This is a genomic window from Stutzerimonas stutzeri (assembly GCF_009789555.1).
Classification (GTDB): Bacteria; Pseudomonadota; Gammaproteobacteria; order Pseudomonadales; family Pseudomonadaceae; genus Stutzerimonas; species Stutzerimonas stutzeri_R.
On sequence record NZ_CP046902.1, the window covers coordinates 964,675 to 1,021,823 of the forward strand.

Sequence of the window (57,149 nt, forward strand, 5' to 3'; positions counted from 1 at the left end):
CATCACGGTTGCCGGCAACACCGTGCCGCTCAATGACGCCTATGCCAGCCTGGTCGGCCGCGTCGCCAGTGCCAGCCGGCAGAACCAGGCGGACCGCAGTGCCGCGACCACCGTCGCCGAGCAGGCTCAAGCCCAGCGCGACAGCGTCAGTGCCGTGAACCTGGACGAGGAAGCCGTCAACCTGATGGCCTACGAGCAGGCGTACCAGGCCAACATGAAGGTCATCAGCACTTCCAACGATCTGTTCAACGCCGTACTGGCGATGTTCTGAATCGGCACCGGCCGATTCGACTGACGAGTAAAGACCCATGCGCATCTCCAACGCCCAGATCACCGCCATGATGCATGGCTCGATGAACACCAGCTCCGAAAAACTCGGCAAGCTGATGCAGCAAATGGCGACCGGCGAACGCATGCTGCTGCCATCGGATGATCCGATTTCCGCCGTGCGCGTGCTGCGTATCCAGCGCGAAGAAGCCAGCCTCACCCAGTACCGCACCAACATCGCCAACGTCTCGGGCAACCTGTCCAAGCAGGAGGCCAACCTCAAGTCCACCTCCGACACCCTGCTCAACGTGCGCGACATGCTGTTGTGGGCAGCCAATGGCAGCAACACCGGTGAAGACCTGGCCGCCATCGCGAACGAACTGGGGAGCCTGGAAAAGACCATTCTCAGTTTTGCCAACGTGCGTGACGAAGAAGGCCGCTACCTGTTCTCCGGCACGCTCAGTGATCGTCCGGCGATCAGTTTCGATGAGGCGAGTGCGACCTACAGCCTCACCGGCAACGACCAATACCGCCAGGCGGCAGTCGCCAACGGCGTACTGGTCGAGGAGAATGTCACCGCCGCCCAGGTATTCGGCGCGGGCGTGGGTGTGCTCAATGACCTTCACGCGCTGGTCGCCACGCTCTCCGATCCTGCGCTGGATGCGACCGACCCCGCCGTGCGCGCGCAGATCAGCGCGACCCTGGGCAGCCTTGATGCGACTCACAGCGACCTGCTCGGCGCAATCACCGAACTGGGCGGGCGGCAGAATACCCTGACGCTGCTGTCGAGCAGCAACGAGGATGTGTCGCTGGTGAACCAGAAGATCGAGGGCGAGCTGTCCCAGCTCGACTACGCCGCGGCCAGCATCGACCTGAACAATTATCAGCTGTCGCTTCAGGCGACGCAGAAGACCTATTTGAAGATCAACGGGCTGTCGCTGTTCGGCATGCTCTGACCGAGGTAGCGTGAATGAAGATTGGCAAGCAGCTCCCCGCTGTTTCCGCAATCAACCCGCAGGAGCGTCGCGAGGCACTGCTGCGCGATGCGCCGGCGCCGCTGCGCGCCGGTGTGCCCAGCGACCCGCCGCATGCCGAGACGACCACCAGCAAAAGCACCAGCTTCAGCCTGCAACTCAACCAGCAGCTGTCCTCCATGCAGTCGGCCGACAGTTACCTGGGCGACCTGCAAACGCGTCTGTCGCAACTCAAGCTCGACCTCAGCCGGCAGATCAGCACGCCGCAACCCAATGGTCGCGAGAGCATCCAGCAAGCGGTGCAGCAGGTCGACGATCTGCTCAAGGAACGCAGCAAGCGATCCGGCAGCTCATTGGACGCCAACCTCAGGTTGCGCCTGACCGAGCCGGTTCGCAGCCGTTTCAGCCTGCAAGGGCTGGAATCGCTGGAAACGATTCGCCAATCCGGTCGCGAGACGCTGCTGTTCAGCGGGGGACGTCAACTGGCCGAGCCGGTGGCCGTGGTGCTCGACGACGCCATGACCGACGAGCAGATCCTGCGGCGTTTCAACGGTAGCCTGGGCCAGGCCGGCATTCGGGCCGAGCTGGACCCGAATGGCGAACTGAAATTTTCCGCACGCGAAGGTGACTGGCAGAAGCTGAAGGACCAGTTGGCGGTGCAGGGCGAGGGCAAACTGTTCGACAAGGGCAAGTACGTGCGGGTGCAGAGCCAGGAGGAGCAACTGCTGAGTTTCCCCCGGGAACTGCAACTCGATTCCTTTCGCGAATTGCGGCGTCTGCTCGACTCGGTGGTCGCCGGGCTGGACAAGGTCACCGCGCTGCGGGAGCAGTTGAGCAACCGGCAACAGGAAATTCGCGAGTTCCTGGCGCGTCAGGCACACGCCGACGAAACCCAATGGGCGATGGACTTCTCCCGCTCGGTCTTCAACCTCATGCAGCGCAGCCCTTCCAGCTACGCCGCCGTCACCCAGACGGTGGTTGCCCAGGCCACCATCAGCCGCTTCACGGTGGTCAGCCTGCTGTCCTGAACGGGCCGCCTGCACCGGTCACGGCGTGGCGGTCGTACGGTCGATGAACTTCACATCCGAAGGCTGTCCGATCGGCAGCGTTTGCACGGTGTCGCCCAGCAGGCCGCTGTCCGGGTCGCGCTGCAGCACCACCAGCGCGTTGCTCTTCTGATTGGCGACCAGCATGAATCGCCCGCTCGGATCGATGGCGAACTCCCTCGGCTCGCGGCCTTCGCTGGCGCGCTGCTGAATCTCGCGCAGGCTGCCGGTTTGCTCGATGGCGTAAACCATGATGCGGTTCGTCTCGGCACGATCGCTGACGTAGAGGAAGCGGCCGTCGGCGGACGGATGGATCGCGCCTGGCGAATGCAGGCTCGGGTCGCCGCCGGCCGCCATGTCTATCAGCTGGCGCTGCACCAGGGTGCCGTCGACATGGTCGAAACGTGCCACCTGAGCGCTCAGTTCCAGCGTGGCATAGGCCTGGCTGCCGTCCGGGCTGAACACCAGGTGACGCGGGCCACTGCCTTCCGGCAGGCTGACGAAAGCCGGATCGGCCGGCGACAGCGGACGCTCGGCGTTGGCCGGGTCGTAGCGGTAGATGAAAATCCTGTCGGCGCCCAGATCGCTGACCAGCAGCATCTTGCCGTCCGGTGACATTACCGCCGAGTGCACATGCGCCGACTGCTGGCGCTGCGGATGCTTCTCGCTGGCCTTGTGCGTGGCGATCTGGGTCACCGGCGTGAGCGTGCCGTCCATCGCCGTCGGGATCACCGCCAGGCTGCCGCCAGGGTTGGCATTCGAGCCATAGTTGGACACGAACAGATAGCGCCCGTCTCGGCTCTGGCTCAGGTGCGTGGGCTCGTCGCCGAGTGTGCTTTGCTGGGCCAGCGGCGACAGCTGGCCACTGCCGGGGGCCATGATGAAGGCGCTCACGCGGCCCACCGGATCGGGCTGTCCCGGCCCGTTCTCGTTCGTCGCATAGAGCCGGTTACGGTTCAGATCCAGCGTCAGCCACGACGGATTCTGGGTGCGCACCACTTGCAGCGGCTGGGGCTCGATATAACCGCGCCCGGCGTCGAACTGCATCCGGTAGATGCCCTCGCTGCCCTGCTCGCCGCTGTGTCCGGTGGTATAGGTGCCGATCAGTAACGGGTACATGGGTGCTGCCGCTCCGGTGAGGCTGAAAGCCAGTAGTGCCGCGGCGACGCCGAGGCGGATGGAAGATGGACCACGCGGTGAACCACGCATGGGTCGCTCCTGTATCGCTGAATGATTGGAAGTCCCCAGATTCGGTTTGAGCGCGCCACCGCAAAAAAATTTGCCGGCGAAGGCACTGTCTTGTCGATTTTCTTTTTCGCCGGACGACTAATCGGTAACGACACGCACCGGCGAGGGTGAGGCGATGCGTTATCTATGCCTGGTTTATCTGGACGAGACGGCGCTGACGGGGATGTCCGCCGCAGCCCGCGCGGCCCTGGACGCCGAATGTCGCGATTACCGCGAATGCCTGTATCGCAGCGGGCGGCTGATTGTCGGCGAAGCGCTGCAATCGGCGCTCAGCGCTACCACGCTTCGCCTGCAAGGGGATCGCGTCTGGCTGCACGACGGCCCGGTCGCCGCCGGTCGCGAGCAGCCCACCGCCATCTACCTGTTCGAGGCGTCCGATCTCAACGACGCCATCCTGCTGGCTTCGCGCATCCCGCCTGTACGTCTGGGTTGCGCGGAAGTACGAGCGCTGCATTCGCGCGCGCCTCCTTGATCCGCCGCTCGCGCCGTCGCGCGCCGGCTTTCTCACAGCACCCCCAACCCGATCCACGAGGAAAACGAACATGAACACAGCAAGCGATACCCGCAGCGGTGAAACCCGCATCAGAGAGCTGATGGCCGAATTCGAACAGGCGGTCGGGGTCAAGGATCTGGACCGCATCATGTCCCAGTACGCGCCGGAGGTGGTGGCCTACGACGCGGTCGGCGAATTGCAGTTCAAGGGCATCGACGCCTATCGCGCCCACTGGCAGCGCTGCTTCGACTTTTGCCAGGGCGACGGTTTCTTCGAGACCCGAGAGGTCAGCATCACGGCCAGCGGCGATCTCGCCTTCAGCCATTCGCTGAGCCATTGCGGCGGTGCCAACGAGAAGGGCGAGATGCAGACGGCCTGGATGCGCGGCACGCGTTGCTGGCGGCTGCAGGGCGGCGACTGGAAAGTGGTACACGAGCACTTTTCGATGCCGTTCGATATGGCCAGCGGCCAGGTTTGCTTTGGCCTGGAGCCTTGAGCGGCACACCGTCGCCGTTGGCGCAGCGGGTACGCCATCGAGTCCTCGTGCTTTGGCTGCCAGCTGCTAATGTTGTTGGTCTGCATGGGCGCCGGAGAACAGCATGAAATACCTTTGCCTCGTCTATTACGACGAACGCCACGTAGACGCCATGACCGATGAACAGTGGGCCGCGCTGGTCGACCAGTGCCTTGCCAATAGCGAGCGCCTGCGTGAAAGCGGGCATTTCGTCGCCGGCGAGCCGCTGCAATCGGTGCGCACCGCCAAGACCGTGCGGGTCCGCGAAGGCGCGGTTTCGGTGGTCGACGGTCCCTTCGCCGAAACCCGCGAACAGCTCGCCGGCTTCTACCTGCTGGAAGCGGCGGATTTCGATGAAGCGGTGCAGCTGGCGGCGAAAATCCCCCCAGCGGCGCTGGGTAGCATCGAGGTCCGTCCGCTGCGCCAGCTCCCCGAACGCTGATCGGCGCCCGGGGTGTGCCTGCGTGACAGCCATGCCGAACAGCGAAGCCACGGGCCAGGCGAGTATCGAGGCCATATACCGCAATGAATCGCGGCGGGTGCTGGCGACTCTCATTCGCCTGCTGGGTGATTTCGATCTGGCCGAGGAGGCGTTGCATGACGCCTTTTTCGCTGCGCTGCAGCAATGGCCGCGTGACGGCATACCGGCCAATCCGCGCGCCTGGCTGGTTTCGGCCGGGCGCTTCAAAGCCATCGACGGGTTGCGCCGGCGGGCACGCTTCAATGCCTCGCTGAACCTGCTGGCCGATCAACTGGACAGCCACGATGAGCCGGACTGGGACCACGACACGCTGGAGGACGACCGCCTGCGGCTGGTCTTTACCTGCTGTCACCCCGCGTTGCCGTCCGATGCGCAGGTGGCGCTCACCCTGCGCGAAGTGTGCGATCTGAAGACCGAGGAAATAGCCCGCGCCTTTCTCGCATCGCCGAGCACCATCGCCCAGCGCATCGTACGGGCCAAGCAGAAGATCCGAGAGGCGGGCATTCCCTACCGCGTGCCCTCGCGTGACGAATTGCCGGCGCGCCTGGATAACGTGCTGCGAGTCATCTATCTGGTATTCAACGAGGGCTATTCAGCCTCCAGCGGCGCCGAGCTGACCCGCGCTACGCTGAGCGCCGAGGCGATCCGGCTGGGCCGTCTGCTGCTCGATCTGCTACCGGACCCGGAATTGATGGGGCTGCTGGCACTGATGCTACTCCATGACTCGCGCCGGGCGGCGCGCACCGATGGCGCGGGCCAGCTGGTACGGCTCGATGAGCAGGATCGCAGCCTCTGGGACCGCGCGCAGATCGAGGAAGGTTCGGCGTGGGTGCAGCGTGCCCTGGCGTCGCGGCGTTTCGGTCCCTATACCTTGCAGGCCGCGATCGTCGCCGTGCATGCCGAGGCGCCCAGCGCGGCGCAGACCGACTGGGCGCAGATCGTCGGCCTCTACGACGTATTGCTGCGGGTCAGCCCTTCACCGGTCATCGAACTGAACCGCGCGGTCGCGGTTGCCATGCGTGACGGTCCGGAGGCCGGCCTGCTGCTGATCGACGACCTGTTGGCGCGAGGGCAACTGCACGATTACCACTTGCTGCACTCGGCCCGTGCCGATTTCTGCCGCCGCCTCGGTCGCCTGGACGAAGCGCGAGCGGCCTACCACAGCGCCCTGCAACTGGCACAGCTGGAGCCAGAACGGCGCTTCCTGCAGCAACGGCTGGATGAGCTGGAGCCCGAAAAACCGCGATAGCCAACCACGGGTCGGTGATGCGCGCCGCGACCGCCTGGCAAACGCATCTCGGGCCTATTTTGTGGGAGGCGCGCCCCGCGGCGAACAGGCTGGGTCGCGCACACTCGGGAGCTTCAGCCAATGCCTGCCGGCTGCCGCAGTCGCAAAACTTCACCCCGAAAGAGGGATGCGCGGCTGGGCCATCCAAACGCATCGCCCCGAGGGCGGGCCTCCCACACAGCGGTGGGCTGATCGCAGAGGCACACGGTGATGCGCGCCGCGACCGTCCTGGCAAACGCCTCCGGTAACCTGTATCGGCCTTTTTTTGTGGGAGGCGCGCCCCGCGGCGAACAGGGCTGGGGCGCGTACGCTCGGGAACTACGCCGATGGGCTGCCGGCTGCCGCAGTTCGCAAACTTCACCCCGAAAGAGGGACGCCCGGCTGGGCCATCCAAACGCATCGCCCCGAGGGCGGGCCTCCCACACAGCGGTGGGGCTGATCGCAGAGGCGCACCGTGATGCGCGCCGCGACCGCCTTGGCAAACGCATCCGGTGACCTGTATCGGCCTTTTTTTTGTGGGAGGCGCGCCCCGCGGCGAACAGGGCTGGAGCCGCTGCGCCGCTCAGCCGTCGTGGCTGCCTGATGGCAGGTAGTCGCTGCGGCTCAATCCGTGGCGCTGCATTTTCTCGTTGAGGGTGCGGCGCGGCAGCTGAAGCTGATTCATCACCTCGGTGATATTGCCTTTGTGCTGCTGCAGCGCGCTGTGCAGGCACTGCGACTCGAAGGCTTCCATCTGTTCGGCCAGCGAGGTGCCGGGCCTCGCGCTGGTGGTGATGCCGGTGGGTGGCGGTGTCAGCCCCAGGGCATGGCGTTCGGCGGCATTGATCAGTTCGCGCACATTGCCTGGCCAGTCGTGGCTGAGCAATTGCGCAAGCTCTGCCGGGCTGGCGGGTGCCGGGTCACGGCCATGGCGTTGCGCGGCCTGGCTGGCGAAATGCTCGAACAGCAGCGGAATGTCTTCGCGTCGGTCGCGCAGCGGGGGGATGTGCAGTTCGGCGACGTTGAGGCGGTACAGCAGGTCTTCGCGGAATCGCCCGCCGCGCACTTCTTCGAGCAGGTCCGGCTTGGCGGCGCTGATGACCCGCAGGTCGACCTCGATGCTGCGGTTGGAGCCAAGCCGCTCCAGGGTTTTTTCCTGCAACACGCGCAGCAGCTTGACCTGCTGGGCCAGCGGCATGCTTTCGATCTCGTCGAGGAACAGGGTGCCGCCGTGGGCATGCTCGATGCGGCCGATGCGCTTGCCCTGCGCGCCGGTGAAGGCGCCGCTTTCGTGCCCGAACAGCTCGCTTTCGAAGATGGTTTCAGGAATGGCCGCGCAATTGAGCGCCACGAACGGGTTGCGTGCTCGGGGACTGAAGTCGTGCAGGCAACGGGCGACCTGCTCCTTGCCGCTGCCGGTGTCGCCGCGGATCAGGACGTTGACGTTGGTGCCGGCCAGTTCCAGTACCTGGCGACGAAGGTTTTCCATGGTGCGCGAGACGCCGAGCAGCATCGACTCGATACGCCCCTTGCGGGTGAACTGCTCGCGCAGCTGACGGTTCTCGCAGACCAGCCGGCGCTTGTCCTGCGCGCGACGCACGCTGTCGAGCAGGCGCTCCGGCGTGAAGGGTTTTTCGATGAAGTCATAGGCGCCTTGGCGCAGCGCCTGCACGGCCATGGGCACGTCGCCATGGCCGGTCACCATGATCACCGGCAGCTCGGGGTCCAGCGCCACCAGTCGCTCCAGCAGGCCGAGGCCGTCGAGGTCGGGCATGCGCACGTCGCTGATCAGTACGCCGGGGAAGTCCCGGTTGATCGATGCCAGCGCCTGCTGAGCGCTGGCGCAGGTGCGCACCGTGAAGCCGGACAGCTCCAGCCACTGCTGCACTGCCTGGCGTATCGCCGCTTCGTCGTCGATGAAGATGACCTGACCGCTCATGTCCCACTCCTCCTGCGAGTCGCCAGTCTACTAGGCGAGCGTCTGTTCGGCTGCCGGCAGATGCAGTACGAAAACCGCGCCGAGCGCATCGTTGTGCACGTCCAGATTACCGCCAAGATCGCGCACGATGCCGTAGGACACGGCGAGTCCCAAGCCCAGCCCCCGGCCGACCGGCTTGGTGGTGAAGAAGGGCTCGAACACCTGATCCAGATGCTCGCTGGCAACGCCGCCGCCGCTGTCGGCGACACTCAGCGTCCAGCCATCGCGGTCACGCGTGCAGTCGATGCGCAGCTGACGGACCTCGCTTTCGTGCATGGCATCGAGTGCATTGGTCAGCAGGTTGATCAGGACCTGTTCCAGGCGAATGGCGTCCCCGTTGACCCAGGCGTCGGCGGGCACCTGGCGCAGCACCTCGACCTCGTCGCCGCGAATGCGCGGACCGAGCAACTGCAGCGCTTGGTCCAGCACCTCGGCCAGACTCAACCGCTGGCGAAGGCCGGCAGGGCTTTTGCGGGCGAACGTCTTCAGATGGCCGGTCAGCGCGGCCATGCGCTCGAGCAGGCCCTCGACCTGGGAGAGACCTTCTCGCACGGCCTCGGTGCGACCGTTGTCGAGCAGTAACCGCTGGCTGGCCAGCTGCATGCGCAGGGCCGTCAGCGGCTGGTTGATTTCATGGGCGAGCGCGGCGGACATCTGCCCCAGCGCGGCCATGCGCGCAGCGTGCACCAGCTCGTCCTGGGCGGTGTGCAGTTCACGGGTACGAGCCTCCACGAGCCGCTCCAGCTCGCTGCGGCTGCGCTGCTCGACGCGGCGCGTCTTGCGTCGCTGGGCCAGGTAGAGCAGCAGGAACGCCAGGGTCATCCAGACACCGGCGGCGGCCAGACGATAGCTGCGCACATTGGCGGCAATCAGCTGCGGCTCCTGCAACAGATGCAGCGTCCAGTTTTCTTCGGGCAATTGCAGGCGCTGCCAGAGGTAGTTGCGACGCCCGTCGGGGCCATCCACCTGGCGCCGCTCGCTGTCCTCCGCGATCCGCTGCAGGCTGTGGCTCGACAGCGGTTGCAGGTTCTGCTCGGCGTAGCGGCGCGCGGCGACCAGTTGATTGCGCACCGTCTCGCTGAGCGGACGCAGGTAGCGGAAACGCCAGGCGGGACGGTTGGTGAGGATGACGATGTCCAGCGAGTCGGCCACCAGCAGGATGCCCGACTGCCCGACCCAGTCGCGTTGCATGTCTTCGAGTTCGAGCTTGACCACCAGCACGCCGACCACCTCGCCGTCGCCATTCTTCACCGAACTGGACAGGAAATAGCCGGGGATGCCGGTGGTCACCCCGACCGCGAAATAGCGGCCGGAGTCGTTCGCCAACGCATCAAGAAAGTAAGGGCGGAAAGAGTAGTTGTTGCCGACGAAGCTGGTCCATTCGCGCCAATTGCTCGCCGCAAGGGTCTCGCCGTTGCGATCGAGCAGGTAGAGCACGGATGAACCTGCCGCCTGGTTCTGCTGCTCCAACCGCTGGTTCAACTGTTCGCGCAGCGCCTGGTCGTCGGGATTGCCGAGCAGCCCGAGGATGTCACTGTCCAGGGCCAGCAAGGCCGGCACCGAACGGAAGCGTTCGACCTGGGTATGGATCGCCTGCGCGTACAACTCCAGTTGCCCCCGTGCTTCCTGGCTGCGTTCGGCCCAGGCGCGGCGCTCGGCGAGCTGGCCGGCCCAGTGAATGCTCAGCAACAGCCCGAGGAGGATCAGCAGGACGATGAGAATGACGCGCAAGCGGCTGGAAAGAACAGGCATGACGGGCTCGCTGTGGGGACCCTGCATAGTAAGCCAAAGCGCGGGTGCGGTGTTTTGCCACGTCGTGGGGCATCCGGGAGGTCGCGGGTCGCGACGCCGGGTCGATTTGAGTATCCTTGTCGCCCTTTCGACGGCGCAGGTCCGTCGAAGCCTCGACAGAGATGATCAAATTCCATGACCTGGCTGCCTGGTCCGCCATAGCGCAACGCCCCCTTCGCCTGATCGTGACCGCCTGTCATGGGAGCGGTCGCGGTCTGCCGTGCGCCGCGCATCGTGCGCGAGTTTGCACCCATACTCGAACGTGAAAACAGGTCTCGCTTCAGCCTGCCCACCTCAACGCAGCCTGGCGGCGGTGCCTTTGCTCTGGATGGTCCGATGCTCCACTCGATCAAACAAAACTGGTTCTACAACCTGCGCGGCGACGTGCTGTCCGGGCTCGTCGTCGCCCTGGCCCTGATCCCCGAGGCGATCGCCTTTTCGATCATCGCCGGGGTCGATCCGCGGGTCGGCCTGTACGCCTCCTTCTGCATCGCGGTGGTAATCGCCTTTGTGGGCGGTCGCCCAGGCATGATCTCGGCGGCGACCGGCGCCATGGCACTTCTGATGGTGACGCTGGTTCGCGACCATGGCTTGCAATACCTGCTGGCGGCGACCCTGCTGTGCGGCGTGTTGCAGATCGGCGCCGGCTACCTGCGGCTTGGTTCGCTGATGCGGTTCGTCTCGCGCTCGGTGGTCACCGGCTTCGTCAACGCACTGGCGATTCTCATCTTCATGGCGCAGTTGCCTGAGCTGACCGACGTCACCTGGCATGTCTACGCGATGACCGCCGCGGGCCTGGGCATCATCTACCTGTTTCCCTATGTGCCGAGGATCGGACGGATCATTCCGTCGCCGCTGGTGTGCATCCTCAGCCTTACCGCCGTGGCGATGTACCTGGGCCTGGACATCCGCACCGTCGGCGACATGGGCGACCTGCCCGATACGCTGCCGGTCTTCCTCTGGCCGCAGGTGCCGCTGACCTTCGAAACCCTGGCGATCATCTTCCCGTATTCCGCCGCGCTGGCGGTGGTGGGGCTGCTGGAATCACTGATGACCGCCACCATCGTCGACGAACTCACCGACACCGGCAGCGACAAGAACCGCGAGTGCAAGGGCCAGGGCGTCGCCAACATCGTCTCCGGCCTGTTCGGTGGCATGGCGGGCTGCGCGATGATCGGCCAGTCGGTGATCAATGTGAAATCGGGTGGCCGTACCCGTCTGTCGACCCTGATAGCCGGTGTGGTGCTGTTGCTGCTGGTCGTGTTTCTCAGCGACTGGGTCAGCCGGATACCCATGGCGGCGCTGGTGGCGGTGATGATCATGGTGTCCATCGGCACCTTCAGCTGGGATTCGCTGCGCAACCTCCGGCGCTACCCGCTCTCGACCAACATCGTCATGGTGGTGACCGTGACCGTCGTCGTACTGACCCACAACCTCGCGTATGGTGTGCTGGCTGGCGTGCTGCTGGCCGCGATGTTCTTTGCCAACAAGGTCGGGCATTACCTGCACATCGATTCGCAGCTGGACAGCGACGGCAACCAGCGCACCTATCGGGTGGTGGGGCAGGTCTTCTTCAGTTCCTCGGACAAGTTCAGCGCCGCCTTCGACTTCAAGGAAGCCATCGCCCGGATTACCATCGACCTCAGCCACGCGCATCTCTGGGACATCACGGCGGTCTCCGCGCTGGACAAGGTGGTGCTCAAGTTCCGCCGCGAGGGCACCGTAGTCCAGGTGCTGGGCCTGAACGAAGCCAGCGCGACGATTGTCGACCGCTTCGGGGTGCACGATAAACCCGATGGCACCGACTCGCTCATGAGCCATTGATCAGGAGGACGGATATGAACCACGTAATGGCTTGCATCGACGGTTCCCCTTCGGCGGCGGCCGTCTGCGATTGCGCCGCCTGGGCCAGCCAGCGGCTCGATGCCCCGTTGACCCTGCTGCACGTACTCGATCAGCAGCAGTACCCGGCGACCGGCAATCTCAGCGGCATCATCGGCCTCGGCAGTCGCGAGTATTTGCTGGAGGAGCTGGCCGCGCTGGACGAGAAGCGCAGCAAGCTGGCGCTCGAAGAAGGCCGGATGATGCTCGATGCCGCGCGGCAGCGGGTCATCACCGCGGGCGTGGCGCAGCCGGACGTGCGCCAGCGCCATGGCGATCTGGTGGAAGTCGTGCGTGAGCTGGAGGCGGACATTCGCCTGCTGGTGCTCGGCAAGCAGGGCGAGGACAGCGGCACCGACCTTCACCTGATCGGCAGCCAGCTGGAAAGCGTGATTCGCACGCTGCACCGGCCCATCCTGGTCACACCGGCGAGTTTCAGCGCGCCGACACGGATCATGCTGGCCTTCGACGGCAGCGCCACCACCCGCAAGGGCGTCGAGATGATCGCCTCCAGCCCACTGCTCAGAGGCGTTCCCGTACATCTGGTGATGGTCGGCGATGACAGCGCAGACAGCCGCGCACTGCTCGACTCGGCACGCGACACCCTGACGGCCGCCGGTTTCGACGCGCAGACCGCGATCCGTTCCGGCGAAGTGGAGGCCACCCTGCACGCCTACCAGGCCGAGCAGGGCATCGACCTGCTGGTCATGGGCGCTTACGGGCACTCGCGGATTCGCCAATTTCTGGTCGGCAGCACCACCACCAGCATGATTCGCTCGGCCACCACACCGCTGCTGTTGCTGCGCTGAATGACGCCCGACCCGCAGGGTCATGGCTCGGCGGCGCGAGGCGGCTCCGGACCCGTCTCAGGCCGCTAGCGGTAGATGTCGGCCCGTGACCAGGGCAATTCGTGGGCGCCATCGGGCAGCGGCTTGCTCGCCAGAATCTGGTGCAGGTTGATCCAGTTACGGCGAAAGCCATAGGCGCAGCCCGCCAGATAAACCCGCCAGATACGCAACGCCCGCTCCGGGATCAGTTGCTGGGCCACATCCAGATTCGCCTCCAGGCGCTCACTCCAGAATTGCAGCGTGCGCGCGTAATGCAGGCGCAGGCTTTCCACGTCGACGATCTCCAGCCCCGATTCGCTGATGCAGGCGCCGATCTTCACCAGATGCGGCAGTTCACCATGGGGAAAGACATAACGGTCGATGAACTCGCCCGCGCCATGCGCCACCGGCCGGCCATCGATATACCGCGACGTGATGCCATGGTTGAGCACCAACCCGCCGGGCCGCACCACATCCGACAGCTGTTGGCAGTACAGCGGCAGATTCGCATGCCCGACGTGCTCGAACATACCGACACTGACCACTTTGTCGAACTGGCCGTCCCTGGGCAGATCGCGATAATCCATAAGCTCCAGCCGGACCCGGTCTTGCAGCCCCTCGGCGGCGACACGCTCGCGCCCCAGCTTCAGCTGCTCGGCGCTCAGCGTGATGCCGAACACTTCGGCGCCATATTCACGCGCCGCGAAACGCGCCAGCCCACCCCAGCCGCAGCCGACATCGAGCAGGCGATCGCCGGGTTTCAACCGTAGCTTGCGGCACAGATGTCGCAACTTCGCCTGCTGGGCCTCGTCCAGGTCCTCCGTTCCGGTCTCGAAATACGCGCAGGAATAAACCATGTCGCGGTCGAGCCACAGCTGATAGAAGTCATTGGACAGGTCGTAGTGATAGGAAATCGCCTCGGCGTCGGTGGCCTTGTCATGCGCCTGGCGAACCGGCAGCGCCGAATGCGCCTCACCCAGCGCACGGGTGATCTCGTCACCGATACGGATCACCTCTTCAAGCGGGCCGTGCAGATCGACCTTGCCCTCGACATAAGCGCCGCCCAGCAAGGCAAGGCTGGGGTGGGCCAACTGCGGAATCAGACCGGGGTCCCTGATCTCCAGCGTCACGCTGGGCGAGGGCCCGATGTCGATGGCCTTGCCGTCCCATAGCTTGAGGCGCAACGGCAATTCCAGATCTCGCAGGGCTGGAAGCAAGGTGGCCAACATGCTCGTTTCTCCTTCGTCACGCATGCTGGAAAGGCTAGACCAAGAATTCGCGTTTGCAGACCGCGAAAGATAGTTTTTCCCTATCGGCCTGATCAGCTGGGATCAACGCTCAAACAACGGCCTACCTGTCCGCCAGCCGCCAACGGCTGCGCCCCCGCTGGGCAGGGTTCGTAGACAGAAAGGTTATCGAAACGGGTGACGAATAATGGCGGAAGGCAGTGGGAGTCGAACCCACCCGGGAACGGCTGCCGCCCCCAACCGGGTTTGAAGCCCGGCCGCACCACCGGGTGCGATTGCCTTCCTTATTGATCTACAAGGAGTTTTGTATATTGCTGATGCTCTGACAGGGGAGCGTTGAAGAAGTGTCGAAATTCTGCCAGACCGCAATCCATACACGCCGAGTAGCGTAACGCATTGCCGTGGCGGGTGACGATGGTCACCAAATTTTTCGGGCGGTTTTGCGGTGGTTGATTGCTTCCATGTCCCTATCGCTTGCTGCACTATGTCGCTGTTTAAATCTGCCCCTACGTAACATTGCTCCTGTAATTCACGCGCTTGCGACTCCCTGGCGACTGAGTCGACTCGGAATATACACACGGAAGCGCTGATTACGACGAGGCCAACCGAAACATGCCCAGTCAGAGCGCGGGATAGCGATCACAACGGAAGTGACTAGGCGCTGGTACGCCCGAACGACATGGAAAGGACGAAATGAAGGCTGATTGCAACGACGCCCCGGAGTACATCACAAGGCGGCCACGCAAAAGCCGCAGGCTAGCGAAGCTGATCCCCGGCCTGATCGGCACGATTATCACGCTAGTAGTTCTACAGATGGCGGGCTCAGCATTCCTAAAGGGAACCGTGCAGGGCATTGCCGAAAAGCGCATTCAACCCAAGCCTGCTCCCGTGGCAGAGATCACGCGGGCAGAGCCTGCAGCGACCAAGGATTGGGACAGGCTCGTAGAGGAAGTGGCCGCGAGCGGCGCAACGCCTCAGCCGCAATCACCTCAACCCCTAGCGGTTACGACTGAGTCGCCGTCCAAGCGAACCGTATTCAACGATAAGAACTATAAGGCTCGCGGTGCGGATAACGTACTAAGTTTTCAAGAGCCGCCTCAGCCCATCGAGCGTAAAAAAACAACAGGTAACAAGGAAGTTATTGTCGTTGGGCAAAAGCGAAGCATGAAGGATCAGGCGTGCTGGCCATATAAAGACGGTAGTATCGAAGAGCGCAATTGCAGGGCAAGGGTTGGTCTGAACTATCGAGATTAACTGTAAGTCAACCTAAGGGTGGCGAGTTGGACGGTAAAGAGAAGCGAAGAAGTTATTTTGATGAGCCAGAGGCGAGCCGGGAATTTCATAGCTCATTTTATAAGTTCCTAGACGCGCTGTATAAGCGCTCTGTTGGGCAATATATTCCGTCGCAAAACTTGCAGTCCCTTAAACACGGTGGCGAATTTTCTCATCCCGGTGCGCCCCAGGCTTTCATAAGTGGAATGCGTGAGCACAGAACTGAATTCTCTATAAAGCATCAACAGATCATAGATAATGACCTTTCAGTAATTCCGAAAGCAATCGAATCGGTTTTGGATCAAATGCGTAAGTCATTTGCCCAAACAATGTATTCAACAATAAGCGATTCGTGCGAGCTTTCAGGGAATGTTGTGGATGCGAAGGCCGAGGGCTCGGCATCAGCGGCTTTTTTAAAAATGCTAGAGACAATCGAGTTTACGGCAGATAAAGATGGAAATGTAAGTCTTCCTCAGATTCACATGGGGCCGGAGGCATTTGAAACTTTTACCGCGCAAATGAAAGAAATGCCGCCGGATATGGAAGCCAGAATTGAGGCAATTAAAGCTGAAAAAATAAAGAAGGCTCAAGAGGCGGAGGAAAGCAGAAAGGCTCGGTTTTTGAGATATGGAGATTCAGAGTGAGAGTCTTGATTGCGATAGGGTGTGACGCTTACCAGCATGTCGGCCCACTAAACGGCGCAGAAAGAGATGCCAGAAGAATGTTCGAGTGCCTAGTTCGGGAAGAGGTAGGCGATTACGATATGGCCTCTTCAAGGTTGCTCCTATCTCCTACAATAAACGAGGTTAGAGAGTGCATCCAAGAGACTTTGCTTTCGGCACCGAATGTAGAAGCATTCACTTTTTTCTTTGCTGGACATGGTCATGTGTCGTCCAGCAGTTTCTATATGTTAGTGAAAGATTCTCGCTGTGGCTCCCTTTCGATGTCCGCGTTATCTCTAGCAGACCTTTTCAAGTGCCTCAATGAAGCGAGGCCTAACCAGACAAATATTATTATTGATGCCTGCGAAAGTGGCGGGCTAATAACTGATTTGAGTATGCTTCTTAAGCCGGAGCTTCTCGGCGACGCAGGCACGCCATCAGTAACTCTAGTTGCAACTGCAGGCAAAGATCAAACGGCCGGTGAGACTCCAAGCGGGGGATTCGGAACAAGCGCAATATTAGACTGTATCGAAGGCAAAGATTTTATTCAGGACAGTAATAGTGCATTAGATTTGGTAGAAATAGGTCGGCGCATTTCTGTGCACCTCGCAAAATTTGACCAAAACCCGATCGTATGGGGATTGAATTTATATGGTCCTCCTAGTTTCTGCAGAAATCCAAGATATGGAAGTGATTCAACTGCGCCGTTAAGGAGCTTGATTCAAGAGTGGCCATCGGCTAATGAAGAGTCTGCAGGCTTAACCCAAAAAAATCTGTGGTCTTTATATAATGCACTGCACACGGAATGGGAGCCAGAAAAATTTAGCTCAGCTACTAAAGAGTTGCTTGAGTCATGTAAACAAGATTCGGCTGTATTAAGTGGTTTGATTTATCGCCTTGCCACGACATTCTCAGTTAGGGCTCAAGAATCAGATGACATGTATAGGCCCTGTCAGGTATCTGCTGCTCTCGCATCCTGCCTAATTCCCTATACATCTGATGCAGAGATTGCTCAGCGCACACAGGATTTGATGGATCAGTGTTGCGCCGCGATAATGAAAGCAACGGAATCCCTGTTTGAGGAATTGCAAATTAGCAAGTACGCGATTCTTTCGCCCAGCGGAATTGGGATGTCCGAGTTATATTACCTTCCAGTCAGGATTTCAAAAATATTGGGCTGGTCGGCAGCTTCGACGTTAATCAGCGCAAACGATGAACAGAATAGTCAGGCGAAGGATCAGTTCACAAGATTGCTGCAATTTGTGCTTGAAAATTACCCTAACAGTGTTTTGGCAATCAACGACGTACAGGCGCCATATTGGGGTTTAGTTATCGCAAGGGCTGTAAGCCTAGGCCTAATGGATGAAGCGGAACTGCTCGCGAGCTTGTTATTTATGTCGATAACGGATTGCGCGGGGAAATTATGCCGATGTGACTTATCAGCTGATAAAGTGCTTAATTATTTGCTCTTTAGAAGCAATCCGCAGCAAGAAGGTTTTGATGATCTAATTGAGCGACCAATTGAGCTGCTCACCGTCCTTCTAAAAGTCGCCCCCGCTCTAAAATTAAACGAAACATTTGACGAGTCGCTTTGGAAGCTCGATGGGGTTTCATTCCTAGCCTACTTGCCAAGTAACTACAAAAGCTTTGGCGATAGAGTAATGCACGGCGGGAATAATTACGTATGGGCGATCGGCTATGATGTATTTAGGGTTGACGATTTAGAACGTTACTGGCCAAGTTCGGCCGGAGCTCCTCAATCCTTGATTGATGCACGGTTAGCCATCATCTCGTCGTTGCTATTCCCAGATAGGGTCGCTTGGTTTTGTATCGATGCACTGCTCGGAAAAGGTTCCAGTAGCCCGGCAAACGAGCTGGCTAAGTAGTGTCGATAAAGTGTCGAAGCTGATAGCTTGATTAGGCCATTAAAGGCCGAAATCGATCCCTGCTTTTCACCTATTGGCTAGTTTTTGCCAATGTAGTCCAAACAAAAACAGGATTTGAAGCCCGGCCGCACCACCGGGTGCGATTGCCTTCTAGATGGCCTCGGGTGAGGCCGGGAAGTGATTGTCGGCAGACCACCTGAGCTCGACCTCCGAGGCCAAGGCGCTGTCGGGGCGGACTTTGCGTTCGTTGCCGAAGCGTCGGGTCAGGCCGATGCGGTCGAAATGTTCGAGCAACTGGATGCTGCGCTTGCGGCCCAGTTGGATCTGGTCGCGGAAGGCAGCGGCGCGGATGACGCCGGCCTGGCGTTCCATGTCCAGAACCTGGTTGGCCAGCAGGCGAATGGTCGAGTCGGGATAGAACAGGTCCTTGACGACCTGTTGCAGCTCGCCGATGCGCGAGAGCTTGCGCAACAGGTGACGAACCCGGTCTTCCTCGACGTCCAGCTCGCCGGCCAGTTGACGCACCCACGGCGGATCGAAGCGGGCCGATTCGAGCAGCGGCCACAGGCGGGCTTTCAGCGACTCTTCCTCGTCGCTCAGGCGCACGCGATGCTCCGGCAGGTGCAGCCAGGGGCCGCTGGCTTCGACCTTGCCGGTGGCCAGGGTCTGCTCCAGCAGGGCGAGGTACAGGGGGCGGTCCAGCTGCGGCAGAGCGTATCGGCGCAGGCGGTCGCGATCGGGGCCGAGTTCGTCCGGTTGTGTCTCATGGAAGCGCTGTAGCGCCGCGACAAGGGTCTGTTCGAGGTAGTCCCATGTGTCGCGGTCGAACAGCCTGGGGCCCAGCCTGGTGTTGATTTGCAGGGCTTCGTCCGGCAGGCGCCAGGTCTGGCGCGGGCGATTGAATTGCCGTTCGAGCAAACCCGGTTCCAGGCCGTTGATGGCGCTCGGCAGCAGGCCCGGCAGGATGTCTTCGAGTGTCTCGCCGCCCAGCGCGCGCAGTTGCGCCAGCCGCGCCTGGCGGTGTCGGTTGCGGGGCGGGGCGAAAGGATCGAGTACGCGGCCACCGCCCAAGGTGCGTTGGGCCGACTGGTCGCGCAGCACCACGCGATCGCCGTGCACGGCGTGGGCCGGTGCATTGAGCAGCAGTTGTGCGTGTACGTGGCCGCCCGGCGCGAGGAATTCGCCCTCCAGCAAGGCAATACGGCCGGTCACGTCCTGGGCGCCGAGATGGATGTGCACCGGGGCCCAGTGGCGCAATTCCCGGGCTTCGCTGGGCAGCAGCGTGAATTCGATGTCGATGCGTCGCGTGGCGGCCTGCAATTCGGGTGACAGCAGCCAGTCGCCGCGACGAATCTGCTCCACGGCCAGGCGGTCGCCGGCAATGTTCAGCGCGACCCGTTGGCCGGCCTGGGCCTGCTGGGCCGCCTGGTTCTGCGCGTGCAGGCCGCGCACCCGCACGCTACGCCCGCTCGGGCTGAGGGTCAGCTCGTCGCCGACTCGAACCTGGCCCGCGAAGGCCGTTCCTGTCACGACCACGCCGGCGCCGGTGACGCTGAAGGCCCGGTCGATCGCCAGGCGGAAATGCCCATTGTCGCGGTTCGAGCGTACGTGCGCGGCCTGTTCGATGAGCGCCGCGCGAAGCACGTCGATGCCTTGGCCGTCGATGCTCGACACTGGGAAAATCGGCGTGCCGGCTAGCGGACCGGCCTGTAGAAGCGATTCGATTTGCAGCCGTACCTCGGCGATGCGCGGCGCATCGACCCGGTCGATCTTGGTCAGCGCGACGAATGCGCGACGAATCCCCAGCAGCTCGACGATGGCCAGATGTTCGCGGGTCTGCGGCATCACGCCATCGTCGGCGGCGATCACCAGCAGGACGAAATCGATGCCGCAGGCGCCCGCCAGCATGTTGTGCACGAAGCGCTCATGGCCGGGCACGTCGATGAAACCGGTCAGGTCGGATTCACCCAGCGAGGCGTACAGATAGCCGAGGTCGATGGTAATGCCGCGCAGGCGCTCCTCGCGGCGGCGGTCGCCCTGCTGTCCGGTCAGGGCCTTGAGCAGCGCGGTCTTGCCATGGTCGATGTGGCCAGCGGTGCCGATGATCATGCCGAGGTCAGCTCCCGTTGCAGGTGCGGCAGCTGGTCGAGCAGCGCCTGCTCGTCGTCAAGTTGCCGAAGGTCGAGCCACAGTGCGTCTTCGGCAATACGGCCAAGGACCGGGATCGGCAGACAGCGCAGCGCCTCTTCCAGCTGGCGCAGGCTGCGGCCGCGCAGGCGCCTGGGCTGCTGGGGGCGCACGCACAGGGCGGCGCTGGGCAGGCGGGCCACGGGCTGGGCGCCGCTGCCGATCATGCCCAGCGCGTCGCACACGGTCACCTGCCAGGCGTCGCCAAGGGCGGTGGCCAAGGTCGGTGCCAGTCGCTCGGCTTGCGCGCGAATCTGCGTCTGCGGGCGGCTGAGCAGGCGCAATGTGGTCAGGCGCTCGCCGAGGCGGTCCGGGTCGCGATACAGATTGAGCACCGCTTCGAGCGCCGCCAGGGTGAGCTTGTCGACGCGCAGGGCGCGCTTGAGCGGGTTCTTCTTGATCTTCTCGATCAGCTCGCGGCGGCCCACGATCAGTCCGGCCTGTGGCCCGCCGAGCAGTTTGTCGCCGCTGAAGGTAACGATGTCGGCGCCGTCACGCAGGGCCTGCTGCACGGTCGGCTCCTTGGGCAGGCCCCAGCGCGACAGATCAACGAGACTGCCGCTGCCCAGGTCCTCGAGCAGCGGCAGGCCATGGGCGCGGGCGATGGACGCCAGATCGGCCGTGGCGACGCTGGCGGTGAAGCCTTGCACGCTGTAGTTGCTGGTATGCACGCGCATCAGCAGGCCGCTGCGTGGGCCGATGGCGTTTTCATAGTCACGGGCATGGGTGCGATTGGTGGTGCCGACCTCGTGCAGCTTCACCCCGGCGCGCGCCATGATGTCCGGGATGCGAAAGGCCCCGCCGATCTCGATCAGCTCGCCACGGGAAATGATGCCCTCCTTGCGGGCGCCGAGGCTGTTCAACGCCAGGAGGACCGCCGCCGCGTTGTTGTTGACCACGGTAACGGCTTCGGCGCCGGTCAGCTCGCGGATCAGCCCTTCGATCAGGTCGTCGCGGTCGCCGCGCTTGCCGGTTGCCAGATCGAACTCGAGATTCGTCGGATAACGCGCCGCCATAGCCATCGCCTCGATGGCCTCATCGGGCAGCAAGGCGCGCCCGAGGTTGGTGTGCAGCACCGTACCGGTCAGGTTGAACACCCGGCGCACGCGGCTGCGGTGCTGGCGGGCGAGGCGCTCGCCGGCGCGACCGGCCAGCACGGCCTCGGACAGCTCCATGGCGGCAAGCTGGCCTTGGCGGGCGGGCTCGCGCAGCTCGTCGAGCAGATCGCGCAGCGTGCCGAGCAATGCATCACGGCCATAGCGCTGTTGCAGGGGCGCGCAAGCGGGTGCGCGTAACAGGCGGTCAACCGACGGCAAACGGCCACTGCTCATGGCTGCCGATCCGGTGCGCAAAGGGCAGGGGGCGCGCCAGTCATGCTGGCGCTGGGCGCGGTGGCGATAGGGCCTGGCACGCAGCACTCCATTCTTTTTAGTTATTTGGCGAGCATCATAGACGCGTAATTCTCCCTAGGGTTCAGCTCAGGCCGTCGGCAAGGCGCGAAAGCGCGCGGTCGCAAGCTGTCGACCGACGACTGTACCGCAAGCGTGATCCCTTGAACGCCGTGTGGGCACGCAAAACGGCGCTTTAAGAATCGTCTTATATACGCGGTGCCGCATAGCGATAAGCATGAAGCGTTGTTCGTTTTGAAGGGCCGGGATGCGTACCCCCCGCCCCATTGATCCAGAGTGATGCTCGCAAGCATCGCTCTCCTGTGTCTCAAGGAGACGATATGAAACGCTTCAAGCTGCTGCTTGCCCTCGCGGCATTGCCCGCCCTGGCCGCTGCCGCCCCGACCGTCACGTTCGAAGGCCTGGTCGCCACGCAAACCTGCCAATTGAAAATCAACGGTGAGACGAACCCCATCGTCGTGCTGCCCACCGTGGCTGTCGCTGATTTCAACGGTGCAGGCTCCAAGATCGGGAGGACGCCCTTGAGCTTCACCGCCAGCGATTGCCAGATGGTTACCGGGAACGTGGTGCTCTACGCGGAGTTTCTTGGCCATAACGTCACGGCAGCGGGCAACCTGGGCAACAGCGCCGTCAACGGTGCCAGCGACGTGGCGATCCAACTGACCATTCCAGTGCTGACCGATGCACCGATTGTGCTCGATGGTGTAACGAAGGTTCCGACCCCGGCGGTGATGATCAGCATGGACGGCGCTAACGAGAATCATGCGAGCCCTTATCCGCTCGATGCATGGTATGTCACCGAAGGTGGCAGCCCGACCGCAGGTGCGGTGACGGCGATCATGGAGTACCGCGTCAGCTACCTCTGACCCATTCCTGGGCCTGCAGCCGGCCGGCCGAGCCCAGCGTTCGCGTCGGCCCGGCTAAGCCGGGCGCTGGCTCCTACTGATAACCCGACACGTTGCAGCCATCAGACATCACGGACCCATCTGATCGGCTGCGCGTTTGAGCCTCGGCGATAACCGCTTTTTAAGAATCGTCTTATAGATGCGGCGCCGCGCACGAAAAAAATGAGGCGTTATTCGTTCTAAGGGCAGGCGCGGGTGCGGCCAGCCCGTTGGTCCGCTGGATGATGAACGGAAACATCACCTTATTTTACGCAAGGAGAAGAGCATGAAACGCCTTACACTGCTGCTCGCCATGGCCGCATTGCCCGGCCTGTCCGCCGCCGCGCCGCTGGTGAACTTCAATGGCGAAGTGGCCACGGTGACCTGCCAGGTCACCGTGAACGGCGAAACCAACCCGATCGTGTTGCTGCCCACTGTGAAGGTCGCTGACTTCGAGGGGCCGGGTTCGTCCCCTTACGGTGGAGCCCAGACGCTATTCACTATCGAAGGCAGCCATTGCACGGTCTCGGCGGAGGCATACACGGTGAGGCCCAAGTTCCTGGGCCACCATGTCACGGCCGCTGGCAACCTGAGCAATCTGGCCGGCAGCAATGCCGCCGGCGACGTAGCGGTGCAACTGGTCGGGTACCAGTTGAACGAGGGCGTCGCCACGGTTTCTGGAATAGCCGCTGACGTGGCGCCAGGATCGGACAGCTTCAGCATCACCATGGGGGTGCGGTATGTCACCGAAGGCGGCAGCCCGACGGTCGGCAAGGTGACCGCCGTCACTGAGTACGTCTTCGAGTATCTCTGAGCCATTCCCGGCACGGCGGGCGTCTGGCCTTGCCGGCGTGCCGGCGTGCCGGTGTGGCCGACGGGGCAGCCGGTCGTGCGCTGGCCGTCGAGGCGACACCGCCGGTGATGGGTTTTGTCGCTATCGGGTCGTGCGTGCCAAAGCCGGTATCGTAGAAACGAAAAACCCGGGCTCGCCCGGGTTCTCGCTTACCGCTGTGCAGCTCAGGCGTTCTGGCGGATGCCTGCGACCAGCCATGGCTGGTTTTCGCCCTGCGCACGTTCCATGCGCCAGCTTTCGCTGAAGGGCTCGCCCTGATCGAAGCGCGAGTTCTTCGACACGCCAACGAAGGTCAGGGTGGCGATGGTCTTCTCGGCCTGATCGTCCACGCCGTCAAGCTGGATCTGCAGATCATCGACGTAGGTGGACTGATAAGCCTCGCCGATCTCGGCACGTTCGCGCTTGAGGAACTCGAACAATTGCGGCGTGACGAACTCGGCGATCTTGTCCATTTCGTTGGCGTCCCAGTGCTGTTGCAGGGACATGAAGTGCTCGCGTGCCGCGGCGACGAAGCTCTGCTCGTTGAACCAGGCGGGTGCGTTGATCACGGGCGCGGCGAGGGGCGCTGCGCTGCTTCCGAAAATCGGGTTCTGCGTCGGCATCTCGCGCTGCATGGGTGCATGCCCGGCAACAGCGGGTTGCTGCTGACGACGGCGCGCCGCGAGGAAGCGGAACAGCAGGAAGGCGATCAGGCCGAAGATCAGGATATCCATGAACTGGATGCCCTCGAATCCGTCACCCATGAACATCGAAGCAAGCAGGCCACCGGCGGCGAGACCTGCCAGCGGGCCGAGCCAGCGCGATGCGCCGCTGGCGGCGGCAGGGGTCTGACGGCCTGCCTGGTTTGGCGCAGCCTGGGTCTGTTGTGGCGCCTGGCGGGTCTGATGGCTGGGTGCCGAGCCGAAGCTCTTGCCGCCGCCGAAGCGCTTGGCATGGACGTCGAGACTGAACGTCAGGCTGATACACAGCGCCATAAAAATGCTGAGCACACGTTGCATTGGGTAGTCCTGGGTTGGTGGAGATACGTAGCAGATGGTGCACGGCCCGGTCCGGGCGCGCCAGTTGCAGAGTGTTTCGGGCTTTTGCTTCGCTGCGCTTGTTGGCCTCGGCCGCAAGCGCAGCGGTCGCTGGATCAGCGCCAGTTATACAGTTCTTTTTCGGAAATCTCGTGCATCGGCTTGACCTGGGCCTGGAATGCCTTCATCGATGCCCAGATGCGACCGTTCAGCTCGCTTTGTGCGGCCAGTTCGCCCAGCACCACGTCGGACTGTTCGCGCATGGCGGCCAGCACGTCGTCGGGGAATCGCTTGAGTTGCGCGCCCTGCTGCTTGAGCTGCTCGAGGGCCAGGGCGTTGTTATAGACGTAGTCGTCGATCATGTCGCGGCTGGCGGCAAGGGCGGCTTCGGTGAGGATCGCGCGCAGGTCGTCCGGCAGGCTGTCCAGGGCCTTCTGGTTGATCAGCAGTTCAAGCACGGCCTGGGGCTCCTGCCAGCCAGGGTAGTAGTAGTACTTGGCGGCCTTGTGCAGGCCGAAGGCGAGATCGTTGTAAGGGCTGACCCAGTCGGTGGCGTCGATCGCGCCGGTCTGCAGCGCAGTGAAGACTTCACCGCCCGGCATGTTGACGGTGGTCGCACCGAGCCGGCTGAGCACTTCGCCGCCCAGGCCGGGCGTGCGGATCTTCAGGCCCTGCAGGTCGGCCAGGGAGTTGATTTCCTTGTTGAACCAGCCGCCCATCTGCATGCCGGTGTTACCCACGACCATGGGTTTGACGCCATAGGGGGCGTAGGCTTCGTCCCAGAACTTCTGGCCTTCGCCGCGGGTCAGCCAGGCGTTCATTTCACTGGTCGACAGGCCGAACGGGACCGACGTGAAGAACTGCGCGGTGGGGACCTTGCCTTTCCAGTAGTAGGCGGCGCCGTGACCGAGTTCGGCGGTGCCGCGCGAGACGGCGTCGAAAACTTCGAGGGCCGGTACCAGCTCACCGGCGGCATAGACCTTGATGGTCAGCCGGCCATCGCTCATGGCGTTGACACGCTCGGCCAGCCGCTGGGCGGCAGTGCCCAGGCCTGGATAGTTCTTCGGCCAGGCGGTGACCATCTTCCAGTTGAAGGTCTTCGGCGCTTCGCTGGCGGCGGACTTCGGCTCGGCGGTGGATTCGACTTTCTTCTCATCGTTGCAGCCCGCGAGCGTGAGCGATGCGAGCAGGGCAGCGGCAGCACCAAACAAGTGACGGCGTTTCATGAATGGCTAGTTCCTTTGGCGAATTTTATTAGTATCGATACAGGTTGACGTATACGTCAGAGCGGTTCGAGTTTGGCATAACTGAGCATCAACCACTTGCTTCCTTCGCTCTCGAAATTCACTTGCACCCGCGCTTGAGCGCCGGAACCTTCGAAATTGAGGATGGTGCCCTCGCCAAACAGGGAGTGGCGCACGCGCTGGCCGAGGTTGAACGGCGTTTCCGGCACGTTGGCGCCATCGAACAGCGAACCGCCGCTCATGCCTCGGCTGTTGAAGCTGCGACTGACGGTATTGCTCAGGCGCACTTCGCTGACCAGTGCCGGTGGCAGTTCGCGAACGAAGCGCGAAATCTTGTTGTAGGTCTCGGTGCCATACAACCGCCGGGTTTCGGCATAGGTGATGATCAACTGCTGCATGGCACGGGTGATGCCGACGTAGGCCAGGCGGCGTTCTTCCTCGAGACGCCCGGGTTCTTCAAGGCTCATCTTGTGCGGGAACAGTCCTTCCTCCATGCCCACCAGGAACACCAGCGGGAATTCGAGGCCCTTGGCGCTGTGCAGGGTCATCAACTGCACGCTGTCCTCATGGTCGCCGGCCTGCTGTTCGCCGGCTTCCAGCGAGGCGTGGTCGAGAAAGGCGGCGAGCGGCGTCTGCTCGTCTTCTTCGTCTTCGCTGTAGTTGTCGAAGGCGCGCGCAGCGGAAACCAGTTCCTCGAGGTTTTCAATCCGCGCCTGGGCTTTTTCGCCCTTTTCGTCACGGTGATAGGCGAGCAGGCCGGACTGCTCGATGACCAGCTGCGCCATGTTGTGCAACTGCATGCCTTCGACTTTCAGGGCAAGGGTGTCGATCAGTTCGACGAAACCGTTCAGCGCGCTGGCCGCACGGCCGGATACCACCTTGGTGCCGACCGCCTGGTGCAGCGCGGCCCACATCGAGGTGCCTTGCTGGCGCGCCAACTGGCGCAGGCACTCGACGGTTTTTTCGCCAATGCCACGCGCGGGCACGTTGATCACCCGTTCCAGCGCCGCGTCGTTGTCGCGGGTCTGGATCAGGCGCAGGTAGGCCATGGCGTTCTTGATCTCGGCGCGCTCGAAGAAGCGTTGGCCGCCGTAGATGCGGTAGGGAATGCGCTCACGCAGCAGCGCTTCTTCGAGTACCCGCGATTGAGCGTTGGAGCGGTAGAGGATGGCGATCTCGCTGCGCGCCAGGCCTTCCTTGCGGATCGCACTCTCGATGCTTTCGACCACGTAGCGCGCTTCGTCGTGCTCGTTGAAGGCGGCGTACAGGCTGATCGGCTCGCCCTCGCAGCCCTCGGTCCAGAGTTCTTTGCCCAGGCGTCCCTGGTTGTTGGCGATCAGCGCGTTGGCCGCCTTGAGGATGCAGGCGGTGGAGCGGTAGTTCTGTTCCAGGCGAATGGTTTCGGCGTCGCGGAAGTCTTCGCTGAACTGGTGCAGGTTCTCCACGCGCGCGCCGCGCCAGCCGTAGATCGACTGGTCGTCGTCGCCCACCACCATCAGGCTGTCGCCACCCTTGGCCAGCAGGCGCAACCAGGCGTACTGCACGGCGTTGGTGTCCTGGAATTCGTCGACCAGGATATGGCGGAAGCGTCGTTGGTAGTGATCGAGCAGGCCGGGATTGTCGCGCCACAGGTCCAGCGCCCGCAGCAGCAGTTCGGAGAAGTCGATGACACCGGCTCGGGCACAGGCTTCTTCGTAGGCCTGGTAGATGCTCAACATCGTCGCCAGGAACAGGTCGCCGCTGGGCTGGATGTGCTTGGGCCGCAGCCCTTCGTCCTTCTGGCCGTTGATCCACCACTGGGCCTGGCGCGCCGGCCAGCGCTGCTCATCGAGGCCGAGCTCGCGAATGACCCGCTTGACCAGGCGCTGCTGGTCGTCGGAATCGAGAATCTGGAAGTTCTGCGCCAGCTTCGCTTCCTGCCAGTGCGCGCGCAGCAGGCGATGCGCCAGGCCGTGGAAGGTGCCGACCCACATCCCCTGCGGGTTGACCTTCATCAGTTGCTCGATGCGCTGGCGCATCTCGGCTGCTGCCTTGTTGGTGAAGGTGACCGACAGGATCGAGTGCAGCGAGGCGCGTTCGACCTGATGCAGCCAGGCGATACGGTGCACCAGCACGCGGGTCTTGCCCGAGCCGGCGCCGGCCAGGACCAGTTGACGCCCCAGCGGCGCGGCAACGGCCTGGCGCTGTGCATCGTTGAGGGAATTCAGGAGGAGGGAGAGATCGTCATGCATGGCGCCCATTCTATCCGCAAATGGGTCCGGCTCGCTCGCGCAACGGACGGGTGCCCATGCAGTCCGTATCGGGGGTGTCCGCCTGGCGCGTTTGCGCAGCCGTTCTCGTTCGTTGGTCGGATCGGGCTATTGCCGGACCTAGCAACGTGCCATCATCGGGCCGTGGCTGCAGCGCCTTTACGCCCTTCCAGACACTCCATAACAAGAACGCATGATGATCGATTCTGCCCAATCAACCCCATCGGTGTCACTGGCCACGGAGAATAAGGCCGCTCTCGACGTCGCCGACCTCATTCTGCGCACCGAGCGCACACGCTTGCTCTATCAGGGCTCGCGGGTCTCGCTGCTGCTGCTGATGCTGGCCAGTCTGGCGTGCGTCGGGCTGCTCTGGGGCAGGGCGCCGCTGCTGGAACTGACGCTGTGGTCGGGGTGGACGCTGTTGCTGGCGCTGCTGCGGCTGCATCAGGCCATTGCCTTCGACCGGGCCGGCGAGAGCGACCAGCAACGTCCGCATTGGCGTCACGCCTTTCTGCTGGGCAGTGCCGCAACAGCGCTGACACTGTTCTATGCCATCGTGACACTGATTCCCGGCGACGATTTTCTGCTGCAAACGCTTCTTTATGGGGCGATCGGCTCGGTGATCATTGCCGGTAGCGTCACGACGGGCGTTTCAATGGCCGCGTTTGTGGCGCTGGCCCTTCCCAGCCTGCTGCCTTCGGCCATCGTATTGTTGAGCAGCGATCAGGCCTTGCAGCAAGGCTGGGGCGTGCTGAGCTGCATCGTCCTGGTCATGCTCAGCATGATCGCCTGGCAAACCAGCCGCCTGCAGACGGCGAGCGTGCAGCAGCGCTGTCACAACCAGCAGCTGATTGCGCGTCTTCAGCACATGCGCGGCGAGGCGATCCAGCTGAACGGCAAGCTGGCGCGCGAGATCGAGCAGCGCCGCCACGCCGAAAACCGCCTCCGTGAAGCCTACGACGGGCTCGAGCAGCGCGTGGCCGAACGCACCGAGGAACTGCGCGAAAGCGAAGCCCAACTGACCCTGGCGCTCGAAGCCAGCGGGTTGGGCCTGTGGGACTGGGACCTTGCGCATGGCGAGGTCCACCATTCGCGCATGGAGGTCGTCTTCGGTATCGGCAAAAGCGACCAGGCGCGTCTAATCGACCCGCAGCGACCGAAAGTGCACGCCGATGATCTGCCACGCGTGCGCCAGCAAATCGTCGCCCACCTGAAGGGCGAAACCGAGCTTTATACGGTGCGGTACCGCGCGACCCAGCCCGACGGCAGCTGCATCTGGATCGAGGATCGCGGACGCGTCATCGAGCGTGATGCCAAGGGGCGGGCGCTACGGATGATCGGCACGCGCCGCGATATCAGCGAAGCGCATCGGCAGGCCGAGCAACAGCGCCTGGCCGCGACCGTCTTCGAGGCCGCGGGCGAGGGTATGGCGATCATGGACGCGGAGTTCCGCCTGCTGGCCGTCAACGATGCCTGCTGTGCCTTGTCCGGCTATGAACGCGAAGAGCTCATCGGCCACAGCGTCGCCCGGCTGGCGAATTCCGAGGACAGCCGCCAGCAGTACGCAACGATCCGCGAATGCCTGATGCGTGACGGACGCTGGCAGGGCGAGCTGATCGAGACGCGCAAGAATGGCGAGGTCTACCCGCAATGGGCTCAGTTGCATGTGGTCCGCGATAGCCAAGGCAGCGTCAGCCATGTGGTGGCGTTCGTTTCGGACATCGGGGTTCGGCGACAGGTCGAGGAACGCCTGCGCTATCTGACGCATTTCGATGAACTCACCGGCCTGGCCAATCGCAGCCTGCTCAAGGCGCGCCTGCATGCGGCCTGCGAACGGGTGCGCAACAGTAACCGCGGTTTGGCGGTGCTCTACGTCGACCTCGACCGTTTCAAGGTGCTCAACCAGAGCCTGGGCCACGAGGCGGCCGACCAGCTTTTGCGTGAAATCTCCCGGCGGCTGTCGCATACCTTCTCCGATGCGGACACCATCGCGCGGCTGTCGGGCGACGAGTTCGTGGTGGTGCTCGAAGGTTATGGCAGCCTGTCGACGCTCGCGCACAGTGGTAGCCGCCTGCTGGCGCGCATCAGCAAGCCGGTGCTGGTCGATGGCCAGGAACTGGTGGTCAGTGCGTCCATCGGCGTCAGCCTGATGCCCGACAATGCGCGCGAAGCCACGACCCTGCTGTTGCAGGCGAACATGGCGATGCAGCATGCCAAACACGTCGGTGGCAACACGCTGCAGTTCTTTACCGAGCGCCTGCAGAGCTCCGGCCTGGAAAACCTGAAGCTGGAAAACCAGTTACGCCGCGCGCTCGAAGAAGGGCAGCTGGAGGTGTTCTACCAGCCGCGGCTGAACGTGGTGGACGACTGCCTGGAGGCCGCCGAGGCGCTGGTGCGCTGGCGGCATCCGCAGCAGGGGTTGATCGCGCCGAACGATTTCATCCCCTTGGCCGAAGAGACCGGGTTGATCATTCCGCTGGGCGAGTTCGTTCTTCGCGAGGCCTGCCGGCAGGCGCGTCAATGGCAGTCGGACGGGCTGGCCGCCATCCGGGTTTCGGTGAATCTCTCGGTGAAACAACTGCGCCAGGGCAATCTCGTCAGCCTGGTGCGCCAGGTCCTGGAGGACACCGGGCTGCCGCCGGACATGCTCGAGCTGGAGCTGACCGAAAGCCTGTTGCTCGACGACATCGACAACGCCGTCGCCATCAGTCGGCAGCTGCGCGCGCTGGGCGTGAAGCTGGCGATCGACGACTTCGGCACAGGCTATTCCTCGCTGAGCTACCTGAAACGCTTTCCGGTGGATTTCGTAAAGATCGACCGCTCGTTCATCTCGGAGCTGGGGCAGTTCGAGGAAGACGCGGCCATCGTTCGCGCGATTATCGCCATGGTCCACAGCCTGGAACTCAAGGTCGTCGCAGAGGGAGTCGAGACGCAGGCCCAGATGGATTTTCTCAAGGCACACCGCTGCGATGAGGTCCAGGGCTACCTGATCAGCCGACCGGTGCCGGCCGATCAGTTCGCGGCGTTGCTGGCCTGACGCGGCGCTCGCCGTGAGCGCCGGGGCAGCGCTGCCCGGTCAGCCTCGGGTGGTTCCACCTTCGAGCTCGCGCATCAACAGGGCGTATTGCAGCTCCACGCCCTCGGGCACCGGCAGATAGACGGTATGACCATCGCCCGGAGCGACCTCGATGGACCCGCCGCGGCCGTTCTCCAGCGCGTCCAGGCGCAGGTTGAGATTGCCCTGCGGGGTCATCAGCTCCAATCGATCGCCGACGGCGAAGCGGTTCTTGACGATGACCTCGGCCAGTCCGTTGCGCCGCTCGCCGGTCAGCTCGCCAACGAACTGCTGGCGTTCGGAAAGCGAGAATCCGCGTTCATAGTTCTGGTATTCGTCATGTACATGGCGGCGCAGAAAACCTTCGGTGTAGCCGCGATGGGCCAGCGACTCCAGGGTGTCCATCAACGATCGGTCGAAGGGCCGACCGGCGACCGCATCGTCGATGGCCTTGCGGTAGACCTGGGCGGTGCGTGCCACGTAATAGTGGGACTTGGTGCGGCCTTCGATCTTCAACGAATGAACGCCCATGCGCACCAGCCGCTCGACGTGCTGCACGGCGCGTAAATCCTTGGAATTCATGATGTAGGTGCCGTGCTCGTCCTCGAACGCCTCCATCAGTTCACCGGGGCGGCTGCTGTCCTCGAGCAGAAACACCCGGTCGGTCGGGGCGCCGGCACCCAGGGTCGGCTCGATCTGCTGCACGGCAATCGGCGGGTATTGCTGGACGATATTGCCCAGCGCGTCTTCCTGGCCCTCGTGGGCCTTGTATTCCCAGCGGCATGCATTGGTGCAGGAGCCCTGGTTGGGGTCGCGCTTGTTGATATAGCCGGAGAGCAGGCAGCGGCCGGAATAGGCCATGCAGAGTGCGCCGTGGACGAAGACTTCCAGCTCCATGGCGGGCACTTTTTCGCGGATCTCGGCGATTTCCTCCAGCGAAAGTTCGCGCGACAGGATCGCGCGGGTCAGGCCCTGCTGATGCCAGAACTCGACACTGGCCCAGTTCACCGCGTTCGCCTGTACCGAGAGGTGAATGGTCATGTCCGGGAAGTGCTGGCGCACCAGCATGATCAGGCCGGGGTCGGACATGATGAGAGCGTCCGGCCCCATCGCGACCACCGGTTCCAGGTCCTTGATGAAGGTGCGCAACTTGGCGTTGTGCGGTGCGATATTGACCACCACGTAGAACTGCTTGCCCTGGCTGTGGGCCTCGTCGATTCCCCGCTTGAGGTTGGCGTGGTCGAATTCATTGTTGCGCACGCGCAGGCTGTAACGCGGCTGGCCCGCATAGACGGCATCGGCGCCGTAGGCAAAGGCGTAGCGCATGGATTTGAGGGTGCCGGCGGGCGAAAGCAGTTCGGTTCGCAAGGGGTTCATGGTGCGGTGGCTCTGTATACCAACAAGGAAAGTGCGGATTCTACGGTGTTTGCCCGGTGCTTTTCGCCCCGCCAGATCAAGCGGGCGGCGAACTCTCGGGAAGGCCTTCAGTCACTGAAGAAGGGCTTGTGTCGCGATTCGATGCAAGCGAAACCGCCTTCACCCGGAGATCGTCATCGCCATGAACGTGAAGCCCGTCGACCCGCGAGGCAGCCTGAACGCCACGCTTCTGCTGGGGGTCGGCCTGATGGCGGCGGTGGACGAGATCGTATTTCACCAGATTCTGGCCTGGCATCATTTTTTCGATCGATCGACGCTGGCCGTCGCGCTGCTTTCCGACGGGCTGCTGCATGCCGCCGAGCTGCTGATGTTGGCCGCCGGCTTCTATCTGTTCGTCCAGCTCAGCCGCAGCCGGCGCGTGTCGCAACGGCATGCATGGGCGGGGCTGCTGGCAGGCGCGGGCGGCTTCCAGCTGTTCGATGGCATCATCAACCACAAACTGCTGCGCCTGCATCAGGTGCGTTACGTCGAGGATCTCTGGCTGTACGACCTGGCCTGGAACGGCTTCGGGGCGCTGCTGCTGATATCCGGGGTCCTGCTGTGGCGGCGTGCCCAGGTCGGCAGTCTGCAGACAAGCAGGTAAGCCGTGACCCACGAAGCGCATCTGTTGGCGCTGGCCGGCATGTTCGTGCTGGTATTGCTGACGCTGGGGCTCTGGTTCAGCTACCTGCTCGCGGCCCGCAGGCAGCGCCGGCGCCGTTCGGCCTGGAGTCTCTGGCGGCTCGCCAGTTTCAGCCTGGGCTGCGCCCTGGTGGTGCTGGCGCTGTCGCCGGCGATGGTCGAGTGGGGACATTCCGATTTCCGCGGGCATACCGTGCAACACCTGCTGCTGGGCATGTTCGCCCCGATCGCCCTGATGTTGGGCGCGCCGGGTACCTTGTTGCTGCGCAGCGTATCGGTCGCCAACGCCCGGCGGCTCATCGTGCTCGCCGGAACGCTGCCGGCGCGGTGCCTGATCCACCCGGTCACCGCTTTGCTGCTGAATATCGGCGCGCTCTACGTGCTGTATTTCACGCCCCTGTACCAGCTCAGTTTCAGCGAGCCGCTGCTGCACGTGCTGTTGAACCTGCACTTCGTCCTGGCCGGCTACCTGTTCAGCTGGTCGATCGCCGGGCCTGACCCGGCGCCGCACCGCCCTGGTTTGCGCACCCGTCTGGCCGTGCTGTTCGTCGCCGTTGCCGCCCACTCGATCATGAGCAAGCTGATGTACGCCTATGGTTTTCCGCGGGACGCGGGCCACAGCCTGACGGAGATCGAGGTCGCCTCGCAGCTGATGTACTACGGTGGCGACCTGGCTGAATTGCTGCTGGCGGTCGTCCTGTTCGCCGTCTGGTTCCGTAGCCCTGCGCGCCCGCGCACGGACCTGCCCAGGATATCGACGGTCGACGGATAGCAAACCGCCGGGCGAGGCAGCGGCCAGGCCCGGCGGTAGTGATGTCGCGCAGGATTCGAGGCTACGCCGCAGCGATGACGTCGCCGTGGTTCTCCGGCTCGATCAGCGCGCGGTGCAGAGCGGCGACGGCGTCATCGTAGTCTTCCTCGTTGACCACGCACTGCATCTCCACCTGACGGATCGACTGGTGTACGGCCTGGATGCTGATGCCGGCACCGGCCAGCGCTGCGACGGTCTTGGCCAGGATGCCCTTGACCTTGAGGTCGGAGCCGATGGCCGAGACGATGGCGACGTTGTGGACGGTGACTTCCGCGACCGGGTACTTTTCTTCGATCAGGCGCGCGGCGCGGTTGATCAGCTTGCGCGAGCCGGACGCGTAGTAGGTGATGCTGTTGGCGTCGGAGTCCTTGTTGACCACATACAGGCGCAGTTGCTTGAGCAGCTTGCTGATCTCGATGTCGTAGCCGATGTCCCCCAGCATGTCCTGGTCGAACACCTCGATGCCGAACACGTCCTTGCGTCCGGCAATGATCTCGACGCAGGGCCGCTCGCTCTTGTAGTCCTGGCTGATCAGCGTGCCGGCGTGGTCCGGCTCGAAGGCATTCTTGATGCGCAGCTCGATGCCGGCGCGCCGCAACGTCTTGGCCGCGCGCGGGTGAATCGCCTCCATCCCGAGGTTCGACAACTGGTCGGCGACGTCGTAGTTGGTCCGACCGATGGTCACCACCTTGTCCGCGCCGACCAGGTTTGGATCGGCGCTGGAGAGGTGAAACTCTTTATGGATGATCGCCTCGCGAGCCCCGGTCGCGGCAGCGATCTGGGCGAAGGTGATTTCGCTGTAGCCGCGATCGAAGGTGTTCATCAGCCCTTCGCTGCAATGGGTATAACCGGTGGCGACCACCAGTTCACTGCTCAGGTCCACCTCGGCGAAGCTGTGGCGCACCATCTCCTCGAATGGCAACGGTGCGTCCCGGTGCCAGCCGGTGAGGTCGACCATTCGCGCGCTGACGCCGCGATGCTTGAGCGCCAGTACCGAATTGAAGGCGCTGTGCGCCTCGCCGAGCGAGGCGAGCATCTCGCGGACTTTCATCAGGTGCTCGTCGAGCTGGAAGTGGCCATAGGCGCAGAGGCGCTGCAGGCTGCTCATGCATTCGCGGGCATCGTCGATGCGCGAATTGATGAACTGGTTGGCGGCGCGCAGCTCGAAATCGCTGGCGAACAGCTCGGCGTTCTTGCCGACCATGCGCTCGCGGACGGTCTCCAGTGCATCGAGCCAGGCGCCCTCGTTACGGGCATCGGCGAAGCGCTGGTACACGCCCGGCTCGCCAGTCTTCTTGTGTTCCAGCAGCAGATTGGTCATGCCGCTGTAGGCCGAGACCACGAAGACGCGCTGATAGAGCGCGTCGCCTTCGCGTTGGCCGATGAAAATGTTGTTGAGCAATTCATCGAAGCGGCTCATGGATGTGCCGCCGATCTTTTCTACGGTATGCATCGATTCAACGTCCCGTCTTGGGGTGAATTTCATCCCTGGGCCGCCTTCCGGCAGGCCAACAAAGATCAGGCCCAGCATCGGGCCCGGTGTACTTCAGCCGCTTAGGCTACCGGCATTGTCGATACCCACCAGACATCCCTGGTGCGGTGTCCAACTGGCCTCGGCAACGCCTTCACACGTCTGAAGGGTCAGAGATACGTTTGTGGCTGGATCTGCAAGGGCTCGAACGTTTCGCGCTCGGCGACGAAGGCCGGACGCGGCGAGCGGCCGCAGAACGGGGCCTGCGCGGCATTATCTACGTGGTTGTAGACATAGAACAGATTGCTGCGCGCGCTGGGTGTGATGTTGCTGTTGGAGCCGTGCATGGTGTTGCAGTCGAAGAACACCACGCTGCCGGCCGGGCCAGTGGCGGTGTCGATGCCGTAACGATCGGCCAGTTCGGCGAGGCTGCCGTGGTCCGGCACACCGAACTCCTGTTTGCGCAGGGACTTCTCGTAGTGGTTTTCCGGCGTGGCACCGACGCAACGGACGAAGTGCTTGTGGGAGCCGGGGATCAGCATCAGCGGGCCGTTGTGCGGCTCGTTATCGGTCAGCAGGATCGAACAGCTCAGGGTGCGCATGCGCGGCAGGCCGTCTTCGACGTGCCAGGTCTCGAAATCCGAGTGCCAGTAGAATTCCTTGCCGGTAAATCCAGGCTTGAAGTTCATCCTCGACTGGTGGAGGTACAGGTCGCCACCGAGAATGAAGCTGGCTATGGAGGCGATGCGTTCGTCGCAGGCGACGCGGGCGAACAGTGCGTTGTCGCTGTGGATATCGAACACCGAGCGGATCGCGCCGCTGTCGGGTTCCTTGATCGTCTTGCCGGAGCCTGCAACGGCGGGGTCCTGGCGCATGCGCTCGAGTTCGTCGCGGAACACCGCAACCTCATCGGCGCTGAACAGATTGGGGATGACCAGATAACCGTCACGCTCGAAGCGCTCGATCAGGTCGGCGGCAATCGGGGCGTTCGCCAGATCGCTGCGGTAGACCACCGGGTCCAGTCGCTCCTGCCAGCTGGGTTCGTCGTGCTGGCGCGAAGGGTAAAGGTCGGCGTGCACGGGGTTCACTTCACAGTCTCCTTTGGATTTCTCGCAAAATGCGACAACCCGCCTGGCTGGTGCCGACATGGCACCGTGCAGGCGGATTGCTCGCTCGGGTCATGCGACGGTTTCGGCCTCTAGCGGGTAGACGCCGCTTTCGTCATGCACTTCCTTGCCGTTGAGCGGCGGGTTGAAGACGCAGGCCATCTTCATGTCCTCGCTGCCGCCACGCAGCAGGTGCTCGTCGTGCTTGTCGAGGATGTACAGGGTGCCGGGCTCGATCTTGTAGATCTTGCCGTCGGCGATGGTTTCGACTTCGCCGTTGCCGCTGATGCAGTACACCGACTCCAGATGGTTCTGGTAGTGGATGTGCGTTTCGGTGCCGGCGTAGATGGTGGTGATGTGGAACGAGAAGCCCATCTTGTCGTCCTTGAGCAGCAGACGGGTGCTGTCCCAGGTCTCGGTGACGATCTTGCGGTCGGACTGCTCGCAGTCAGCCAGGGTACGTACGATCATTGTTCAATCCTCCTCAGGAAGCTGTTGCAGGCGGTGCGAAAACTACTGCGCTGGTTATGCGGCGTTAAAAACAGGCTGGATCGCCAGCTCGGTCGGAATGCTCATTTACAGCAGTAAACTCCGCTTCCTCGCCTGTTTTCGCCTTGCCTAACCCTTCGCTCGCTACGTTTTCACACAGCCTGCTCGCGGGGCTGTTCGGACATCACGGCGGCAAACGCCTTGTCCAGGATGCTCATGGCCTTGTCGATCTGCTCTTCGCTGATGATCAGCGGGCAGAGACACTTGACCACTTCGCTGTGGGCGCCACTGGTTTCGATCACCAGGCCGTTCTCGAAGGCGTGGCGGCAGATGGCGGCGGCGGTGTCGCCATCCGGGCAGCTGATGCCGATCATCATTCCGCGGCCTTTGACGAACAGCGAATCGGGGCCGTAACGGCGGACGATCTTGTGCATGCCGTCGGCGATGCGCTTGCCCTTGGCCTGAACGCTCTTGGCGAACTGGTCATCGCTCCAGAAGTGCTCGATGGCCGCCGCGGCGGTCACGAAGGCGTGGTTGTTGCCGCGGAAGGTGCCGTTGTGCTCGCCCGGCTTCCACTGGTCCAGCTCCTTGCGCAGCAGCACCATGGCGAACGGCAGGCCGAAGCCCGACAGGGACTTGGACAGCGTGATCATGTCCGGCTTGATGCCCATCTCCTCGAAGCTGAAGAAGCTTCCGGTACGGCCACAGCCGGCCTGGATGTCATCGATGATCAGCAGCATGTCGTGCTTGCGGCAGAGTTTTTCCAGCTTGCGGATCCACTCGGCAGAGGCCGCATTGAGGCCCCCTTCGCCCTGGACCACTTCGACGATGACGGCGGCAGGCTTGTCGACGCCGCTGGACGGGTCGGTCAGTAGCTTGTCCATCATGCCGATGGTGTTGACCTTCTCACCGAAGTAATTGGCGTACGGCATGCGGCTGACATCGGTCAGCGGTACGCCGGCTGCGCCACGGTGATGCTTGTTGCCCGTCGCCGCCAGCGCGCCGATGCTGCAACCGTGGAACCCGTTGGTGAAGCTGATGATGTTGTTGCGGCCTGTCACCTTGCGGGCCAGCTTGAGCGCGGCTTCGACCGCGTTGGTGCCGGTCGGGCCGGTGAACTGCATGACGTAGTTCATCCCGCGCGGCTTGAGGATCAGCCGGTCGAAGGTGGACAGGAATCGTTCCTTCGCGTCGGAATACATGTCCAGGCCGTGGGTGATGCCGTCGTCACTGATGTAGTCGAGCAGCGCCTGCTTGAGCACCGGGTGGTTGTGCCCGTAGTTGAGCGTACCGGCGCCGGCCAGGAAATCGATGTAGTGCTTGCCGTCGCGGGTAATCAACTCGGCGCCGCGGGCTTGCTTGAAGACCACCGGAAAGGACCGGCAGTAGCTGCGGACACCGGATTCGTGCAGTTCGAACGTTTGCATGGGATTACCTCTGATTCTTTTGGAGTCGGTGGCGTCGAACGGACCCGCCCGGTAAAGCTCTTCGTCTTCGTGCTGGCCCGCGAAATGTCTGGCGCGGGAAAACAGCGTGCGGGTGCTGTAGTCGGTTTCCAGCTGGGCGAAGGCTTTCTTGAACAGCGCCTGCGAGGCACCGTTGTCTGGCGAGATGGTCGTCTCGAGGTGGCGGACGCCGTGTTCTCTGGCGACCCGAGTGACCAGGGCCATCAGCATGCGCAAAGCCAGACCCTGGCCGCGCATCGAAGCGTCCACCGCGACCTGCCAGACGAACAGCGTGTCGGGGCGAGCGGGTGGTCGGTAACCGGAAATGAAACCTACCAACTGGCCGTTTGCATCTTCGGCCGCGATGGAGGTATCAGCGAAGTCGGAACACTGCAGCAGGTTGCAGTACACCGAATTGGTATCCAGGGGCTGGCAGCGGGCTACCAGATCGTGGAGGGCAGAACCGTCGCCGTCGGTGGGGCGACGGAGCGTTACGGTAGGAACACTCAAAACAAATCCTTTGGGTTGTTGATTGAATCCTTTATTAGGATAAACACATCAAAAATTTAATCTCAACCCGAGCCCCGGATAATCTGGAAGAACGCCGCGCGGATATCGGCAAAGTTCGCCGCTTATCGAGGAACTTGAACTTTCTGCGGAACTCGCGAAATCACCGCGCAATTTCACCGCTAATACGGCAAGGCCATCCCGGCATTATCGCTCGTATGCCGATGGATCCTTGGGCTCGGCCTTCGGCGCATGCGGGCAAGCCCGTCGGGGAGACGGTCAGTGCCTATGGAGCCCAGTAAAGATGCGGGTTGTAGCGAGATTGCGTGCCGCCCTGTGCGGCGCCGTCCGGCTGCGGTGGGAGTGGGTCGCAAGTAACCAAAGTTGGGCTGAGAATCTGGCTAATTCTGGCTGCTCAACTACCGATACGAGGCGGTGATATCCACGGTATATATCGCCAGTTAGGCGCCTGGCAGATTGGCTACTGCTTCTGCGTGATGATTTTTTTGTGGCGAGTTATTTTTGCGGCGGTTGGCGAAGTTGCTGCGGTAGTTGTCGGGCGGTCGCCGCGTTACTTGTCGCCAAGTGCAGCGAACCGCTCTGCTCCGCGCGCTGCAACGGTTCCTGCCGCCTGCTGCGGCGCCTGCACGCGGTGGCTCAGCGCCACCAGTGGCGACCCTGATGTTCAATCAATTGATGCGCCTGCTCCGGGCCGTCGGTGCCAGCGGGATATGGCCTCGGCTTGCGGTAGTGGCTTTGCCAGCCGCGCAGGATCGGGTCGACCCAGTTCCAGGCCGCTTCCACTTCGTCGCGCCGCATGAACAGCGTCGAATCCCCGTCAATCACGTCCAGCAGCAACCGTTCGTAGGCTTCCCAGCGGCGGGTCGTGCTGAATGCCTTGGCCAGGTTGAGGTCCAGCTCGACCGGCTGCAGTTGCATGCCTTTGCCCGGCGCCTTGGCCATCACCTGCAGGCTGATGCTCTCTTCGGGTTGCAGGCTGATCACCAGGCGATTCACTTCGCCCTTGGTGAAGAGCATGTGCGGCACTTGCTTGAAGGTGATGATGATTTCCGAGCGTTTCCTGGCCATGCGCTTGCCGGTGCGCAGGTAGAAGGGCACGCCGGCCCACCGCCAGTTGTCGATCTCGGCCTTCACCGCCACGAAGGTTTCAGTGTCGCTGTCGTTATCGACGTCGTTCTCGAAATAGTAGGCCTGCACGTCCTGGCCCCCGATGCGCCCGGCGCCGTACTGGCCGCGCACGGTCTTGTCCTGTACGTCATTGCCGGTGATGGGCTTGAGGGCCTCCAGTATCTTCACTTTCTCGCCGCGTATCGATTTGGCGTCGAAGCGGACGGGTGCCTCCATGGCCACCAGGCACAGCAGCTGCAACAGGTGGTTCTGCAACATGTCGCGCATGGCGCCGGCGTGGTCGTAGTAGCTGCCGCGGTTCTCGACGCCAAGGGTCTCGGCCACGGTGATCTGGACATGGTCGACATGGCCGCTGCGCCAGATCGGCTCGAACAGCGCGTTGGCGAAGCGCAGCGCCATGAGGTTCTGCACGGTTTCCTTGCCGAGGTAGTGGTCGATCCGGTAGATGCGCGATTCGGGGAACACCGCGCCGATCGCCGCGTTGATCTCGAGCGCGGAATCCAGGGAGTGCCCGATGGGCTTTTCCAGCACGATTCGCGCATTTTCACCCGCAAGTCCTGCGCTTTCGAGGTTGGATGCGATGGGCTCGAACAGGCTCGGCGCGGTTGCGAGATAGTGCACCCGCACACGCCCCTCGGACTGCCCGAGGTGGTGGGCGAGGCCGATGAACTCGCCCCGTTGCGAAGCGTCCATGGCGAAGTAGTCGAGCCGCTGACTGAACGCTTTCCAGATGCCAGCCTCGAAGTCGGTGCGCGCGATTTCCGCACGGCAGTGGCGTTCGGCAAGGCTCAGGTAGGCGTCGCGGTCGATGTCCTGGCGAGCGATCGCGAGGATACGCACGTCGTCGTGCAGCCGACGTTCGCGGTGCAGGTGATAGAGCGCAGGGATGAGTTTGTGTAGCGCCAGGTCGCCAGTACCGCCGAATACCAGCATGTCGCAGGAAATGGACACAGCATCACTCCTAGAAGGTGAACAGACTCAATAGGTGGGCGATGCCGCGAGCCTTGTAGTATAACTACAAGCCCACTACACCCAGCCGGCAGGTCGGCTGCGAGCGCATCGCTGCGTTCGACCACGCCTGCCAGGTATTGATCATAGCGAGTCCGGAACGTGAACCTGCTGCAACACATCGCTCAATCGAGAAGTTCGCTGCGCAAGTCGGAGCTGAAAGTCGCCGACCATGTGCTCCTCGATCCAGCTGCCGTGATGCACAGCTCGATGGCCGATCTGGCCCATACGGTGGGTGTCAGCGAGCCGACCATCGTGCGCTTCTGTCGTGCCATCGGCTGCCTGGGTTTTCAGGATCTGAAGCTGAAGCTCGCGCAGAGCCTCGCCGCCGGTGCCAGCTTTGGCCAGTTCGCCATCAGCGAAAACGATTCGATCACCGATTTCGCGCTGAAGATCTTCGATACCACGCTGCATACGTTGATGGACGTGCGCGAACGCCTCGATTCCGATGCGCTGGAGCGTGCCGTGGCGGCCATGGCCAAGGCGGAGCGGGTGGAGTTCTACGGTTTCGGGGCGTCCGGTGCCGTGGCGACCGATGCCCAGCACAAGTTCTTCCGCTTATTGCTCAGTGCGGCGGCCTATTCCGACCCGCACATGCAGGCGATGTCGGCGGTCACGCTCAAGCCTACCGACGTGGCGATCTGCATCTCGCAGTCGGGGCGTTCCAAGGACCTGCTGATCACTGCCAATGTGGTGCGCGAATCGGGCGCCACGCTGATCACGCTGTGCCCGAGCCAGACGCCATTGGCTGAGCTGGCCACGATCAACCTCGCCATCGACGTTCAGGAAGATACCGAAATCTATACGCCGCTCACGTCGCGCATCGCCCATCTGGTGGTCATCGACGTGCTGGCGATGGGGGTCGCCATGGCGCGCGGACCGAGCCTGGTGAATCACCTCAAGAGCGTCAAGCGCAGCCTGCGCAGCCTGCGCCTGTCGCCCAAGTCGGTGAAGCCTCACGACGAGTGAGTTGGCAGGCCCATCGCGCCGCCAACGACGTTGCGGTGATCGTCATCGCAACGTCATCAGCCTGACCTCATAACGTCACCGGCAGCTTCGATGCTGAGCCTCCCAGTACCTACTCTCGGGAGACCAGCATGTCCCAGCACCGCGAAGCCTACGTCAACGTCGATGCCCGTGCCCGTCGCAAGCAGCAGGACGAGCGCCGCATGCATTTCCGCCGCGCCATCGAAAGCTATGACGAGCAGCGCCAGCTGCATGCGCAACTGATGGAGTTTCCGGACCTGATGATGGTCAGCCCGTTGTTGCCGTCCTCGGCGGAGTGTCGCTGACACGCTTTTAAGCGGCTCATGGCGCTTTCAGGATGCGCCGCGCTTGTCCGGTTTGCGCGAGGGCGGGCCGGCCAGTGAGCCGCGAACCTGTCAGACCACAGGGCTGGCGGCCCAGGCCATACGTCCTGGCTCAGGCAGGCTGCTCCAGCAACGCCATCAGATCGTGGTACAGCGCATCGGGTATGTCCACGCCGTCGCGCAGCGTCCGTTGCCGGGCCTCGTAACGGCGCTGTGACGGCAGTCTTGCGCCCTGGCCCTGAATGGATTCGAACATCGTCTCGGCGCGTGCGAGGTGCGCCTCGGCGGTGTCGCCGAGCAGACGCCTGGGATCGATCACGATGATCAGTTCGCCGCCGTACGGCGCCGATCGGGTGCCCGCGTCGAAGGCCAGCGACTCGCTGCTGGTCATGTCGCCGATCAGCGGTCCGGCAAGCAGTTCGACCATGGCGGCCAGCGCAGAGCCTTTGTGGCCACCGAAAGTCAGCATGGCACCCTCGAGGACCTGCGCGGCGTCGGTGGTCGGCTTGCCGCTGGTATCGATGCCCCAGCCCTCGGGGATTGGCTTACCTGCCCGGCGATGCAGTTCGATCTCGCCGCGTGCGACGGCGCTGGTGGCGAAATCGAATATGAAGGGCAGCTTGCCTGGGCGCGGCCAGCCAAAAGCGATCGGGTTGGTGCCGAATACCGGTTTGCTGCCACCGGCGGGGGCGACCCATGCATGGCTCGGCGTACAGGCCAGCGCAACCAGTCCGGCGGCGGTCAGGGTTTCCATCTCGGACCAGAGCGCCGAGAAGTGCACGCAATGGTTGATGGCCATCAACGCGATGCCTTGCCGTTGCGCCTTCTCCAGCAGCAGCGGCAGGCCCGCCTGGAACGGCACCTGGGCGAACCCGCCCCTTGCGTCCACGCGCACGATGGATGGCGCATGGTCGACGACCTCTGGCACGGCATCGGCAATCGCCTTGCCGGCTTTCAGCGTGGCGATGCAGCCCAGCAGACGGTAGATGCCATGGGACCTGCATTCGTCGCGCTCAGCCGCGACCATGCTCTCGGCGATCGCCACGACATAGGGCTCGGTGAATCCGTGCCGGCGCAGGATGCGGTGTGCAAGCGCGCGTACTTCGTCCAGTGTCATGCGGGCCATGGGTTTCTCCTTTGTGAATCCGAAAGGGTGGGCGGTTCAAAACAGTTGGCGCGGCAGCCAGGTGGCGATACCCGGTACCCCCAGGATGATCAGGAACAGCAGCAGCTGGATGGCGATGAACGGCACGACACCCTTGTACATGTGACCGTAGCTCATGTCCGGCGGCGCAATCGAGCGCAGGTAGAAGATCGACGGCGCCAGGGGCGGCGTCAGGTAAGCGGTCTGGACCACGACCATGAACATCACTGCGAACCAGATCGGATCGATGCCAGCCATCTTCACCAGGGGCATGAAGATCGGTACGAAGATCAGCACAATGGAGATCCAGTCCAGCACCATGCCGGCGATCAGCACGATGCCCATCAGCGCCAGGATCAGCGCATAGGGGCTCAGGTCCATTTCGCCCATGAAATCGGCCAGCATCCAGCCACCGCCGCTGGCAGCGAAAATCGCGGTGAACATGGTGCCGCCCGTGACGATGAGCATGATCATGGCGGTGATGGTGATGGTGGAAACCAGCGCCTCGATCAGCCGGGCGAGGGTCAGCTCGCGAAAGCACAGCGCCAGCACCGCCGCGCCGAACGCGCCGACCGCCGCCGACTCGGTGGGTGAGGCGATGCCCGCGAGCATCGAGCCGAGCACGGCGAAGATGAGCAGGAACGGCGGTATCAGCGCTTTGAGCGTGACCTTCAGTTTTTCCCCCAGCGGCGTGGCTTGCAGGGTCGGCACGGCGGGTGCCAGCGCGGGGGTCATCCAGCAGCGCACCGCGATGTAGACCATGAACATCACCAGCATCAGCACACCGGGGATCAATGTCGCGGCGAACAGTTGGCCAATCGACAGCTGGGCCATCGAGGCGTAGACCACGACGATCACCGAGGGCGGAATGATCGTGCCCAGCGATCCGCCCGCGCAGATGGTGCCGGCAATCAGGGAGCGGTCGTAGTGGTATTTGCTCATCGCCGGGATGGCCATCATGCCGACGACGATTTCGACCGCGCCAACGATACCCGAGCTGGCGGCGAAGATGCCGCACATCAGCATGGTCGACATCGCCAGCCCGCCGGAGAACCCGCCGAGCCAGAGCTGCAGCGCTTCGTACAGCCGCCGGGCCAGGCCGCTTCGCTCGAGAATCGCACCCATCAGGACGAACAGGGGAATCGCCGAGAGCGAGAAGTTGGTGGAGGCCTGCAGCAGCGAGCCGAACATCTGCTGGAAAATGTTCTCACCGAACAGCAGCAGGCCGAACAGTGCCGAGACCGTAATCAGCGAAAAGGAAACCGGTATCCCGACGAATATGAAGACGAACAGCAGCGCGAACATCAACAGCGGCACGTAATCCATCATTCGGGCAATCCCCCGCTGGGCTGCTTCTGGCCGGTGAAATAGCGGTACGCATCGACCAGCACCTGCAACGTCAACGCGGCCAACCCGATGGCCAGCGCGCTGTAGAAGGGCCATATCAGGGGAGCCCAGGGACTGACGTGTTCCACCTCCGCCGTGACCAGGGCGTGCCAGGTACGTTTGCCCGCCGTCCAGGTGAGCGCGCCGAGAATCGGTGCGAACAGCAGCAGGTAGAAGGCGCCGTTGATCCACCGCTGGACGGCCGGCCTGAGCCGTGCGGCGAGAAAATCGATGCGCACGTGAGCGTCGATTTTCAGCGCGTAGGCACAGCCGAGCATGAACATGGCGCCGTTGAGCATGTAGGAGATGTCAAAGGCCCACAGCGTCGGTGCGTTCAGCACGTAGCGCGAAAACACCTCGAACATCATCGCCAGGACCAGCAATGCAGCCATCGCGCATGCCACCCAGAGCAGGGCGGTGGCCGGCCAGTCGAAACAGGTACGCTTCATCGAACCTCCAGGTCGGCCACCACGAGGATGGCCGACGGCGTTGCTCAGTGGCGGTACAGGTAGGACGAATTGTCAGACCAGCGCTGCATGTAGTCCTGATAGTCCTTGAGGATCGCCTTGGCGTCGGTCTTGCCAGGCGCACGCGCCTCGATCTGCGAGGTGACCAGCGCGTTACCGCGGCTGGCCAGGTCTTCGATTGCCGTCGCATCCAGCCGGAGGATTTCGATACCCGCGTCCTTGTAGGTCTGCATGGCTTTCATGTCGGCATCGAGAAAATGGAAATAGCTTTGCAGGGTGGTCAGTTTGGCCGCGGCTTCGAGCTTTTCCTGGATGTCCTTGTCCAGCGCGTCCCAGCTCTCGCGGGTCATGAAGAACTCCCAGACGAACGATGGCTGGTGCACGCCGGGCGTGAGGATGTAGGGCGCAACTTCATGGAAGCCCTCGGTGAGGTTCGCGCCCGGCGTGGCCCACTCCACCGCATCCACACCCTTGCGTTGCAGCAGCGTATAGATTTCGCCCGGGGGAACCACCGTCGGCGAGGCACCGACTTGCTTGACCACTTCAGCCCAGGCCCCCGCGGTGCGGTACTTGACCCCTTTGAAGTCTTCCAGCTTCTCGATCTTCCGGTTTGCGTGAGCGAGGATTTCGGTACTGCCAACGCCTACCACCATCGAATGCAGGCCCATTTCCTGCTCGCGGAATTGCTGCAGGTATTTCAGGCCGTTGCCCTCGTACAGCCACGCGAGGGTCTCTTCGCCCGACATGCCGCCGGGGTAACTGGCAAAGACGTTGTTGAGCGGGTCCTGATTGACCAGATAGGTCGAGGTGGAGTGACCGGCCTTGAGTACGCCGTTCTGTACGGACTCGAAGACTTGCAGCGCGGGAACGATCACGCCCGCGCCCACCGGTCGGATCTTCACTTCGCCATCGGTCAGCAGGTCGGCGTTGCTGGCGAAACGGACCAGGAAGTTCTCGAAGAAGAAGCTGCCTTCGGGAACCGAGGTCGGCACGGTGTAGGTCTGGGCTGCCTGGCTGCTGGCGCACACCAGGGCCAGGCCCAGCGTGACGAGCAGCTTGTTTTTGTTGATGCGCATGGTGCACCTCTCATGTCGATGAAGCGCCCTCCGATGAGGGACGCGGTCAGGCTGAACCGGATGGTTTCGAATGCCGGACCTGGCCGTCACGCGGCCTGGTCCGGTCGGCGTCAGAGCCCCACATCGGGCAATTGCGGTCGGTTGGCCATCGCCTTGGCCATGATCTGTTCGACGAATGCCCGGTCGGCGTCTGGCAAGGCCAGGCGCGGCGGGCGAGTCAAGGCGCTGCCACGACCCGCGATGGCTTCGCAGAGCTTGATGCACTGCACCAGGTCAGGCCGTGCATCGAGGTGCAGGATCGGCATCAGCCATTCGTAGATCGGCATGGCCTCGGCGAAGCGCCCTGCCTTGGCCAGTCGGAAGATGGTCTCGCCTTCCTTCGGGAACACGTTGGACATGCCCGATACCCAGCCCTCTGCGCCGACCGCGATGCTCTCAAGGACGACGTCGTCGAGGCCGGCGAACAGCACGAAGCGGTCGCCCACTTCGTTGCGCACGTCGATGAAACGGCGCGTGTCGCCGGAGGAATCCTTGAAGCAGACGACGTTGTCGCAGTCGGCCAGCGAGATCAGGATGTCGGGCGTGACGTCGTTCTTGTAGATCGGTGGGTTGTTGTAGACCATCAGCGGCACGTCGGCATGCCGGGCCACATAGCGATAGTGCTCGGCGGTCTCGAATGGCTTGGAGCCGTACACCAGCGCCGGCATCAGCATCACCCCGTCGACGCCGGCCTTCTTCACCGCGTTGGCGACTTTCGCTGCCTGCACGCTGGTGAATTCGGCGACCCCGCAGATCACCGGCACGCGCCCTCCGGAGGCGTCCACCGCAACTTCGGTGACGGCAATCTTCTCTTCGGCGCTCAGCGACGTGTTTTCGCCAACGGAACCGCACACCACCAGCCCCGACACGCCATCGCGAATGACGTTGGAGATGACCTTGTGGGTTTCCTGCAGGTTGATCGAGAAGTCCTCGTTGAATTGCGTGGTGACGGCGGGGAACACACCGCTCCAATTGACTCGTTTGCTCATGGATGCCTCCGCTAAGGTATTTCGTATACGTTCCGTTTGGGCGGTCCTCGCCCGGGGTGGTCCTGGTTAGGTTGCTGCGAATCCGGCCGTGGCTTGGCCGCGTTGCGTGTCGCCGCCAGCTTGTGGCGGGCGGCGGGTTGAGTCAGATCTCCACGTGCTCGGGCCAGGTATCGGAAAGCCGGTAGCCTTCCGGCCAGGGGTCACTGGGGTCCAGCAGGTGTTGGTGAGTACCGGTGATCCAGGCCCGCCCTGACAGGCAGGGAACAATCGCAGGTCGTCCGGCGAGCTCGACCAGGCGGTCGATCCGGCAATCGAATTGCGAGCCGATGATCGAGCGGCCGATGAACCTTTCGCCGACTGCCAGCTGCCCCTTGGCATGCAACACCGCCATGCGCGCCGAACACCCTGTGCCGCAAGGCGAACGGTCAATCTTGCCGGGGCGGATCACTACCGCGTTGGCTGCTGTCGCGATGCCGTCGATGCGTTCGACCGGCGCGGCGATCTGGCAAAAGGAGAGGTGCGACCAATCCGGATTGGTTGGGTGGACGAAGCCCAGTTGCTGATTGGCCGCCTGGGTGATTTTCAAGCCGGTGGCCACCAGATCGGCGGCTTCATCGGCGCGCAGGGAAAAGCCCAGGCGCCTGGCGTCGACGATGACGAAACTGTCGCCGCCGTAGGCGGTGTCGACCTGCAGCGAGCCCAGCCCTGGAACCTCGATCCAGGCGTCGAGCCTGGCGGCAAAGGACGGCACGTTGGTGACCTCGACCCGCTCGACCTTGCCGTCCCGGCACTGCGCGACCGCTTCGATCAGGCCACCCGGTGCCTCGAGTACCAGGCGGGTGTGCGGCTCGGTCATCGGCAGGATGCCGCTGTCGAGCAGCACGGTCGCAACGCACAGCGAATTGGAGCCTGACATCGGCGGCGTGTCGGCGGGCTCCATGATGATCCAGCCCATCTGCGCGCGCGGGTCCTTGGCCGGAACCAGCAGGTTCACATGACGGAACACCCCGCCACGCGGTTCGTTGAGCATGAAGTTGCGAAGGGTTTCGTCGCGCGCGATCCAGCGCGATTGTGCCCACAACGTATCGCCGGGTGGCGGGACGACACCCCCAACGATGACGTCGCCGACCTCGCCCTCGGCGTGGCAACTGACCGCATGGATGACTTTGCTCGATCGCATCGCTGGTCCCTAGATCACGGATTTGAGGAACGCCGCGGTTTCCGGCTTCTGTGGGTTGCTGATCACCTGGTCGGGCGGGCCGATCTCGTGCACCAGGCCGTCGCGGAAGAACGCGACACGGTCGGACACCTCGCGGGCGAAGCCCATCTCATGGGTCACCAGCACCATGGTCATGCCGTCTTCGGCCAGCAGGCGCATGGTGTCGAGCACTTCGCCCACCAGTTGCGGGTCCAGAGCGGAAGTGGCCTCGTCGAACAGCATGTAATCCGGCGACATGGCCAGTGCCCTGGCGATCGCCATACGCTGCTGCTGGCCGCCGGACAGTTTGCTGGGGAAGACCTTGAGCTTCTCTGCCAGGCCGACGTGGGTCAGTTGCTTTACCGCCAGCTCCTCGGCCTGCTCACGGCTCTTGCCCAGTACCTTGCGTGGAGCCAGCATCACGTTCTCCAGCACCGTCAGGTGCGGAAAGGCGTTCCATTGCTGGAAGACGATGCCGATCTTGCGCCGCAGCTTGTTCAGGTCGGTGCCCCTGGCGTGCACCTCGGTGCCGTCGACCCGGATCGAGCCACGCTGGATGGATTCCAGCCCGTTGATGCACATCAACAGGGTTGATTTACCCGAGCCCGAGCCGCCGATGATCGACACCACCTCGCCCTTGTTGACCGTCAGGTCGACGCCCTTGATCACCTCGAGTTCGCCGAAGGATTTATGCACCTTGTCGATCTGAATCATTGCTGCCACCTTTTTTCCAGCCGGGCGCCCAGGCGGGCCACCACCAGGCTCATGACGTAGTAGATGAGCCCCGCGATGCAGAGCACCAACAGCGGCTCCTGGATCCGCGTGACGATGGTCTGCGAGGCGCGCAGCAATTCGATGATGCCGATCCACATCACCAGGGCCGTGTCCTTCATGACCGACAGCACCAGGTTGACCCAGCCCGGAAAGGCTACCCGGGTCGCCACCGGCAGGACGATGTAGCGCAGGTCCTGCCAGTAGCTGAGGCCCAGCGAACGGCTGGCCAGACGCAAGCTGCCCGGTACCGCCAATACCCCGCTGCGCACGACTTCAGTGAAGAACGCCGCGGCGTAGACGCCAAGCACGACGCAGCCGACGGTAAAGGCGCTCCAGTCCAGCCCGACGATGCTCTTCAAGGCATTGAACAGGACGAACTGGATCAGCAGGGGCACGCTGCGAAAGATGTCCAGGAACCAGGCCAGCGGCAGGCTTGCCCGTGGAAACAGGGCGCGGATCAGGCCGAAGACGGTGCCGGCAACGGTGCCCAGCAGCATCGCCCAGAACGTCAGCATCAAGGTGACACCGGCACCTTTGAGCAAAAACAGCAGATCGGTCGCGGTCAGGCTGGTTGAAAACATGCACGACTCCTCAATAGCGGAACAGCCGCCAGGCCATCAGCCGGGCCACCGCTACGATCAGCTTGGCAATCAGGTAGTAGATCACCGCCGCCAGGGCGAAGTATTCGAAGGTTCGGAAGGTCTTGACGTTGTAGTCCTGGGTGACGCCGGTGAGGTCGTTGTTCAGACCGACGATCACCCCCAGGGACGTCATCAGCACGGCCCAGACCATCTGGTTCGACAACGGATGGAAAACGATGCGCAGCAATTGCGGAATCACGATCAGCCGGTACGCCTGGAATGCGCTCATGCCCAGCGAGCGTGCGGCGCGCATCTGAGTTTCCGGGACGGCCCTGAGGCCTCCGCGGAAGTTCTCCGCGAGATAGCCGGCATTGTTGAAGGTGATGCCGGCGAGCAGTGCGGCCCATGAACTAATGTGCCAGCCGAACGCACCGAGGCCGAAATACAGGGCGTAGATCTGGAACAGCGATGGCGTGTTGCGTGCCACCGACACCCACGCGCTGCCGAATCCCTTGAGCAGCGGGTTGCGGGTTTCACGCATCGCCGTCAGGGCCAGGGCGATGAGCACGCCGAAGATCATCGACAGCGCGGCGGTTTCGAAGGTGACCACCGCGCCGGCGAGCATGTCCGGCAACGCACGGAGGGCGGGGCGCCAATGGAAGGTGTAGTCGAACATCGCTCAGCACACTCCTTGGTCGAGGCCAGCGTCCAGCCAGCGTGGTAAACGACCGCCTGCCTGGCCGCTGCACGCGGTGGCGACACAGTCGGCGAGGCTGCCGAAGTGCACCTGGCGGCCGACCAGCCCGGGAGCGTAATGGGCGTATTTGCCGGAGTTGGTCATCAGTGTTCGAGCGTTCAGCGGCACGACTGGCTCGTCGATCATGCACCAACAGGTATCGGTAACGACCTGTACGCCGAAGCGCTCCAGAACCGACAGGTGGCCAGCCTCACGGGCCTGACGCTGAATCGCGCGGCCACAGGTCACCAGCACGGCGACCCCTGCATGCTTCACCTTGCCCGCACAGAGTTGCGCGAGCTGCGCGAACTCGCTCAGCGAGAAATGCGGATTACCCAGGCAGATCAGGTCGACTTGCACGGATTCGGCGCTGTCCAGTTCGCGCCAGCTTTCCAGCAACTCGGCGTGTCGGATGCGAAGGGTGCGGCGTGGCGCCTGGCCGCCCAGTGCGGCCTCGACCGAGGTGGCCTCCGGTGTGATGCCCAGGATATGAAACATCGGTGCCGCCGAGGTGGTCGCGAAGGCGGCGCCGAATGCCTTCAGATCGTCGAGGCTGGGCGTGGCCTGCTCGAGACCGCAGATCAGCGGAATCTCGCTCCCGCACAACAGCCCCGTGTGGTAGCCGAGCAGTGGATAGAACGCATCATCCAGGTGCGCCAGCGGCGGCAGGTCGATACGCAGCGTGGCGTGGCGCCGATCTGCCAGATGGCAGCCCGTCAGCGGTGCCCGGCCGGTCAGGGCGATGCAGATATCTAGGAAGTCAGGGTATTTCAGGGTGCGCGCGGCCAGGACGCTGTTGGCGTAGACCACGGCGTTGGACTCGGCCCATACGATCTGCTCGCCCGCTTGTGGGGCGCTGTCGAGCAGGTACGGCGCGCACGTGAAGCTGGCGCTGGCGCCCATCTCGACATAGGCGTCGGCCAACTGGCTGGCCGGCTCACCGAATGCCGCGTCGACGCCCATTCGGCGCCAGTGTCGCTGGTCCACCGAGATCGAATTGAGCGTGGTCGGCACCTTCACGCGTGCGCCCCAGTCGGCCAGTTGGCGGGCGAAGCGCAGGCTCGCCGGGCCGGTATAGATGCAGCCGTCGATGTGCGCCTGGGTGATATCCACCAGCGCCTGGGCTCCCTGCAGCTCCGCCATGCGCAGCAGGATCTGCATGGCCGCCTGGGTGGCCTTGCCGTGGGCGCCGGTCAGCATGGCCCGGTCGTGTTCAGTCAGGATGATTCCTGCGGGTGGATCATCGTTCGGACTGGCGGCCGAGGCGTGCCAATGGTCGGTTGGCGGCTCGGCGAAGCCGAGCACACGGCCATTGTCGACGCGCAGGTAGCTGGCCTCGCGCAGCGCGGCGAAGGCTCGCGCCCCGATGCTTGCCACCGGCAGCGAGCGGCCGAACAGTTGCTGCGCCACCAGCACGCCCAGCGTGAGGATTTCATCGGGTTCGGCAAATACCAGTGCGGCCGGTGCGTGACCGTTGAGGATGAGCTCGAGCAGAACGCTGCTACCGGTACAGGAGCCGCGCCCGCTCGGGATGACCAATACCGTGCCGGCGATGAGCCGACCGCTGAGCGGGTGATGCCGATCGATCACCTCGCCGCTGCCTGGATCGACACCCCCCCAGAAACTCAGGCCCGTGTCCGCGTGCAGACACGCCGCCTGAGCGCCCCCCGGCACCAGGCAGCGACCCGGGATGTCGACGGTCGTCGGCGGTTGCCGAGTCGCGGGCTGCTGATCGCTGCGCAGCATGCTGGCCCCGACGATCAGTAGTAGACGCCTGGCACGGTCAGGTCGACCGGCTTGCCACCGACCCACTTTTCATACAGTTCGGCGTAGCGCCCGGAGCGCACCTGCTGGTTGACGAACAGATTCAGGTAATTCATCAGGCCGTACTCGCTGCGCTTGGCCGCCAGCGACACGTAGTCGATGACATAGGGCGCGTCACCGGCGATCTTCAGCCCCTTGTATTTGCCCGACTTGATGGTCGAGGCCGCGACGGTGTTGGTCACCACCGTGGCATCGACGTGACCCTGGGCAACGGCGAGGATGGTGTCGTTCTGCGATTGATAGGCGCGGAAGCTGCCTTCGCCCCAGGCCTTCACGTCTTTCTCGAGCGCGATGGCCTCGAACGTGCCGCTGGTGTTGCCGACCGGGCGACCTTTCAGATCGTCGTAGTCGTCGATGCCGGTCTCTTCACGCGTCAGCACCACCATGTTGAAGGCGAAGTAGGGCACGCTCATGCCCACCGTCTTGGCGCGCTCCAGGGTGTCGGAGGTGGACGCGACGATCACATCCGCACGGCCCGAGACGAGCGCGGGAATCCGATCGGGAAAAGGCGTTTCGACCACCTCGGGTTCGACGCCGAGCACCTTGGCCAGGTCGCTGCAGTAGTCGACGTCGAAGCCGGCGGGCTTGTTGCCTTCGTCGCGGAAGCCCATGGGTGGGAAGTCGAGGGTCACGGCGCAACGCAGCTTGCCTGACCCGATGATGTCGTCGAGCTTGTCGGCCTGGGCAAAGGGCGTCATGGAGGCGGCGAGCAGAGCGCTAACGGCCACAGCGATGGTTTTGTTCATACTTTCCTCGTCGATGCGGTTGATCGTCTGATTGATTCAAGCAGCTGTTTCGAGATTTCGTATACGTTATCCGCACAGCAATCGCCGTGCCGGTCGGCTGCAACGTGGCGAAAGAGGTGCCGGATGCGCGGCTGGATCAGCGCAGGGCGCAAGCTAGAGCGGGCAGGTACGGGCAGTCTTGACCCCGGGTTGCGCAGTGACCGTTCGTCGGATTCACGCAGGCGCGGTGCATGGTGCATCTGGCTGCTACAAATCGGAGCAGCGCGTTACCAAGGTGCCCGATGATTGGGTGAAAGGGCGTTTCGATAGGCACTGGGGGACAGGCCGGTCAGCGCGCGAAACTGTCGGCTGAAGGCACTGTGGTCGGCGTATCCGCACCGCAATGCGATTTCGGTAATGGGCAGCGTTCCGCCGAGCAGTTCGATGGCCGCGTCCAGCCGGGCCTTGTGGATCATCTGTCGGGGGGTGAGGCGGAATATCCGTTTGCACAGCCGCTCCAGTTGCGCAACCGAGAGGCCGGCAATGGCGGTGAGTTCGGAGAGTCTGAGTGGGCGTGCGTGGTTCGCACGGATGTGGGCGTCCACCTCGGCGAGCTTGAGGTAGGCCGGGTTGTCGGCTTCGGGCGCCTGCAGGTCGATGGACACCCCAGCCATGCCGATGATCGCCCCCTCGCGATTGCGCAGCGCCAGTTTATGGGTCATGCACCACCCCGCCTGCCTGCCTGGATACAGATGCAGTTCAAGCTGGTCCTCCAGGCGCAGGCCCTGGGTGAGTACGCGACGGTCCTGGTCGGTGTATTGCGCGCCGAAGCCGCTCGGGAACACCTGCTCGGCCGTCAGGCCTATCAGGGCGGCAGCATCCTGATGACCGCAACGCTCTGCCAGCGTGCGATTGGCCAGGCTATAGCGGGCCTCGGTGTCCTTGACGAAAAACACCACCTGCGGCATGGCGTCGAACAACGGTGCGATCAGCTTCAGGCCGGCGAGCAGCGTTGGCAGATCGGAGGGCGTGTCGGTCGCAAACAGGGGGAGCATCGGTCGCGCCAGGAGCGGAAGTAGCCCGAGGATACGACCGGCGGCCGGCGAATGGTAGCCGGCGTGGCTCGGCCTTGTGGTGCGTGACGCTCAACGGCCGGGTTCGTCATCGCCCAATGCGAGCAGCGTCCCGATGCGCGCCGGACTGATCGGCTGGCGCGGCTTGGGTGTCTGCCAGCCGAACATGACCTCACATGCGGCGCCGCAGATCCTGCCCTGGCACGGTCCCATCCCGCAGCGACTCTGCAGCTTGGCCTCGACCCAGCCTCGGTGGCCGGCCATCGCCGAGTAGGGCACGTCCTCGCAGCGGCATACCAGCGTGTCGGGCCTTGCCAGGGTTTTCAGTCGCTCGTTCAGCACGAAGGTTCGCCGCAGCAGATCGGCGAAACCCTGCCAGCGTTCGCGCTCGGCGAAGCCCGCCCGGGCCCGGTCGAAATCACCGACAGCGGCGTGGCCGGCGATACGACCTTCAGCGAGTGCCCGTTCGCTGCCGCCGAAGCCGGTGCATTCGCCTGCCGCGAAATGATCCGGCAGGCTCGTTGCCTGGTGGGCATCGGTTTGAAGGGCGCCGTCGGCAAGTGCGCAACCCAGGACCTGGCCAAGCTCGGTGTTGGGAATCAGGCCGAAGCCGCACGCCAGTCGATCGCAGGCGATCTCCGAGACCCGGCCGTTGTGGCTCAGGCGTACCGCTTCGACGCGATCGGTGCCCAGCGCCGCCAGCACGTGCATGTCGCTGCGATAGCGCGCGTCGATCAGGCTCATCGCCTGCAGCGCCTTGCCTGGCCAGCTCGGCAGGCGCGCGGCGAAACCGGCGAGCGCGGCCAGCGGAGCCTGTTCGGCGATGCGCAGCAGGCGGGCGCCGGCATGCCTGGCGGTGGCCGCGCAGGCGAGCAATAGCGGGCCGCTGCCGGCGATGACCAGACGTTGCTCGGACACCGGCACGCCGCCCTTGATCAGCGCTTGCAGGCCGCCGGCGCCGGTCACGCCCGGCAGGGTCCAGCCGGGGAAGGGCAGCAGCAATTCGCGCGCGCCGGTGCACAGGATGAGCGTGTCATAGCCGACCAGACGCCCCTGCCGGGCATCTTCGAGCAGCAATCGCTTGCCGCCGGGTGCGGCGATCACCCGCACACCGTTATACAGATCGATATTCGCCGCATCCGTCAGTGCCTGCCGTTGTCGGCGAGCGCCGCGGGGCAGCGTGACCTGCGGCCCGTCGCGCCAGATCTGCCCGCCGGGAGCGGGGTTATCGTCGATCACGGCGATGCTCGCGCCGCTGGGCGCAGCCGCCAGGGCAGCAGCCATTCCCGCCGGGCCGGCGCCGACGATGAGCACGTCGTAATGCGATTTCATGGGCGGGTTTCCACGGTCATCCCGTTAGCGCAGGCCGTCTGGCAGGCCAGGCGGCGCTGGCCATCGATGGTGACGCGGCATTCCTGGCAAATGCCCATGCCGCACAGGGGCGCGCGGCGTTCGCCCGATAGCGCGGTCCGACTGCTGCCGTCGCCGCCGAGGTAAAGCGCCGCGGCGACGGTGGTGCCGGGCGCGACGCGCAGTGTCCGGCCGTCGAGGGTGAGTTCAATCATGGTCGGGGTTCCCGTTGGGCATCGCGAATGTCGAGGACGGTGCGCGAGGGCCGAAGAAGCGTGCAGGACTGTAGGGTTCGCTGGGCAGCGCGGGCCGCCTGCCCAGCAGCTGCGCGACCAGCAGCTCCGCGGTGCCGGGCGCGGTGGTCACGCCCAGCCCTTCGTGGCCAACCGCCAGCCACAGGCCCGGCTGCTGCGGATGCTCGCCCACCAGCGGCAGGCCATCCGGGCTTGCCGCACGCAAGCCGGTCCAACTGCGGATGGCGTTCAGCTGCGCCAGTCCGGGCATGTATTCGACGGCGCGCCTGAGCATTCGCGTCAGCATCCAGCTGTCCGTCTCGGGATCGCTGTTGCCGAACTGGCGTGACGATCCAACGAAGAGTTGGCCGGTCGGACGAGGTTGTATGTTGCAGGCCACCGACGGCCCTTCGCTGTTATGGGCGCTGGTGACGTAGCCCAGTTCGACCAGGGTGTGGCTGACCTTGCCGGGGTAGCGGTCGGTGATCAGCAGGTGGCCTTTCTTCGGTTGGATCGGCAGCTCGGGGCACAGCTCGGTCGCATGGATGCCGTTGGCCAGCACCACCGCCTGGGCTCGCAGGATGCGGCCATCGCTGAGTTCGACCTGCTGGCCCTGGACACGCGTCACGCAGGCGTGCATCCGGACGATGCGCGAGCCGCCTTGGGCGATCAGCCAGCGTGCCGCGTTGGGCGCATACAGAATGCCGTCACCGCTGACTTTCAGCGCGCCATGCAGGTCGCTTCGCAACGCGGGTTCGGCGGCGCACAAGGCGGCGCGGTCGAGCAGTTTGCAGCTCATGCCCTGGTCGGACAGGGTCTTGAGCTTGTCTTGGGCGATTGCCATTTCCTCATCGCTGGCAGCAAGCCAGAGGGTGCCGTTGTTGCGATAGCCGCAGCTTTCGTCCATCAGCCGGCCCAGCTCCCGCCAGCGCTGGATTGAATAGTCGCTCAGCGCCAGCTCGGCCGGATTGTCGTCCAGGGCCACCAGATGGCCCATGCCGGCTGCCGTTGCGCCGCCGCGGTGGGCATCGATCAGCAGCACGTCGAGCCCGTTGGCCGCCAGTTCGTGGGCACAGGCGGCGCCGACGATGCCGGCGCCGATGATGACCACATCGGCATTCACGCCCGAATACCCCAGGCGAAGGGGTCGTCATCCTCGATCAGCAATGTCGCTTCGGCGCTCAGGTGCGCGCGACCGCGGATGGTCGGCACGATGCGATTGCCGTCCGGTTCGTAGCTGGCGAGGAATTCGCTGCCGATGACGCTGGCCTGGCGCCATGTCTCGCCAGGTTGCAGCTTGCCATCGGCCGCCAGGCAGGCCAGCTTGGCGCTGGTGCCGGTACCGCAGGGCGAACGGTCATAAGCCTTGCCTGGGCAAAGCACGAAGTTGCGACTGTCGGGTCTGGGCGAAGCCGTGTCGGCCGATGGCCCGCAAGCGCCTGCCGGTCCCTCAGGGTCGGCGAACAGCT

50 protein-coding genes, 1 tRNA gene and 1 pseudogene (2 of these 52 only partly in view) are annotated in these 57,149 nt (G+C 63.4%); 19 read left to right on the forward strand and 33 right to left on the reverse strand.

Annotated features, from left to right (window positions below; genetic code table 11):
* The 3 genes in view from flgK to GQA94_RS04455 are tightly spaced (at most 37 nt apart) and all read left to right on the forward strand, a layout consistent with a single transcriptional unit that may run on beyond the window.
* Positions 1–271, forward strand: partial view of a flagellar hook-associated protein FlgK gene (flgK, locus tag GQA94_RS04445; protein ID WP_158186940.1) — the end only. It extends 1,097 nt beyond the left edge of the window; 271 of the gene's 1,368 nt are visible here — the last part of the coding sequence; its start codon lies beyond the left edge, outside the window; its stop codon occupies positions 269–271.
* 37 nt (positions 272–308) lie between these two features.
* A complete protein-coding gene (flgL, locus tag GQA94_RS04450; protein ID WP_158186941.1) occupies positions 309–1,223 on the forward strand; it encodes a flagellar hook-associated protein FlgL in 915 nt (304 codons plus the stop codon).
* A gap of 14 nt (positions 1,224–1,237) precedes the next feature.
* Entirely contained in the window at positions 1,238–2,269 is a 1,032-nt protein-coding gene (locus tag GQA94_RS04455) for a hypothetical protein (RefSeq protein ID WP_158186942.1), read from the forward strand.
* Between the two features lie 18 nt (positions 2,270–2,287).
* Here the strand turns inward: GQA94_RS04455 and GQA94_RS04460 are convergent, their stop codons facing one another.
* Positions 2,288–3,496, reverse strand: coding sequence for a lactonase family protein (locus tag GQA94_RS04460; RefSeq protein ID WP_199270100.1), 1,209 nt, complete (start codon positions 3,494–3,496; stop codon positions 2,288–2,290).
* A gap of 154 nt (positions 3,497–3,650) precedes the next feature.
* On the opposite strand from GQA94_RS04460, the gene GQA94_RS04465 reads away from it, so the two are divergent.
* From GQA94_RS04465 to GQA94_RS04480, 4 genes are all read left to right on the forward strand, one after another.
* Positions 3,651–4,007 (forward strand): YciI family protein, encoded by a 357-nt coding sequence (locus tag GQA94_RS04465; RefSeq protein ID WP_158186943.1) that lies wholly within the window; start codon positions 3,651–3,653, stop codon positions 4,005–4,007.
* A 70-nt stretch (positions 4,008–4,077) separates the two neighbouring features.
* Positions 4,078–4,524, forward strand: a complete 447-nt coding sequence (locus tag GQA94_RS04470) for a YybH family protein (protein WP_158186944.1) — start codon at positions 4,078–4,080, stop codon at positions 4,522–4,524.
* A 103-nt stretch (positions 4,525–4,627) separates the two neighbouring features.
* The gene (locus tag GQA94_RS04475) at positions 4,628–4,984 is read left to right on the forward strand and encodes a YciI family protein (RefSeq protein WP_158186945.1); all 357 of its coding nucleotides are present in this window, start codon (positions 4,628–4,630) and stop codon (positions 4,982–4,984) included.
* Between the two features lie 31 nt (positions 4,985–5,015).
* A complete protein-coding gene (locus GQA94_RS04480) occupies positions 5,016–6,272 on the forward strand; it encodes an RNA polymerase sigma factor (protein WP_158186946.1) in 1,257 nt (418 codons plus the stop codon).
* Positions 6,273–6,873: 601 nt separating this feature from the next.
* Here the strand turns inward: GQA94_RS04480 and GQA94_RS04485 are convergent.
* Together GQA94_RS04485 and GQA94_RS04490 are read right to left on the reverse strand one after the other, a co-directional pair.
* Positions 6,874–8,229 carry a sigma-54-dependent transcriptional regulator gene (locus tag GQA94_RS04485; RefSeq protein ID WP_158186947.1) on the reverse strand — a complete coding sequence of 452 codons (1,356 nt, stop codon included), beginning with the start codon at positions 8,227–8,229 and terminating at the stop codon, positions 6,874–6,876.
* 30 nt (positions 8,230–8,259) lie between these two features.
* Entirely contained in the window at positions 8,260–10,020 is a 1,761-nt protein-coding gene (locus GQA94_RS04490) for a sensor histidine kinase (protein ID WP_158186948.1), read from the reverse strand.
* A gap of 375 nt (positions 10,021–10,395) precedes the next feature.
* Between GQA94_RS04490 and GQA94_RS04495 the strand changes: the two genes are divergently transcribed.
* The gene (locus GQA94_RS04495; protein WP_158186949.1) at positions 10,396–11,883 is read left to right on the forward strand and encodes a SulP family inorganic anion transporter; all 1,488 of its coding nucleotides are present in this window, start codon (positions 10,396–10,398) and stop codon (positions 11,881–11,883) included.
* Positions 11,884–11,897: 14 nt separating this feature from the next.
* Complete coding sequence (locus tag GQA94_RS04500; RefSeq protein ID WP_158186950.1) at positions 11,898–12,749, forward strand: universal stress protein; 852 nt, start codon at positions 11,898–11,900, stop codon at positions 12,747–12,749.
* 65 nt (positions 12,750–12,814) lie between these two features.
* On the opposite strand, the gene cfaB is transcribed toward GQA94_RS04500, so the two are convergent.
* Positions 12,815–13,996 carry a C17 cyclopropane fatty acid synthase CfaB gene (cfaB, locus tag GQA94_RS04505; protein WP_158186951.1) on the reverse strand — a complete coding sequence of 394 codons (1,182 nt, stop codon included), beginning with the start codon at positions 13,994–13,996 and terminating at the stop codon, positions 12,815–12,817.
* Between the two features lie 206 nt (positions 13,997–14,202).
* Positions 14,203–14,298, reverse strand: a tRNA-Sec gene (locus GQA94_RS04510).
* Between the two features lie 409 nt (positions 14,299–14,707).
* On the opposite strand from GQA94_RS04510, the gene GQA94_RS04515 reads away from it, so the two are divergent.
* The 3 genes from GQA94_RS04515 to GQA94_RS04525 are packed head-to-tail and all read left to right on the forward strand — an operon-like array spanning position 14,708 to position 17,834.
* Complete coding sequence (locus GQA94_RS04515) at positions 14,708–15,268, forward strand: hypothetical protein (protein ID WP_158186952.1); 561 nt, start codon at positions 14,708–14,710, stop codon at positions 15,266–15,268.
* Positions 15,232–15,930 carry a hypothetical protein gene (locus tag GQA94_RS04520; RefSeq protein WP_158186953.1) on the forward strand — a complete coding sequence of 233 codons (699 nt, stop codon included), beginning with the start codon at positions 15,232–15,234 and terminating at the stop codon, positions 15,928–15,930. The genes GQA94_RS04515 and GQA94_RS04520 overlap by 37 nt, the downstream gene beginning before the upstream one ends.
* Positions 15,927–17,834 carry a caspase family protein gene (locus GQA94_RS04525; protein ID WP_158186954.1) on the forward strand — a complete coding sequence of 636 codons (1,908 nt, stop codon included), beginning with the start codon at positions 15,927–15,929 and terminating at the stop codon, positions 17,832–17,834. The genes GQA94_RS04520 and GQA94_RS04525 overlap by 4 nt, the downstream gene beginning before the upstream one ends.
* Before the next feature lie 150 nt (positions 17,835–17,984).
* Here the strand turns inward: GQA94_RS04525 and selB are convergent, their stop codons facing one another.
* The gene (gene selB / locus GQA94_RS04530; RefSeq protein WP_158186955.1) at positions 17,985–19,943 is read right to left on the reverse strand and encodes a selenocysteine-specific translation elongation factor; all 1,959 of its coding nucleotides are present in this window, start codon (positions 19,941–19,943) and stop codon (positions 17,985–17,987) included.
* The gene (selA, locus tag GQA94_RS04535) at positions 19,940–21,352 is read right to left on the reverse strand and encodes an L-seryl-tRNA(Sec) selenium transferase (protein ID WP_158186956.1); all 1,413 of its coding nucleotides are present in this window, start codon (positions 21,350–21,352) and stop codon (positions 19,940–19,942) included. Before selA ends, selB begins: the two co-directional genes overlap by 4 nt.
* 398 nt (positions 21,353–21,750) lie before the next feature.
* Here selA and GQA94_RS04540 point away from each other — a divergent pair, with 398 nt between their 5' ends.
* Together GQA94_RS04540 and GQA94_RS04545 are read left to right on the forward strand one after the other, a co-directional pair.
* Entirely contained in the window at positions 21,751–22,296 is a 546-nt protein-coding gene (locus tag GQA94_RS04540) for a fimbrial protein (RefSeq protein ID WP_158186957.1), read from the forward strand.
* Positions 22,297–22,600: 304 nt separating this feature from the next.
* The gene (locus tag GQA94_RS04545; protein ID WP_158186958.1) at positions 22,601–23,128 is read left to right on the forward strand and encodes a fimbrial protein; all 528 of its coding nucleotides are present in this window, start codon (positions 22,601–22,603) and stop codon (positions 23,126–23,128) included.
* 203 nt (positions 23,129–23,331) lie between these two features.
* On the opposite strand, the gene GQA94_RS04550 is transcribed toward GQA94_RS04545, so the two are convergent.
* From GQA94_RS04550 to uvrD, 3 genes are all read right to left on the reverse strand, one after another.
* Entirely contained in the window at positions 23,332–24,165 is an 834-nt protein-coding gene (locus GQA94_RS04550; RefSeq protein WP_158186959.1) for a Tim44 domain-containing protein, read from the reverse strand.
* A 134-nt stretch (positions 24,166–24,299) separates the two neighbouring features.
* The gene (locus tag GQA94_RS04555) at positions 24,300–25,409 is read right to left on the reverse strand and encodes a TRAP transporter substrate-binding protein (protein ID WP_158186960.1); all 1,110 of its coding nucleotides are present in this window, start codon (positions 25,407–25,409) and stop codon (positions 24,300–24,302) included.
* 56 nt (positions 25,410–25,465) lie between these two features.
* Positions 25,466–27,658 carry a DNA helicase II gene (gene uvrD / locus GQA94_RS04560; protein WP_158186961.1) on the reverse strand — a complete coding sequence of 731 codons (2,193 nt, stop codon included), beginning with the start codon at positions 27,656–27,658 and terminating at the stop codon, positions 25,466–25,468.
* Between the two features lie 214 nt (positions 27,659–27,872).
* Between uvrD and GQA94_RS04565 the strand changes: the two genes are divergently transcribed.
* Complete coding sequence (locus tag GQA94_RS04565; RefSeq protein ID WP_158186962.1) at positions 27,873–30,713, forward strand: putative bifunctional diguanylate cyclase/phosphodiesterase; 2,841 nt, start codon at positions 27,873–27,875, stop codon at positions 30,711–30,713.
* Positions 30,714–30,752: 39 nt separating this feature from the next.
* On the opposite strand, the gene yegQ is transcribed toward GQA94_RS04565, so the two are convergent.
* Complete coding sequence (gene yegQ / locus GQA94_RS04570; RefSeq protein ID WP_158186963.1) at positions 30,753–32,108, reverse strand: tRNA 5-hydroxyuridine modification protein YegQ; 1,356 nt, start codon at positions 32,106–32,108, stop codon at positions 30,753–30,755.
* Positions 32,109–32,289: 181 nt separating this feature from the next.
* Between yegQ and GQA94_RS04575 the strand changes: the two genes are divergently transcribed.
* Complete coding sequence (locus GQA94_RS04575; protein ID WP_158186964.1) at positions 32,290–32,751, forward strand: DUF2243 domain-containing protein; 462 nt, start codon at positions 32,290–32,292, stop codon at positions 32,749–32,751.
* Between the two features lie 3 nt (positions 32,752–32,754).
* Positions 32,755–33,561, forward strand: coding sequence for a cytochrome c oxidase assembly protein (locus GQA94_RS04580; protein ID WP_158186965.1), 807 nt, complete (start codon positions 32,755–32,757; stop codon positions 33,559–33,561).
* 61 nt (positions 33,562–33,622) lie between these two features.
* Here the strand turns inward: GQA94_RS04580 and GQA94_RS04585 are convergent, their stop codons facing one another.
* The 6 genes and pseudogenes from GQA94_RS04585 to zwf form a co-directional block, all read right to left on the reverse strand.
* Entirely contained in the window at positions 33,623–35,053 is a 1,431-nt protein-coding gene (locus tag GQA94_RS04585; RefSeq protein ID WP_158186966.1) for an aspartate kinase, read from the reverse strand.
* 188 nt (positions 35,054–35,241) lie between these two features.
* Positions 35,242–36,150, reverse strand: coding sequence for an ectoine hydroxylase (thpD, locus tag GQA94_RS04590; RefSeq protein ID WP_158190025.1), 909 nt, complete (start codon positions 36,148–36,150; stop codon positions 35,242–35,244).
* Between the two features lie 99 nt (positions 36,151–36,249).
* Positions 36,250–36,648, reverse strand: coding sequence for an ectoine synthase (locus tag GQA94_RS04595; RefSeq protein WP_158186967.1), 399 nt, complete (start codon positions 36,646–36,648; stop codon positions 36,250–36,252).
* A gap of 170 nt (positions 36,649–36,818) precedes the next feature.
* Entirely contained in the window at positions 36,819–38,093 is a 1,275-nt protein-coding gene (ectB, locus tag GQA94_RS04600; RefSeq protein WP_199270138.1) for a diaminobutyrate--2-oxoglutarate transaminase, read from the reverse strand.
* Between the two features lie 96 nt (positions 38,094–38,189).
* Positions 38,190–38,621, reverse strand: a pseudogene (gene ectA, locus GQA94_RS23210) (diaminobutyrate acetyltransferase); the annotation flags it as partial.
* Between the two features lie 654 nt (positions 38,622–39,275).
* Positions 39,276–40,718, reverse strand: coding sequence for a glucose-6-phosphate dehydrogenase (gene zwf / locus GQA94_RS04605; RefSeq protein WP_158186969.1), 1,443 nt, complete (start codon positions 40,716–40,718; stop codon positions 39,276–39,278).
* Between the two features lie 159 nt (positions 40,719–40,877).
* On the opposite strand from zwf, the gene hexR reads away from it, so the two are divergent.
* Positions 40,878–41,744 carry a transcriptional regulator HexR gene (gene hexR, locus GQA94_RS04610; protein ID WP_158186970.1) on the forward strand — a complete coding sequence of 289 codons (867 nt, stop codon included), beginning with the start codon at positions 40,878–40,880 and terminating at the stop codon, positions 41,742–41,744.
* Between the two features lie 128 nt (positions 41,745–41,872).
* Entirely contained in the window at positions 41,873–42,067 is a 195-nt protein-coding gene (locus GQA94_RS04615; protein ID WP_158186971.1) for a PA3496 family putative envelope integrity protein, read from the forward strand.
* 130 nt (positions 42,068–42,197) lie between these two features.
* On the opposite strand, the gene GQA94_RS04620 is transcribed toward GQA94_RS04615, so the two are convergent.
* The 16 genes from GQA94_RS04620 to GQA94_RS04695 all read right to left on the reverse strand — a co-directional run.
* Entirely contained in the window at positions 42,198–43,211 is a 1,014-nt protein-coding gene (locus tag GQA94_RS04620; protein ID WP_158186972.1) for an Ldh family oxidoreductase, read from the reverse strand.
* Positions 43,212–43,247: 36 nt separating this feature from the next.
* Positions 43,248–44,558 (reverse strand): TRAP transporter large permease, encoded by a 1,311-nt coding sequence (locus GQA94_RS04625; RefSeq protein WP_158186973.1) that lies wholly within the window; start codon positions 44,556–44,558, stop codon positions 43,248–43,250.
* Positions 44,555–45,064 carry a TRAP transporter small permease subunit gene (locus GQA94_RS04630; protein WP_199270101.1) on the reverse strand — a complete coding sequence of 170 codons (510 nt, stop codon included), beginning with the start codon at positions 45,062–45,064 and terminating at the stop codon, positions 44,555–44,557. Before GQA94_RS04630 ends, GQA94_RS04625 begins: the two co-directional genes overlap by 4 nt.
* Before the next feature lie 44 nt (positions 45,065–45,108).
* Positions 45,109–46,158 carry a TRAP transporter substrate-binding protein DctP gene (gene dctP, locus GQA94_RS04635; RefSeq protein WP_158186974.1) on the reverse strand — a complete coding sequence of 350 codons (1,050 nt, stop codon included), beginning with the start codon at positions 46,156–46,158 and terminating at the stop codon, positions 45,109–45,111.
* Between the two features lie 110 nt (positions 46,159–46,268).
* Positions 46,269–47,186 carry a dihydrodipicolinate synthase family protein gene (locus GQA94_RS04640; RefSeq protein ID WP_158186975.1) on the reverse strand — a complete coding sequence of 306 codons (918 nt, stop codon included), beginning with the start codon at positions 47,184–47,186 and terminating at the stop codon, positions 46,269–46,271.
* 142 nt (positions 47,187–47,328) lie between these two features.
* Complete coding sequence (locus tag GQA94_RS04645) at positions 47,329–48,366, reverse strand: trans-3-hydroxy-L-proline dehydratase (RefSeq protein WP_158186976.1); 1,038 nt, start codon at positions 48,364–48,366, stop codon at positions 47,329–47,331.
* 9 nt (positions 48,367–48,375) lie between these two features.
* A complete protein-coding gene (locus tag GQA94_RS04650; RefSeq protein WP_158186977.1) occupies positions 48,376–49,098 on the reverse strand; it encodes an amino acid ABC transporter ATP-binding protein in 723 nt (240 codons plus the stop codon).
* Positions 49,095–49,739 carry an amino acid ABC transporter permease gene (locus GQA94_RS04655; protein WP_158186978.1) on the reverse strand — a complete coding sequence of 215 codons (645 nt, stop codon included), beginning with the start codon at positions 49,737–49,739 and terminating at the stop codon, positions 49,095–49,097. Before GQA94_RS04655 ends, GQA94_RS04650 begins: the two co-directional genes overlap by 4 nt.
* A 10-nt stretch (positions 49,740–49,749) precedes the next feature.
* Positions 49,750–50,415, reverse strand: coding sequence for an amino acid ABC transporter permease (locus GQA94_RS04660; protein ID WP_158186979.1), 666 nt, complete (start codon positions 50,413–50,415; stop codon positions 49,750–49,752).
* Between the two features lie 3 nt (positions 50,416–50,418).
* Entirely contained in the window at positions 50,419–52,221 is a 1,803-nt protein-coding gene (locus GQA94_RS04665; RefSeq protein WP_158186980.1) for an aconitase X, read from the reverse strand.
* Between the two features lie 14 nt (positions 52,222–52,235).
* A complete protein-coding gene (locus GQA94_RS04670; RefSeq protein WP_158186981.1) occupies positions 52,236–53,045 on the reverse strand; it encodes a transporter substrate-binding domain-containing protein in 810 nt (269 codons plus the stop codon).
* Between the two features lie 266 nt (positions 53,046–53,311).
* Positions 53,312–54,079 carry an AraC family transcriptional regulator gene (locus GQA94_RS04675; protein WP_158186982.1) on the reverse strand — a complete coding sequence of 256 codons (768 nt, stop codon included), beginning with the start codon at positions 54,077–54,079 and terminating at the stop codon, positions 53,312–53,314.
* A gap of 90 nt (positions 54,080–54,169) precedes the next feature.
* Positions 54,170–55,429: an NAD(P)/FAD-dependent oxidoreductase gene (locus tag GQA94_RS04680; protein WP_158186983.1), complete on the reverse strand. Its 1,260-nt coding sequence runs from the start codon at positions 55,427–55,429 to the stop codon at positions 54,170–54,172.
* Positions 55,426–55,662, reverse strand: a complete 237-nt coding sequence (locus GQA94_RS04685) for a (2Fe-2S)-binding protein (RefSeq protein WP_158186984.1) — start codon at positions 55,660–55,662, stop codon at positions 55,426–55,428. The genes GQA94_RS04680 and GQA94_RS04685 overlap by 4 nt, the downstream gene beginning before the upstream one ends.
* Positions 55,655–56,803: an NAD(P)/FAD-dependent oxidoreductase gene (locus tag GQA94_RS04690; RefSeq protein ID WP_158186985.1), complete on the reverse strand. Its 1,149-nt coding sequence runs from the start codon at positions 56,801–56,803 to the stop codon at positions 55,655–55,657. The genes GQA94_RS04685 and GQA94_RS04690 overlap by 8 nt, the downstream gene beginning before the upstream one ends.
* Positions 56,800–57,149, reverse strand: partial view of a 4-hydroxyproline epimerase gene (locus tag GQA94_RS04695; protein ID WP_158186986.1) — the end only. Its footprint extends 628 nt past the window's final position; only the last 350 of its 978 coding nucleotides appear in the window; its start codon lies beyond the right edge, outside the window — the gene reads right to left on this strand; its stop codon occupies positions 56,800–56,802. The genes GQA94_RS04690 and GQA94_RS04695 overlap by 4 nt, the downstream gene beginning before the upstream one ends.

Bases quoted from the DNA above. Each gene is read 5' to 3' on its own strand.
- flgL (WP_158186941.1), top strand. From the start codon at position 309: ATGCGCATCTCCAACGCCCAGATCACCGCCATGATGCATGGCTCGATG.
- GQA94_RS04455 (WP_158186942.1), top strand. From the start codon at position 1,238: ATGAAGATTGGCAAGCAGCTCCCCGCTGTTTCCGCAATCAACCCGCAG.
- GQA94_RS04460 (WP_199270100.1), bottom strand. From the start codon at position 3,496: ATGCGTGGTTCACCGCGTGGTCCATCTTCCATCCGCCTCGGCGTCGCC.
- GQA94_RS04465 (WP_158186943.1), top strand. From the start codon at position 3,651: ATGCGTTATCTATGCCTGGTTTATCTGGACGAGACGGCGCTGACGGGG.
- GQA94_RS04470 (WP_158186944.1), top strand. From the start codon at position 4,078: ATGAACACAGCAAGCGATACCCGCAGCGGTGAAACCCGCATCAGAGAG.
- GQA94_RS04475 (WP_158186945.1), top strand. From the start codon at position 4,628: ATGAAATACCTTTGCCTCGTCTATTACGACGAACGCCACGTAGACGCC.
- GQA94_RS04480 (WP_158186946.1), top strand. From the start codon at position 5,016: ATGCCGAACAGCGAAGCCACGGGCCAGGCGAGTATCGAGGCCATATAC.
- GQA94_RS04485 (WP_158186947.1), bottom strand. From the start codon at position 8,229: ATGAGCGGTCAGGTCATCTTCATCGACGACGAAGCGGCGATACGCCAG.
- GQA94_RS04490 (WP_158186948.1), bottom strand. From the start codon at position 10,020: ATGCCTGTTCTTTCCAGCCGCTTGCGCGTCATTCTCATCGTCCTGCTG.
- GQA94_RS04495 (WP_158186949.1), top strand. From the start codon at position 10,396: ATGCTCCACTCGATCAAACAAAACTGGTTCTACAACCTGCGCGGCGAC.
- GQA94_RS04500 (WP_158186950.1), top strand. From the start codon at position 11,898: ATGAACCACGTAATGGCTTGCATCGACGGTTCCCCTTCGGCGGCGGCC.
- cfaB (WP_158186951.1), bottom strand. From the start codon at position 13,996: ATGTTGGCCACCTTGCTTCCAGCCCTGCGAGATCTGGAATTGCCGTTG.
- GQA94_RS04515 (WP_158186952.1), top strand. From the start codon at position 14,708: ATGAAGGCTGATTGCAACGACGCCCCGGAGTACATCACAAGGCGGCCA.
- selB (WP_158186955.1), bottom strand. From the start codon at position 19,943: ATGATCATCGGCACCGCTGGCCACATCGACCATGGCAAGACCGCGCTG.
- selA (WP_158186956.1), bottom strand. From the start codon at position 21,352: ATGAGCAGTGGCCGTTTGCCGTCGGTTGACCGCCTGTTACGCGCACCC.
- GQA94_RS04540 (WP_158186957.1), top strand. From the start codon at position 21,751: ATGAAACGCTTCAAGCTGCTGCTTGCCCTCGCGGCATTGCCCGCCCTG.
- GQA94_RS04545 (WP_158186958.1), top strand. From the start codon at position 22,601: ATGAAACGCCTTACACTGCTGCTCGCCATGGCCGCATTGCCCGGCCTG.
- GQA94_RS04550 (WP_158186959.1), bottom strand. From the start codon at position 24,165: ATGCAACGTGTGCTCAGCATTTTTATGGCGCTGTGTATCAGCCTGACG.
- GQA94_RS04555 (WP_158186960.1), bottom strand. From the start codon at position 25,409: ATGAAACGCCGTCACTTGTTTGGTGCTGCCGCTGCCCTGCTCGCATCG.
- uvrD (WP_158186961.1), bottom strand. From the start codon at position 27,658: ATGCATGACGATCTCTCCCTCCTCCTGAATTCCCTCAACGATGCACAG.
- GQA94_RS04565 (WP_158186962.1), top strand. From the start codon at position 27,873: ATGATCGATTCTGCCCAATCAACCCCATCGGTGTCACTGGCCACGGAG.
- yegQ (WP_158186963.1), bottom strand. From the start codon at position 32,108: ATGAACCCCTTGCGAACCGAACTGCTTTCGCCCGCCGGCACCCTCAAA.
- GQA94_RS04575 (WP_158186964.1), top strand. From the start codon at position 32,290: ATGAACGTGAAGCCCGTCGACCCGCGAGGCAGCCTGAACGCCACGCTT.
- GQA94_RS04585 (WP_158186966.1), bottom strand. From the start codon at position 35,053: ATGCATACCGTAGAAAAGATCGGCGGCACATCCATGAGCCGCTTCGAT.
- GQA94_RS04595 (WP_158186967.1), bottom strand. From the start codon at position 36,648: ATGATCGTACGTACCCTGGCTGACTGCGAGCAGTCCGACCGCAAGATC.
- ectB (WP_199270138.1), bottom strand. From the start codon at position 38,093: ATGCAAACGTTCGAACTGCACGAATCCGGTGTCCGCAGCTACTGCCGG.
- GQA94_RS04615 (WP_158186971.1), top strand. From the start codon at position 41,873: ATGTCCCAGCACCGCGAAGCCTACGTCAACGTCGATGCCCGTGCCCGT.
- GQA94_RS04620 (WP_158186972.1), bottom strand. From the start codon at position 43,211: ATGGCCCGCATGACACTGGACGAAGTACGCGCGCTTGCACACCGCATC.
- GQA94_RS04625 (WP_158186973.1), bottom strand. From the start codon at position 44,558: ATGATGGATTACGTGCCGCTGTTGATGTTCGCGCTGCTGTTCGTCTTC.
- GQA94_RS04630 (WP_199270101.1), bottom strand. From the start codon at position 45,064: ATGAAGCGTACCTGTTTCGACTGGCCGGCCACCGCCCTGCTCTGGGTG.
- dctP (WP_158186974.1), bottom strand. From the start codon at position 46,158: ATGCGCATCAACAAAAACAAGCTGCTCGTCACGCTGGGCCTGGCCCTG.
- GQA94_RS04640 (WP_158186975.1), bottom strand. From the start codon at position 47,186: ATGAGCAAACGAGTCAATTGGAGCGGTGTGTTCCCCGCCGTCACCACG.
- GQA94_RS04645 (WP_158186976.1), bottom strand. From the start codon at position 48,366: ATGCGATCGAGCAAAGTCATCCATGCGGTCAGTTGCCACGCCGAGGGC.
- GQA94_RS04650 (WP_158186977.1), bottom strand. From the start codon at position 49,098: ATGATTCAGATCGACAAGGTGCATAAATCCTTCGGCGAACTCGAGGTG.
- GQA94_RS04655 (WP_158186978.1), bottom strand. From the start codon at position 49,739: ATGTTTTCAACCAGCCTGACCGCGACCGATCTGCTGTTTTTGCTCAAA.
- GQA94_RS04660 (WP_158186979.1), bottom strand. From the start codon at position 50,415: ATGTTCGACTACACCTTCCATTGGCGCCCCGCCCTCCGTGCGTTGCCG.
- GQA94_RS04665 (WP_158186980.1), bottom strand. From the start codon at position 52,221: ATGCTGCGCAGCGATCAGCAGCCCGCGACTCGGCAACCGCCGACGACC.
- GQA94_RS04670 (WP_158186981.1), bottom strand. From the start codon at position 53,045: ATGAACAAAACCATCGCTGTGGCCGTTAGCGCTCTGCTCGCCGCCTCC.
- GQA94_RS04675 (WP_158186982.1), bottom strand. From the start codon at position 54,079: ATGCTCCCCCTGTTTGCGACCGACACGCCCTCCGATCTGCCAACGCTG.
- GQA94_RS04680 (WP_158186983.1), bottom strand. From the start codon at position 55,429: ATGAAATCGCATTACGACGTGCTCATCGTCGGCGCCGGCCCGGCGGGA.
- GQA94_RS04685 (WP_158186984.1), bottom strand. From the start codon at position 55,662: ATGATTGAACTCACCCTCGACGGCCGGACACTGCGCGTCGCGCCCGGC.